Origin of the sequence: Specibacter sp. NPDC078709 (assembly GCF_040686795.1) — a bacterium.
GTDB lineage: Bacteria > Actinomycetota > Actinomycetes > Actinomycetales > Micrococcaceae > Specibacter.
Window position 1 is genome coordinate 167,736 of record NZ_JBFBLU010000006.1, and the last position, 57,501, is coordinate 225,236.

General features: G+C 60.3%; 50 protein-coding genes, 1 tRNA gene and 1 other RNA gene (2 of these 52 running past the window's edge). 23 read left to right on the forward strand and 29 right to left on the reverse strand.

The features are described 5' to 3' along the window. Nucleotides 1–281, reverse strand: the 5' end (the start) of a protein-coding gene (gene ilvD, locus AB0P14_RS12705; protein ID WP_363842654.1) for a dihydroxy-acid dehydratase. Its footprint begins 1,615 nt before the window's first position; the window shows 281 of its 1,896 coding nt (coding positions 1–281); the start codon lies at nt 279–281; its stop codon lies beyond the left edge, outside the window. 98 nt (nt 282–379) lie between these two features. On the opposite strand from ilvD, the gene AB0P14_RS12710 reads away from it, so the two are divergent. After that, nucleotides 380–1,219: a helix-turn-helix transcriptional regulator gene (locus AB0P14_RS12710; RefSeq protein WP_363842656.1), complete on the forward strand. Its 840-nt coding sequence runs from the start codon at nt 380–382 to the stop codon at nt 1,217–1,219. Nucleotides 1,220–1,291: 72 nt separating this feature from the next. On the opposite strand, the gene recR is transcribed toward AB0P14_RS12710, so the two are convergent. From recR to ffs, 3 genes are all read right to left on the reverse strand, one after another. After that, nucleotides 1,292–1,891, reverse strand: a complete 600-nt coding sequence (gene recR, locus AB0P14_RS12715; protein WP_253597688.1) for a recombination mediator RecR — start codon at nt 1,889–1,891, stop codon at nt 1,292–1,294. A gap of 49 nt (nt 1,892–1,940) precedes the next feature. Further along, on the reverse strand, nt 1,941–5,315 hold the full coding sequence (locus AB0P14_RS12720; RefSeq protein WP_363842659.1) for a DNA polymerase III subunit gamma and tau: 3,375 nt from the start codon (nt 5,313–5,315) through the stop codon (nt 1,941–1,943). 71 nt (nt 5,316–5,386) lie between these two features. Then, an RNA gene (gene ffs / locus AB0P14_RS12725) (signal recognition particle sRNA small type) lies at nt 5,387–5,482 on the reverse strand. 125 nt (nt 5,483–5,607) lie between these two features. Here ffs and AB0P14_RS12730 point away from each other — a divergent pair. The 3 genes from AB0P14_RS12730 to AB0P14_RS12740 all read left to right on the forward strand — a co-directional run bounded on the left by AB0P14_RS12730 (nt 5,608) and on the right by AB0P14_RS12740 (nt 7,112). Continuing rightward, complete coding sequence (locus AB0P14_RS12730; RefSeq protein ID WP_363842662.1) at nt 5,608–5,880, forward strand: hypothetical protein; 273 nt, start codon at nt 5,608–5,610, stop codon at nt 5,878–5,880. Between the two features lie 300 nt (nt 5,881–6,180). Then, nucleotides 6,181–6,268, forward strand: a tRNA-Ser gene (locus AB0P14_RS12735). A 364-nt stretch (nt 6,269–6,632) separates the two neighbouring features. After that, entirely contained in the window at nt 6,633–7,112 is a 480-nt protein-coding gene (locus AB0P14_RS12740) for a glutathione peroxidase (protein WP_363842665.1), read from the forward strand. Between the two features lie 116 nt (nt 7,113–7,228). Here AB0P14_RS12740 and AB0P14_RS12745 read toward each other — a convergent pair whose 3' ends face one another. Beyond that, the gene (locus AB0P14_RS12745; protein WP_363842668.1) at nt 7,229–8,116 is read right to left on the reverse strand and encodes a hypothetical protein; all 888 of its coding nucleotides are present in this window, start codon (nt 8,114–8,116) and stop codon (nt 7,229–7,231) included. A 119-nt stretch (nt 8,117–8,235) separates the two neighbouring features. Between AB0P14_RS12745 and AB0P14_RS12750 the strand changes: the two genes are divergently transcribed. Both AB0P14_RS12750 and AB0P14_RS12755 read left to right on the forward strand, forming a co-directional pair. After that, a complete protein-coding gene (locus AB0P14_RS12750) occupies nt 8,236–8,535 on the forward strand; it encodes a type II toxin-antitoxin system VapB family antitoxin (protein WP_363842671.1) in 300 nt (99 codons plus the stop codon). Further along, nucleotides 8,528–9,379, forward strand: a complete 852-nt coding sequence (locus tag AB0P14_RS12755) for a LytR C-terminal domain-containing protein (RefSeq protein ID WP_363842674.1) — start codon at nt 8,528–8,530, stop codon at nt 9,377–9,379. Before AB0P14_RS12750 ends, AB0P14_RS12755 begins: the two co-directional genes overlap by 8 nt. 46 nt (nt 9,380–9,425) lie before the next feature. Here the strand turns inward: AB0P14_RS12755 and AB0P14_RS12760 are convergent, their stop codons facing one another. The 3 genes from AB0P14_RS12760 to AB0P14_RS12770 all read right to left on the reverse strand — a co-directional run bounded on the left by AB0P14_RS12760 (nt 9,426) and on the right by AB0P14_RS12770 (nt 11,582). Continuing rightward, nucleotides 9,426–10,052, reverse strand: coding sequence for a TetR/AcrR family transcriptional regulator (locus AB0P14_RS12760; protein ID WP_363842677.1), 627 nt, complete (start codon nt 10,050–10,052; stop codon nt 9,426–9,428). Nucleotides 10,053–10,119: 67 nt separating this feature from the next. Continuing rightward, a complete protein-coding gene (locus AB0P14_RS12765) occupies nt 10,120–11,382 on the reverse strand; it encodes a HipA domain-containing protein (RefSeq protein ID WP_363842680.1) in 1,263 nt (420 codons plus the stop codon). Continuing rightward, the gene (locus AB0P14_RS12770) at nt 11,379–11,582 is read right to left on the reverse strand and encodes a helix-turn-helix domain-containing protein (protein ID WP_363842683.1); all 204 of its coding nucleotides are present in this window, start codon (nt 11,580–11,582) and stop codon (nt 11,379–11,381) included. Before AB0P14_RS12770 ends, AB0P14_RS12765 begins: the two co-directional genes overlap by 4 nt. A 204-nt stretch (nt 11,583–11,786) precedes the next feature. On the opposite strand from AB0P14_RS12770, the gene AB0P14_RS12775 reads away from it, so the two are divergent. Both AB0P14_RS12775 and AB0P14_RS12780 read left to right on the forward strand, forming a co-directional pair. Then, nucleotides 11,787–13,091, forward strand: coding sequence for an MFS transporter (locus AB0P14_RS12775; RefSeq protein ID WP_363842685.1), 1,305 nt, complete (start codon nt 11,787–11,789; stop codon nt 13,089–13,091). 6 nt (nt 13,092–13,097) lie between these two features. Continuing rightward, nucleotides 13,098–14,090, forward strand: coding sequence for a D-glycerate dehydrogenase (locus tag AB0P14_RS12780; RefSeq protein WP_363842688.1), 993 nt, complete (start codon nt 13,098–13,100; stop codon nt 14,088–14,090). 257 nt (nt 14,091–14,347) lie between these two features. Here AB0P14_RS12780 and AB0P14_RS12785 read toward each other — a convergent pair whose 3' ends face one another. From AB0P14_RS12785 to AB0P14_RS12805, 5 genes are read right to left on the reverse strand one after another with little or no spacing between them, the layout of a single operon-like run. After that, complete coding sequence (locus tag AB0P14_RS12785) at nt 14,348–15,787, reverse strand: DUF5129 domain-containing protein (protein WP_363842690.1); 1,440 nt, start codon at nt 15,785–15,787, stop codon at nt 14,348–14,350. A 54-nt stretch (nt 15,788–15,841) separates the two neighbouring features. Continuing rightward, nucleotides 15,842–17,020 (reverse strand): Wadjet anti-phage system protein JetD domain-containing protein, encoded by a 1,179-nt coding sequence (locus tag AB0P14_RS12790; RefSeq protein WP_363842693.1) that lies wholly within the window; start codon nt 17,018–17,020, stop codon nt 15,842–15,844. Beyond that, nucleotides 17,010–20,390, reverse strand: coding sequence for an SbcC/MukB-like Walker B domain-containing protein (locus AB0P14_RS12795; protein ID WP_363842696.1), 3,381 nt, complete (start codon nt 20,388–20,390; stop codon nt 17,010–17,012). The genes AB0P14_RS12790 and AB0P14_RS12795 overlap by 11 nt, the downstream gene beginning before the upstream one ends. After that, on the reverse strand, nt 20,387–21,058 hold the full coding sequence (locus AB0P14_RS12800; protein WP_363842699.1) for a DUF4194 domain-containing protein: 672 nt from the start codon (nt 21,056–21,058) through the stop codon (nt 20,387–20,389). Before AB0P14_RS12800 ends, AB0P14_RS12795 begins: the two co-directional genes overlap by 4 nt. Then, complete coding sequence (locus tag AB0P14_RS12805; protein WP_363842702.1) at nt 21,055–22,497, reverse strand: DUF3375 domain-containing protein; 1,443 nt, start codon at nt 22,495–22,497, stop codon at nt 21,055–21,057. The genes AB0P14_RS12800 and AB0P14_RS12805 overlap by 4 nt, the downstream gene beginning before the upstream one ends. Before the next feature lie 204 nt (nt 22,498–22,701). Between AB0P14_RS12805 and AB0P14_RS12810 the strand changes: the two genes are divergently transcribed. Next, entirely contained in the window at nt 22,702–23,961 is a 1,260-nt protein-coding gene (locus AB0P14_RS12810) for an amidohydrolase (RefSeq protein WP_363842705.1), read from the forward strand. Between the two features lie 407 nt (nt 23,962–24,368). Beyond that, nucleotides 24,369–26,504 carry a PhoX family phosphatase gene (locus AB0P14_RS12815; protein ID WP_363842707.1) on the forward strand — a complete coding sequence of 712 codons (2,136 nt, stop codon included), beginning with the start codon at nt 24,369–24,371 and terminating at the stop codon, nt 26,502–26,504. Nucleotides 26,505–26,639: 135 nt separating this feature from the next. On the opposite strand, the gene AB0P14_RS12820 is transcribed toward AB0P14_RS12815, so the two are convergent. Together AB0P14_RS12820 and AB0P14_RS12825 are read right to left on the reverse strand one after the other, a co-directional pair. Further along, nucleotides 26,640–29,876, reverse strand: a complete 3,237-nt coding sequence (locus AB0P14_RS12820) for a type I restriction endonuclease subunit R (protein ID WP_363842710.1) — start codon at nt 29,874–29,876, stop codon at nt 26,640–26,642. Nucleotides 29,877–29,966: 90 nt separating this feature from the next. Further along, on the reverse strand, nt 29,967–31,043 hold the full coding sequence (locus AB0P14_RS12825) for a PDDEXK nuclease domain-containing protein (RefSeq protein ID WP_363842713.1): 1,077 nt from the start codon (nt 31,041–31,043) through the stop codon (nt 29,967–29,969). Nucleotides 31,044–31,117: 74 nt separating this feature from the next. Between AB0P14_RS12825 and AB0P14_RS12830 the strand changes: the two genes are divergently transcribed. Continuing rightward, complete coding sequence (locus AB0P14_RS12830; protein WP_363842715.1) at nt 31,118–32,911, forward strand: plasmid pRiA4b ORF-3 family protein; 1,794 nt, start codon at nt 31,118–31,120, stop codon at nt 32,909–32,911. A gap of 84 nt (nt 32,912–32,995) precedes the next feature. Here AB0P14_RS12830 and AB0P14_RS12835 read toward each other — a convergent pair whose 3' ends face one another. Further along, complete coding sequence (locus AB0P14_RS12835) at nt 32,996–34,909, reverse strand: hypothetical protein (RefSeq protein WP_363842718.1); 1,914 nt, start codon at nt 34,907–34,909, stop codon at nt 32,996–32,998. 135 nt (nt 34,910–35,044) lie between these two features. Here AB0P14_RS12835 and AB0P14_RS12840 point away from each other — a divergent pair, with 135 nt between their 5' ends. Next, nucleotides 35,045–35,728 carry a Fic family protein gene (locus AB0P14_RS12840; RefSeq protein WP_363842721.1) on the forward strand — a complete coding sequence of 228 codons (684 nt, stop codon included), beginning with the start codon at nt 35,045–35,047 and terminating at the stop codon, nt 35,726–35,728. 102 nt (nt 35,729–35,830) lie between these two features. Here AB0P14_RS12840 and AB0P14_RS12845 read toward each other — a convergent pair whose 3' ends face one another. From AB0P14_RS12845 to AB0P14_RS12855, 3 genes are read right to left on the reverse strand one after another with little or no spacing between them, the layout of a single operon-like run. After that, entirely contained in the window at nt 35,831–37,000 is a 1,170-nt protein-coding gene (locus tag AB0P14_RS12845) for a restriction endonuclease subunit S (RefSeq protein ID WP_363842724.1), read from the reverse strand. Beyond that, nucleotides 36,997–38,622 (reverse strand): class I SAM-dependent DNA methyltransferase, encoded by a 1,626-nt coding sequence (locus AB0P14_RS12850; RefSeq protein WP_363842918.1) that lies wholly within the window; start codon nt 38,620–38,622, stop codon nt 36,997–36,999. The genes AB0P14_RS12845 and AB0P14_RS12850 overlap by 4 nt, the downstream gene beginning before the upstream one ends. Nucleotides 38,623–38,663: 41 nt before the next feature. Further along, nucleotides 38,664–40,724: a hypothetical protein gene (locus tag AB0P14_RS12855; protein ID WP_363842727.1), complete on the reverse strand. Its 2,061-nt coding sequence runs from the start codon at nt 40,722–40,724 to the stop codon at nt 38,664–38,666. Nucleotides 40,725–40,962: 238 nt separating this feature from the next. Between AB0P14_RS12855 and AB0P14_RS12860 the strand changes: the two genes are divergently transcribed. From AB0P14_RS12860 to AB0P14_RS12880, 5 genes are all read left to right on the forward strand, one after another. Further along, nucleotides 40,963–41,436, forward strand: a complete 474-nt coding sequence (locus AB0P14_RS12860; protein WP_363842730.1) for a hypothetical protein — start codon at nt 40,963–40,965, stop codon at nt 41,434–41,436. Between the two features lie 26 nt (nt 41,437–41,462). Continuing rightward, complete coding sequence (locus AB0P14_RS12865) at nt 41,463–41,819, forward strand: hypothetical protein (RefSeq protein WP_363842732.1); 357 nt, start codon at nt 41,463–41,465, stop codon at nt 41,817–41,819. A gap of 39 nt (nt 41,820–41,858) precedes the next feature. Next, nucleotides 41,859–42,053 carry a hypothetical protein gene (locus tag AB0P14_RS12870; RefSeq protein WP_363842734.1) on the forward strand — a complete coding sequence of 65 codons (195 nt, stop codon included), beginning with the start codon at nt 41,859–41,861 and terminating at the stop codon, nt 42,051–42,053. A gap of 94 nt (nt 42,054–42,147) precedes the next feature. Continuing rightward, complete coding sequence (locus AB0P14_RS12875; protein ID WP_363842737.1) at nt 42,148–42,951, forward strand: TM2 domain-containing protein; 804 nt, start codon at nt 42,148–42,150, stop codon at nt 42,949–42,951. Nucleotides 42,952–43,058: 107 nt separating this feature from the next. Next, complete coding sequence (locus AB0P14_RS12880; protein WP_363842740.1) at nt 43,059–43,298, forward strand: hypothetical protein; 240 nt, start codon at nt 43,059–43,061, stop codon at nt 43,296–43,298. 120 nt (nt 43,299–43,418) lie between these two features. Here AB0P14_RS12880 and ugpC read toward each other — a convergent pair whose 3' ends face one another. The 5 genes from ugpC to AB0P14_RS12905 form a co-directional block, all read right to left on the reverse strand. Next, on the reverse strand, nt 43,419–44,669 hold the full coding sequence (ugpC, locus tag AB0P14_RS12885; RefSeq protein ID WP_363842743.1) for a sn-glycerol-3-phosphate ABC transporter ATP-binding protein UgpC: 1,251 nt from the start codon (nt 44,667–44,669) through the stop codon (nt 43,419–43,421). Nucleotides 44,670–44,699: 30 nt separating this feature from the next. Further along, nucleotides 44,700–45,542: a carbohydrate ABC transporter permease gene (locus AB0P14_RS12890; protein ID WP_363842745.1), complete on the reverse strand. Its 843-nt coding sequence runs from the start codon at nt 45,540–45,542 to the stop codon at nt 44,700–44,702. Beyond that, nucleotides 45,539–46,495 carry a sugar ABC transporter permease gene (locus tag AB0P14_RS12895; RefSeq protein WP_363842920.1) on the reverse strand — a complete coding sequence of 319 codons (957 nt, stop codon included), beginning with the start codon at nt 46,493–46,495 and terminating at the stop codon, nt 45,539–45,541. The genes AB0P14_RS12890 and AB0P14_RS12895 overlap by 4 nt, the downstream gene beginning before the upstream one ends. Before the next feature lie 8 nt (nt 46,496–46,503). Continuing rightward, entirely contained in the window at nt 46,504–47,751 is a 1,248-nt protein-coding gene (locus tag AB0P14_RS12900; protein WP_363842923.1) for an extracellular solute-binding protein, read from the reverse strand. A gap of 233 nt (nt 47,752–47,984) precedes the next feature. Beyond that, complete coding sequence (locus tag AB0P14_RS12905) at nt 47,985–48,410, reverse strand: PLD nuclease N-terminal domain-containing protein (protein ID WP_363842747.1); 426 nt, start codon at nt 48,408–48,410, stop codon at nt 47,985–47,987. Between the two features lie 82 nt (nt 48,411–48,492). Here AB0P14_RS12905 and AB0P14_RS12910 point away from each other — a divergent pair, with 82 nt between their 5' ends. Then, complete coding sequence (locus AB0P14_RS12910) at nt 48,493–48,852, forward strand: DUF4229 domain-containing protein (protein WP_363842749.1); 360 nt, start codon at nt 48,493–48,495, stop codon at nt 48,850–48,852. A gap of 69 nt (nt 48,853–48,921) precedes the next feature. On the opposite strand, the gene AB0P14_RS12915 is transcribed toward AB0P14_RS12910, so the two are convergent. From AB0P14_RS12915 to AB0P14_RS12935, 5 genes are all read right to left on the reverse strand, one after another. Beyond that, nucleotides 48,922–49,800 carry a 1,4-dihydroxy-2-naphthoate polyprenyltransferase gene (locus AB0P14_RS12915; RefSeq protein ID WP_363842751.1) on the reverse strand — a complete coding sequence of 293 codons (879 nt, stop codon included), beginning with the start codon at nt 49,798–49,800 and terminating at the stop codon, nt 48,922–48,924. Between the two features lie 94 nt (nt 49,801–49,894). Beyond that, nucleotides 49,895–51,037: an AMP-binding protein gene (locus AB0P14_RS12920; protein ID WP_363842753.1), complete on the reverse strand. Its 1,143-nt coding sequence runs from the start codon at nt 51,035–51,037 to the stop codon at nt 49,895–49,897. A gap of 12 nt (nt 51,038–51,049) precedes the next feature. Then, nucleotides 51,050–52,012 (reverse strand): 1,4-dihydroxy-2-naphthoyl-CoA synthase, encoded by a 963-nt coding sequence (locus tag AB0P14_RS12925; protein WP_363842926.1) that lies wholly within the window; start codon nt 52,010–52,012, stop codon nt 51,050–51,052. A 49-nt stretch (nt 52,013–52,061) separates the two neighbouring features. Next, on the reverse strand, nt 52,062–52,496 hold the full coding sequence (locus AB0P14_RS12930; RefSeq protein WP_363842755.1) for a VOC family protein: 435 nt from the start codon (nt 52,494–52,496) through the stop codon (nt 52,062–52,064). A 225-nt stretch (nt 52,497–52,721) separates the two neighbouring features. Further along, nucleotides 52,722–53,156, reverse strand: a complete 435-nt coding sequence (locus tag AB0P14_RS12935; protein ID WP_363842758.1) for a DoxX family protein — start codon at nt 53,154–53,156, stop codon at nt 52,722–52,724. Between the two features lie 182 nt (nt 53,157–53,338). Here AB0P14_RS12935 and AB0P14_RS12940 point away from each other — a divergent pair, with 182 nt between their 5' ends. From AB0P14_RS12940 to secA2, 5 genes are all read left to right on the forward strand, one after another. Further along, the gene (locus tag AB0P14_RS12940; RefSeq protein WP_363842760.1) at nt 53,339–53,791 is read left to right on the forward strand and encodes a DUF6357 family protein; all 453 of its coding nucleotides are present in this window, start codon (nt 53,339–53,341) and stop codon (nt 53,789–53,791) included. Between the two features lie 9 nt (nt 53,792–53,800). Next, on the forward strand, nt 53,801–54,409 hold the full coding sequence (locus AB0P14_RS12945) for a GNAT family protein (RefSeq protein WP_363842763.1): 609 nt from the start codon (nt 53,801–53,803) through the stop codon (nt 54,407–54,409). A gap of 1 nt (nt 54,410) precedes the next feature. Beyond that, nucleotides 54,411–55,115: a tyrosine-protein phosphatase gene (locus AB0P14_RS12950; RefSeq protein WP_363842766.1), complete on the forward strand. Its 705-nt coding sequence runs from the start codon at nt 54,411–54,413 to the stop codon at nt 55,113–55,115. Between the two features lie 42 nt (nt 55,116–55,157). Then, nucleotides 55,158–55,847 (forward strand): peptidylprolyl isomerase, encoded by a 690-nt coding sequence (locus tag AB0P14_RS12955; RefSeq protein ID WP_363842769.1) that lies wholly within the window; start codon nt 55,158–55,160, stop codon nt 55,845–55,847. Nucleotides 55,848–56,055: 208 nt separating this feature from the next. Beyond that, nucleotides 56,056–57,501: the 5' portion of an accessory Sec system translocase SecA2 gene (gene secA2 / locus AB0P14_RS12960; RefSeq protein ID WP_363842771.1), read on the forward strand. The gene runs 900 nt beyond the window's last position; 1,446 of the gene's 2,346 nt are visible here — the first part of the coding sequence; it begins with the start codon at nt 56,056–56,058; its stop codon lies beyond the right edge, outside the window.

The following is a 57,501-nucleotide window of genomic DNA, read 5'->3' on the forward strand; positions in this document are numbered from 1 at the left end:
AGCGAGTAGAGCATGCCGCCGTGGCCCATGGCGATGCCGTCGTCCACGGCGATGGTGTTGAACTCACGGGCGATGGCGCCGGCCTTGTGGATCGCGTCGGAGACGATCCGGCCCACGGGGGCAAGGTGGGTGTGGCCGGGCACGAACTCGGTGAAGGAGTTGGCGACGGCGACGATCGGCTTGCCGATGTCGGCCTGGGCAACGCCGGAGGCCATCATGAGGGCGCGGGCGCCGGCCATGTTGCGGCCGTGGGTGACTGTGCGTGAACGTAATGTGGGCATAAACATAGTTAACCAGCAATCCTGGCGCTTAACCCGCATTCGGGGTGCTCTGCGCGGACGGCGCTAATACTAGTAGTGGCAGTGCTAGATTTGGTGAAATGAATGAAGAACGACGCCGTGAGCTGGGCCAGTTTCTCCGTGACCGCCGCGCTGGGCTACTTCGGGCGGAACACGGTTTGCCGCCTATTGGACGCAGCCGGATCATGGGACTGCGCCGCGAGGAGATTGCTGCCTTCGCCGCCGTCAGTGTCACCTGGTACACGTGGCTGGAACAGGGCCGGGACATCAACGCCTCGCGTCAGGTACTTGAATCCATTGGTCGGGTGATGCGGCTCAGCGCGGCCGAACAGTCGTATGTGCTGGCGTTGGGTGGACACGGAGCGGTTTCTCTGTCCGGGACGGCAGCCATTGAATCCGTCCCGGCGCACCTGCAAGCACTGCTCGATGCCGTGGATTTCCCAGCATTCGCAGTGTCGCCGGACTGGGGGATTGCGGGCTGGAATGCCGCCTACCAGGCCCTGTATTCGCGCATTGCCGAGGTGGCCCCGGCCGAAAGAAATCTGCTGTGGTTGGTCTTTACCGACCCTGCACTGCGGCAAATGTTGCCTGACTGGGACATCACCTCACGGAACTTTGTGGCGGAATTCCGCGCGGAGTCCGGTTCCCGGCTGGGCTCCGCGTCCCACACGGCGCTGGTTCAGAAGCTGCAAGCGGCCAGTGTGGAGTTCGCCAGCATCTGGGCTGAACACGTGGTGCTGAACTTTTCCTCACGGCAGCGTGTGTTTTTTCATCCGCACGTGGGGGAGCTGACGTTTGAGCAGCAACGGCTGGTGCCTGCCGACGTCCCGAATCTGCACTTCGTCATGTACGTGCCCACGACGGGGACGCCCACGCGCGAGCGTCTGGCGCAGCTCGCGGCCGCTGACCACGAAATCTGATCACGTCCCCTGCATCCTCGCGGGGCAGTAGAGGTTTTCGGGGGTCGGTAGGGCCGGTCGGGCCAGAACGCTTTACGTCAGCGCGTTGCGGCGGCCTTCGAAGGCGCGGCCTAGGGTAACCTCGTCGGCGTATTCCAAATCGCCACCCACCGGCAGGCCTGATGCCAGGCGCGTCACGGCAATGCCCAGAGTTTTCAGCATGCGGGAGAGGTACGTTGCTGTCGCTTCGCCTTCCAGGTTGGGGTCGGTGGCGATGATGATCTCTTGGATCTGAGCATCGTTGAGACGTGTGAGCAGTTCGCGGATACGCAACTGGTCGGGGCCAATCCCGGCGATCGGATTAATGGAGCCGCCCAGCACGTGATAGCGGCCGCGGAAGGCGCGGGTGCGCTCCACTGCCAGCACATCCTTGGACTCCTCGACCACGCAAATGATGGTGGGGTCACGGCGTTCATCGCGGCAGATATTGCACAGTTCCGCCTCCGTGACGTTGAAGCAGACCGTGCAGAACTTGACGCGTTCCTTGACAGTGGTGATGGCACTGACCAGACGCTTCATATCGTCCAGATCCGCTTCAAGGATGTGGAAGGCGAGCCGCTGAGCCGATTTCGGGCCGATCCCGGGCAGGCGACCCAACTCGTCAATGAGCTCCTGAACTGCTCCCTCGTACACACTGCCTCTTGTCTATTGCTGGTTATTTCGAAATGGTGATGGGGCTCGCTCAATGTGAATTATTGAGCGGGCGTTCCTCGATGAGTACTCCGCCAAGAATACGCTCGACGGCGGCTTGTCCCACCACACCGGATTCCTCAATGGTGACATCGTCCGGGCTGGGGACGTCCTCCACGTACGGGGCGTTGGCCGCGGCCGCCGGTGTCTGGACGCGCGCTGCCTGAGCCGCCGGGCTGTTGGCCAGGCGCTGATACATGCTCAGCTTTTCCCCCCCGCCTGACACGTTCGACGCCGGATCCTCCTGGGCAGGAGCCGTCACCGAGGCATCGCCCGGGCTTTGGTGACCTGGCGCTTCCGCGAGGTTGCTGGCCGGTGCCGGGGTGAATTCGGGGCTTGCCGCAGGTGTTGCGGGCTCGGCTACACGAGAGGTGGGGTGCGAGGCGATGGAACTGGTCGCGCCTGAATCAGCGGTGACTGGTCCTGCGATTCCGGAATCTACAGTTCCCGAATCTGCCGTGGCCGGCTGAGCCCAGTCGGGTGCGGCAGAAACGTCACCCCAACCGGGATCAGCCACATCGGATCGACGGGTCTGACCCAACGAAACTCCCCAGTCTTGAGGGGCATCTGCCGTAGCTGGCTGGGCGGCCTGCTGGGCAGCTTGCTGGGCGAGTAGCTCGCTGCGGCGAGGTGTTTCGGGTGCGGCCGGGGCAGCAACAGGCGCTTCCACAGCCGGGGAATCCCAGCCCGTAGTCCACGCAGCAATGGGTGAAATCTTAGGCGGAGAATACGCAGGGGCTGCTGCGGGAGCTACCGAACCGGTGGGCGGAGCAGCATCGTTGGACGGATATGAATCTTCCGGAGGATACGAAGCGACCGACTCGTAGAGATCTGCCGGTGGAACGAAATCAGGGTACGGTTCATCCCACTGATCACTGGGTTCCGGCGGCCCATCCCAAGGGGCAGTTTCCTCCACGGCGGAGACGGTGCGTGCGGTGGTTGCCGCAGATGCAGTCGACACAGGTGATGCGGGAGAGTGCACAGCGGATGGTGAAGTGGCGTCCGCTTCCCGTCGCGCAGGCGTAGGTGCCGGAGCCTGCACTGCCTTGGGTGCCGGCGCTGAAACCGACTCAACCGGCAAGCCCCAAGAATCGTGGTCAACTGGGGCGGCTGGCTGTCCCTGGCTAGGAGAGTCCGTTAGCTGCGGGGCGGCAGTGTTGCCAGGCCCTCCACGTTGTGGTGAAGGGTTACCAGTTCGAACTTTTGGGTTTGGTTCAGAGCTCGCCTTCGGGGCTTCGCCGTCGACGGGGAGGATCTGGACGTTCAGGCCAAGAACCTCGTTGATGGCCTGCTGTAGGTTCGCCAGGTGCCCGCCGTTACTGAAAGCGGCAATGAGGCCGGTGGAGGGAAGCCCCACACGCAGTTCTTGACCGTCAAAGGTTTGCGGCACCACATTCTGGTTGACGATGACCCACGAGGCCATGCGAATGTTTCGCAGTGCACCGATGATCTCCGGCCAAGCGCGGCGGATGACTTCAATGCCTGAGGAGCCAGCGCCTGAGGAGCCAGCACCCGAGGGGCCAGCGGCAGATTGGCTGGCAGCCGTCGCACCGGGAGTCGGCATCCCGGCAGGCGGAGTGCCACCGACATTTACGGCAGCTTCAGGAGGTGTTGACTGCGTTGGTGCGAGCTGGGACGGCTGGTGCTGTTCTGGCTGGAACTGGGAGGGGTGGGACGGCTGGTTCTGAGCCGGAGTTGCAACCGCCGGGTTGTCCTGTGGCTGGCTCATAAAGTCCACGTTGCCACTGGGGGTAGGCAGATCATCCCAAGTGCGGGCCGGACGTGCGGTCTGCTGCGGCTGCCCTGAGTCACTGGGGTGGGTCTGCTGACGAGGCTGTGGCGCGGCTGGCACCGAGGGTGCCGGCTGTGCCGGTGGCGTTGCGGCGGCCAGTTGTTCTGAAGGTTCTGTAGGTGCCGGCTGATCCGAAGATTCGGGGGTCTGAACTCCTGCAGGGCTGGTGCCTGAGGTCTGCCGGGCTGCCACTTCGGCACCAGCGGCTTCCTTGGCTCGAGCCAATTGTGCCCGGACAGCTGCCAGTCCACCGCCAGCACTTTCGGATGGGTCGCTGGCGGAGATGCCGGTAGCGGACTCGTATGAGGCCGGCGCGGAACTGGGGACGGGGAAATTTTGTGCGGGATTTCCCTGCTGAGGTGCAGCCGCGGGGAGCTCGGTTGAGGGGACCGCCACCGGTGTCCCTGAGTAGTTGAGTCGACGTTCTAGTTGGTCCAGTCGAGTCGCCATGCCGCGAGTGGAGGAGTCAGCCCCCGGCAACAGAAGCCGGGCGCCGAGCAATTCCAGATGCAGGCGTGGAGAGGTCGCACCTGTCATCTCGTTAAAGGCGGCGTTGGTCACGTCGGCAGCGCGGGAGAGTTCGGCGGCACCCAGCTGGGCGGCCTGGGTCTGCATGCGAGCGATCAGTTCTTCCGGGACGCCGCGCAGGATTGCGTGGGCACTTTCCGGCATGGCTTGGACGATGATCAGATCGCGGAAGCGCTCGAGCAGATCTTCCACGAAGCGGCGAGGATCATGGCCGGTCTGGATGACTCGGTCAATCGATTTGAAAACTGTGCCTGAGTCACTGGCCGCCAAGGATTCCACGACGTCGTCCAGAAGTGAAGAGTGGGTGTAGCCGAGCAGGTCCACGGCCAGATCATAATCCAGACCCGTGGCGTTCGCGCCGGCCATGAGCTGGTCAAGAACTGAGAGCGAATCACGCACGGAGCCGCCTCCGGCACGGACCACCAACGACAGTACGCCCGGGGCAACGGCCACGTTCTCTTGTTCACACAACTGTGCCAAATAAGCCATGAGTGGCTCCGGAGGCACTAGTCGGAAGGGGTAATGGTGTGTCCGGGAACGGATGGTGCCGATGACCTTGTCAGGTTCGGTGGTGGCAAAGATGAACTTGATGTGCTCCGGAGGCTCTTCAACGATTTTCAGCAAAGCGTTGAACCCAGCCGAGGTGACCATATGGGCCTCATCGATGATGAAGATTTTGTACCGGTCACGGATGGGGGCAAAGGTGGCACGTTCGCGAAGATCGCGGGCATCGTCAACACCACCGTGGCTGGCAGCATCAATCTCAATGACGTCCAAAGAACCGGCACCGCCGCGGGCCAGTTCAACGCAGCTATCGCACTCACCGCAGGGGTGCGAGGTGGGGCCCTTGGCGCAGTTCAGGCACCGGGCCAGGATGCGTGCCGAGGTGGTTTTACCGCAACCGCGGGGGCCAGAGAAGAGATAGGCGTGGTTGACGCGGTTCTTGTCCAGCGCAGCCATAAGGGGGGCTGTGACATGTTCTTGGCCGATTACGGTAGCGAATGAATCGGGACGGTACCGGCGATACAGGGCTGTTGGTGCGCTCACAGTTGAAACCCTATCTAATCCGCCTGACAAATTGCCGCACGATGCGCGCATAATTGGGGCATCTGGGGATAAATAAAGACCCCCCATGCACCCGCCAGAGCCCGCTTACCCTTGCTACCTTCCGGTCCTGGGGGAGTTCACAGGGTGACGCCACATGAGGGGCCGGGAATCAGCTTACCCGACAGCGGCGGTGCGTGCGAATCCGGCAGTAGTCATGCAGCACTCAAGCGGGCCATATCAATTTTGTGCCGGCGGTGGTACGTTCGCCACATAGGGGCGCAAAACCATTGCCGTGCAGGCCCCCGCAACGTTTTCGCCCCGCGTTGCCCGGGCTGCCGAGGAGAAGTTAGCCATGTTGAGCTACGGATTCTTTGAATGGATTTTCTGGGTGCTAGCCATCGGGACAGGACTCATGGTGCTGATGCGCAGTGAAGTTTTCTCCACCAACACCTCACAGCGCACGCATCGCCACTCTGGCCAACAATTCTTCTTGATTGTCATGGCAGTGACCTTTGCTGCGTGCGGTTTCGTTACTGCGGCTTTGGCAATGCGCGCAGGCCACTGATCAACGCAGCCTCCTGGTCAGTACGGCGTGGCACTGCAGTTCGAGTGCCCCCGCAGCCACAGCGGTCATAGCGCAGGCGGGCATGCCCCGGGCTGTGAGTAACAACACGGCGGTGAGCCATGGTCGGGCTACATGGTGGGCGTCAAGGGTGTATCTGGAACTTTAGTGGGCTCAATCTGCCCTCGAAGGTGCCCAAAATAGCCATCACGGCTGCCCTAGTTCGAGGGTGGGAGTCCTCGATTCGTGACTTGGGCACTTTGTCAGGTACTCTTGAACCTGCCGTGTTTTGCACAGCAAGCTGGAGGATTCGCCTAGCGGCCTATGGCGCACGCCTGGAACGCGTGTTGGGTTAACGCCCTCGGGGGTTCAAATCCCCCATCCTCCGCCAAGAAAGGTCCGGAATCATTGAGATTCCGGGCCTTTTCTCGTTAACTTCTGGTTAGCGGCCAAAAGGTGTACAGCCCGGGCATGTCAGTGGCTTCCACGATCGCCATCTTCGAGTCGCCATATCTGGCCCCGAAAATGCGATTAAAGGGGCCATATCTGGGGACTCGAGTGAGGGGGCTAGCGGCCAAAACTCGAGATCCCGCGCCACTAGCGTCCGGTTCCAAACTGCAGCTGATGCGGTAAAAATCGCGGATTCATCGCCGTATCTGCGATGTCGAATCGGCGGTGGGGTGTAGATCGCATTTGCTGCTGATTCAAAGCCAAGGTGCGGGACCCAGTCACTGTCCCGGCGCTAGACTCAGGCTGTGACTACGCAAACCTTGAACACTCTGCCCCTTACTCTCAACGACGGCACAGCTACAACGCTGCCTGCTTTGGCTACCAAAGCCGTGCTGCTGGTCAATGTGGCCTCAGAATGTGGCTTCACTAAGCAGTACGACGCCCTTGAGGCCCTCCATGAAAAGTATCGCGACCAGGGTTTGAGCGTTGTTGGCGTCCCCTGCAACCAGTTCGGCGGTCAGGAGCCCGGCACGGAAGAGGAAATTGTTGAGTTCTGCCGCAAGAACTTCGGGGTGACCTTCCCACTTGCCGCCAAGACCGATGTGAACGGCGCCGATGCCAACCCCATTTTCGCTCTGCTCACCGACAACGGTGCCGCGCCGATCAAATGGAACTTTGAGAAGTTCCTGATCACGAACGACGGCGGCCTGCAAGCCCGTTTTGAATCTGCCGTCACGCCGGACTCACCCGAGCTGGTAGCCGCTGTGGAAGCTGCTCTCGCTTAAAGGGTCAACGAGCGCTAACTGCACATTCACCCGGCTGCGTGGTCCGGCCCGGCCCGGCCAGACCCAGTCCGGCCAGACCCGGCCGAGCCAGGCCCGGTCCGGCCCAAGCGGTGAAGCTACTTGGCCAGGCCATCCAGCCAGAACTGCAGAAACGCTGCCCCGGCGAAGTCGTTGATAATGTCATCGCCCAGTTCCAGATCTGCAGCGGTCTTGACCGGGTAGGGCTTCTCCGGCACGCCTTCGGCCGGGCGAACATCAATGTGCTTCACGGCGTGGTCCTGGTGGTGCAACCAGTCAGCCATGGCGTAATCCGTACGGGAATCTCCCACCGTCCGCCACGCCTCCGGGACAATTCCCTGAGCAGCCAGTAGCTCCACGGCCCGGCTAGCGCCCAAATCCTTGCCCAACCGCACCGATTCAATATCCGTGGAAATGATGGACGGATCCACGCGGTAGTCAACGCTGCCAGTTGACCCGGGTGCTCGATGATCAAGGCGCACCGCACCCAAACCGTGCGCTGCCAGCAGAGTCAACGCATCGGCGTCGAACTTCTTCTGCTCAGCCAAATACACGCTGCTCTCTACCTCAATGTGCTGCTCCACCGAGACCATCGCCCGCTTAGTCTCGTCGAAGAACATGTGCTCGGCGTAGGAATCCGCCACGAGGTTGCGGATGTCGTCACCAAAACCGGTCGGCATGGCCAAAGACTTATCGACGTGGATGGGGCCGGGGCCATCGGGGGTGAAACTGAACCAGACGGCGCCCTTCTCGCAAATGGCGTGGACTACGGAACCAGCAGGCAGCCCGGCCTCCAGCATGGGATGCATGAGCTGTTCGGAGATGAAAGCGTCGGAACGGCCGGTGTTGAACACCACCGGAATGCCTCGACGAAGCAATTCGATCAAGCTCTCGATGATGTCCTCGGACACGCGGCGAGTGACGGGGCTGGCCAGTGGGCCGTCAACATCAAGGAGCAGGGCAAGGGGAGGGTGCGCGATTGTCATGCCACCATGTTCCCAGCAGTGGTGCCTAAGAGCCACTTTCGGTAACCATTTTGCAACACACCGTGGCGCGAGAGGGTGACACAGTTCCTTTCACCCACACTTGTCCCTAGTCTGGGGAGGTGATATTCAAAGCTGTTGGCGACAAACGCCCTTACCCGGACCATGGCTACATCACGCCCAAGGACTGGGCTGGTGTGGCGCCACGCCAAGTTCGCTTGGCCGAACTGGTCACGACAAAGGCGCAGCTAGATCTAGAAGCCCTGCTGGCTGAGGACTCCACGTTCTTTGGCGACTTGTTCCCGCACGTTGTTCAATGGCGGGGCACACTGTACCTCGAGGACGGCCTACACCGTGCGGTGCGGACAGCTCTGCACCAGCGCACCATTTTGCATGCCCGGGTACTGGTGATCGATGACTAGGCTGCCCGCGGGGGAATCTTCGGATGGTCCCGCAAATAATCCCGCCGCAACGAGCCCTGAACAGGACGATGACGTCTTGCTGACGGCTCGGCAGCGACGACGGGCCGAGCGGGTTGCGCGCCGCCAAGCCAAGGATGAGGCCTACGAGCTGCGTATGCAGCGCAAAAAGGCCAAAGACGGGACCACTTGGCGTGGGCACCACATTGTGGATTCGAGAGGCCTAGAGGAGGCCTTCCCGGAGCCAGAAACTCCCGAACTGCCAACGAGTACCGTGCGCCGGCGCATCACGCACGCCGTGGTGCTGGTGCTGCTGCTGTCCTTGGTGGTGGCCGGATTGGTCCTGGTGGGCATGATTCAGCGCGGCGAGCTGGATCTGAAAATAGGTTCCGGGCGTCCCAGCCCCACGCCCTTTGCCTGCCCCACCGAAACGCTGGATTATCCAGCAAATACTGCAGTCGCGGTCAACGTGTACAACGGTGGCAGCGTCGAAGGTATGGCGGGAAAGGTGGGGGAGGAGCTGAAAAAGCGCGGGTACCAAGTTCAGAAAATTGATAACCGTGACTTGGCGCTATTGGCGCCCACGGTGGTCATTTCCGGTCCGAGCGGCCACTCCGCAGCCTTTAACTTGCAGCGTAATTTCCCCAACAGCGAATACGTCGAAGATGATCGCGAAGACGCCACCGTGGATGTGGTGCTGACCAGCCAATTTGGCAACCTCGTAGCAGCCCCAGAGGTGGATCAAAGTGCCGGCGTCTTGTCCTGCCCACGGCTGAGCCCGGCGCCAAGCGAGTCCCCGAGCGGTGCTCCAAGCGGTCCGCCGATTGAGCCTTCCGGGAAACCTTAGGCTTCGACAAACTTCACGTCAGGGAGACTCTGACGCGGTGGAAACCCTAGGCCCGTTGGATGGGGCGGCCGTCGGCGTCAAAGGTGGCACCCACCCCGGCCTGAATGAACCTGACGGCCCCGGTGATGTGGTCCTCATCCGGGGTATCAGCGTTGCGGCGGGAGGCGCTGGTGGTCAAGGAGCCGTGGATCAATTGCACGAGCCCTTCAACGTCGGCTTCGGGCAGATAGCGCTGGGCCATTCCGGCGCGCAGAATATCCATCAGTATGGTGTTGAGTTCGCCCACATGTACGCCCAACTTGGCGAACGACTCATTCGAAAGCACCGAACGCATGGCGGGACCGGGTGGCAGGTGGCGCCGGGTGAGATCCTCCATCTGCGCCCGCACGTACACCGCCAGGCGGTCTACCGGATTCTCCAGACCGTCAAGGCTGGCCCGGAGGTCAACGACAAACTTGCCGGTCTCATCCAACGCATACGCCACCAGAAGTTGTTCCAGATCGGCAAAATAATTGTAGACGGCGGTTCTTCCCACACCGGCGGTCCTGGCAACATCGGTCATTGTCAGGCCCGGCAGTCCATGGGTAAACAGAAGTTCGCCGAACGCGTTGAGGATTTTGCGCTGCGTTTGCTCGCGCTGCGCCGCGTTCGTGGGGGCGGCTATTCGTGGCATAGTGACATTTTAGCGTCATTTCGTCAGTAAAAGTATTTAGGCTCGTTGGAAGGAACCCTGCAGGCAGTTATCGCTTGATGGCAGCGCGCCGAATACCCAAGACACGGACGACGGCGGCACTTACGTGCCGCTCAAACGGCAGTTCCGCCGTGGTCAACAAAGAGGCGTCCAAAGCTTTGTCGATGCACTTGCTCACGAGTCTTTCGGGGATGTGCAGGGACCGGCCAAAGCGTAGCCAATCGTTGCGGTTCAGCCCCGTGCGGCTGCCGGCGCTGCCGCCCACGGGCAGGGCCATGCCCGGGTCACGTGAGGGGTCGCCGTCGATGAGGTCGGTCAGGATACCTCCGGGAACACCTGCTGCGAATCCCTGTTCAATTTCGCTGGCCAGCGTGCACTGCAGATCGTAGGCCGGGGCCACGCGCCATTCGCCACTGGGTTCTTGCACCACGGAGATGTTCTTGGCGTGGAGGTTGCCATTGCCGGTGAGCCAGGCAAAGAGGAACTGCAAGAAAATATTTCGGGCGGCCAGGGCTTGGGATGAGCACATGCTGATGGCGGCGGCGGCGACAGCCTCGCTGGGCACCGTGTACTTACGGCTCGGTCCCAGACCCAGGAGCTGGGCGCCGTCTTCCACCGCTAAGGGCCCACTGGGGGACCGGTCAAAACGGGAGACGAGCAGCGCAGCTTGGCCAACGCCGTCGTACACCAAGCGGGCATCGGCGATAGGGATGGACAGTCCACGGGCCTTGGTGAGTAGAAGATGTTCGGTCTCGACCTGACGGTGGTGGCTGCCGTCGTTGAATTTGAGGATGTAGGCGCGGGTGGGGTCCTTGTCGTGGCGGTAGGAGGCGGTGACCTTGTCCTGCAACCCGGGCAGAACCGAGAGATCAACGGGGCCAGGAACGGCGGCAAAGTCGGAAAAGTTGATGTCGTCCATGGTCTTGGTGACCGTCAGCAGGGACGGGATGGTCTCCGGCTGCTGCCCCGCGGCAACAATTTGGACATCGCCCAGCGGGTTCTCCCCGGCTGCCACGAGTAATGAAAACTCGTCGTCCATGGTGGTTTTGACGGCCCACCGCAGCTTGGCTAAGCGCTCACCCTCCGGCAGCAGCCCTGCGAAAAAGGCTGGCACGCTGCCGTGGCTCAACGTCACGGGGACATCCAGGGCGGGCAGGGTGGAAGCGATGCCGGGGCCACCTGACGCCAGATATTCCGGCAGGTAGGCGAAGACCACGCCCAGACCAGCTTGCCGGGTCAGCGTCGCCGCGGCTATCCCGCGCTTGTAGATGACAGCCCGGGTGACGGCTTTGGCGTAGTAGAGGTTCTTCACCGGGTCACCGCTAGCGTCAGGCTCATGCCGAGGGCAGCCGCCACGGCGGTCAGGATGTCCAGCCGGACGGTTTCGCGCCCATTTTCCAGATCGCTTAGCACCCGGGTGGAGATGTCGGCGAGATCGGCTGTCTCGTTCTGTGTCAGATTCAAGGACCGGCGCCGGGCCCGTAAGGCCGCGCCCAGTTCGACAACGTTCATGGTGGTTCCGACTTTCCCGCAACTGGCCCAAAGTTCCCTCAGGCCGTTGAGCGGCCTGTGGCTCCATCCTAAGCCCATGCGGCCATTTTTGTGCATGATCTTGCAGAAAAAATAGAGGGAAGGTGTTGTCTCTGCAAACGACGGTTTCCGGGCACGGGCGCGGGCGCGGTCTGGGAGCTGCGCACCATTGACTAGTGTTGAGCGGTGAGCAATTTTCTTCTAAAACGTCCGTGGGCAGGTCGCCTCGGCGCACTTTTGGGCATCATGGTCATGGCGTTGAGCCTGCGCACCGCTGTTTCTGTGGTGCCGCCATTGCTCGGCGAGCTCAGCGGAGAGCTGGGCTTCGACGCCGGATCAACAGGTCTGCTGGCCATGTTGCCGCCGCTGATGTTTGCGTTCTTCGGGCTGCTGACCCCTGTATTGATCCGCCGGTTCGGGCTCGAAAAGGCATTGGTAGCCGCCGTCGTGCTTGCTGTGCTGGGGCAATTGGCGCGCTCCGCCACTGACCAAGTCTGGCCCTTTCTGGGGTTTACCGCCGTGGTCATGGCCGGCTATGGCATTGGCAACGTGGTGCTGCCGCCGCTGGTGAAGAAGTACTTCCCGGACCGGGTGGGCGTGGTCACGGCCGGGTATGTGACACTGCTGTCCGTGGGCACCGCGATCAGTCCGCAGCTGGCTGTCCCGGTGGCGGGCCTGACTAATTGGCGGGTGTCCATTGGCATGTGGGCTACGGTGAGCCTGCTGGTGCTGCTGCCCTGGATCATCCAGTTTGTACGGGATCGCAAGAAACGCAGTGCTGACCCCGGCGTTTCCGGTTCCGGCGAGCAGGCAGCCCACCTCACAGCTGATGCGGTTGCGGGTTCCGCAGCCACACCGAAGTTACGGCCGTGGCGTTCTCCGGTGGCTTGGGGTTTGGCGATCTTCTTGGCCGGAAACTCGGCCCAAACCTATGTTTACTTCACGTGGCTGCCTCCCTACCTTACCGGGCAGGGGCTCGATGCGGCCACGGCAGGTACGGCGCTGGCCTACTTCGCCATCCTCGGCCTGCCGGTGAGCTTGTTGGTCCCGCTCTGGGTGCCGCGCATGAAGAACCCGATCGTGGCCATCAGCCTCTTCGCGCTGTTCTGGGCCGCGGGACATCTGGGCCTGTACCTTTCGCCCGCGGAAGGGACCTGGCTGTGGGTGACATTCTCCGGACTGGGTCAGGGCACCTTCGCTACGGCACTACTCATGGTGAATCTGCGATCGCGGACAACCCACGGTTCCTCGGTTTTGTCCGGCTTCAGCCAGGGTCTGGGCTATGCGGGGGCTGGGATCGCGCCGCTGTTCTTTGGCACCATCCACGAGGCCAGTGGATCCTGGGCCGCATCGTTCGCCATGCTGGGTGTCTGTATGACGGTCATGATGACCGGTGCCGTCATGATCAACGCAAAGCGATACATTGAAGATTCTGCCGCGGAACCGATTGCTGCGGCCCCTGCGGAACTCGCAGTCAACCTCAAGGCGTAAACAGGCATGGCCCTTCGATTCTTAGTTACTGAAAGCATCCCAGAGTCTGGTCTGCAATTAATGCGCGACGCCGGTGAGCTCACCGTATTGCCGACCGCCCCGAACATGGCGGAACTGCGTGCCCTGTGTGCCAGCGGCGACTATGACGTGTTGGTGTCCCAATTGGCTGACACCATCGACGCCCAACTGCTGGCCGATGCCACGCTACGGGGAATCTCCAACTACGCCGTAGGGTTCAACAACATTGACGTATCCGCTGCCACCGCCAAGGGCATTCTGGTAGCTAACACCCCGGGCGTCCTTACCGACGCCACCGCCGATATTGCACTGCTGCTCCTGCTGGGTACGGCCCGCCGAGTCGTGGAAGCAGATGCACTGGTCCGTGCCGGCGAATTTATTGGGTGGAAACCCGAGCTGATGATTGGTAGCGACGTTGCAGGGCAGGTGCTGGGGCTGGCCGGATTCGGTAGGATCGCCCGCGCTACGGCCCGCCGGGCGCTGGGCTTTGGTATGGACGTAGTGTTCTCGCCGCGCCCGCCAGCGGAGCGTCTTGTCTCCGATAAAGAGCTGGGAGAGTTCGCTGGAAAGGTCCGTCAGCTGCCGTGGCAGGATGTGGTGGCCCAGTCTGACTACTTGTCCCTGCACGTGCCGCTGACCGAGGACACCCGGCATTTGGTGGATGCTTCTGTGCTGGCGGCCATGAAGCCGGGCGCGATCTTGATCAACACCGCCCGCGGCCCGGTAGTGGATGAGGCGGCGCTGGTGACAGCCCTGCGCGAAGGCGTCATTGCTGGCGCGGGCCTAGATGTTTATGAGAACGAACCGGCCTTGGCACTTGGACTCGCCGAACTTCCCAACACGGTGCTGCTGCCTCATATTGGCAGTGCCACGGGCCCTGTCCGGGCCAAAATGGCAGTGCTGGCGGCGGAGAATGCCATCGCCATGGCCAAGGGTGAGCTTCCGCCGCATCCGGTCAACCCCGAGGCACTGCCTTCCTGAGCCTCCTGCCCCTCCCCGGCGCCCCTCCCTCGCGACGCTCCCTGGCGACGCTATCGCAGCAATGGTGGCTTTTCATCTGACGCTAGGGCAGCAATGGCGGGTTTTCGGCGGACGCTATCTCAGTGTGAATCCAACTGTGTGAAGGTAACACCGGCGCGCCCTGGGTGAGGTGGGGGCGCCGGACGGGAACCGGCGTCGTGCTGGAAGAATCCCTGCTTGGGGGCTAGGCAGAAGTGGGGGTCAGGCAGAAGCTGGCCCTAGAAACGCGATGAGCTGCCGGAGCCGGAGAAGCTGCCACCGCTGGAACCGTAGCCGGAGCTGCTACCGGAACTGGAGTTGCTGCGGGCCGTTTTCACCTGGCTCCGGCCCGTGCTGTAGCCGGTGCTGAAGGAAGGCACCGAGTAGTAGGAGCTCCAGCCGTAGACCGAGCCAAGGATGGTGGGCGAGCTGCTGCGATATGCGCTCTTGCGGCTGATATCCATGGCTAGACGCATCTGAGATTTTTCGGAATTGGTCTTAGCGAATTTTTCAATCATGGCCTCTGAATGCTGTTGCAGCACTGCCGTCAATTCTTTGCGAAGATCACGCAACTTATCAAGAGCCTCTTCCGGTGAGATTTTACCTTCTTGAAAAGAGGCTCCTAGATGCTGCAGTTCGCTCGTCTTTTGCGCGTAGAGGGAGTCGATCGCAAGGGTGGTGGGCAGGCCCTTGGCTTCGCGTTGGCTGACCAATGTTGGCAGCTGGTTGAGGTCGTCAAGTAGTGGCTGTGACTGCCGCTCCCAGGCACCTTCCCATCCGGAAAAGCGGTTGAGGAGGGTGTTGGTGTCGCCAATGACATCGTCTAGGGTGTCCAGATCCTCAGCGAGATTCGCGTACTTTTCCACGATTTTCACGTTGGCGCCTTGTGACAGTTCCTTTTTGGTGAAGGCATGGACCTGTTGGTTGAGCACACTGGCCTCGTTGTAACGGGAGCTGAAATCACGGTACTTTTCCAGTACGAGGGCACCGTATGTGGAGGCATCCGGGATGGTTTTGGCGTTCAGTTCCGTGGTCTCAAGAGCCAAACTCACACTGGAAAAACCAGCGTCACCGCGTTTGAGATGCTCGGCCGCCTTGGTGCGGTTTTTGCTGCGGATGGCAGCTCGGGCACCAAATCCCAAGAGGGCTACGCCGCCCACGACGCTGGTGGCGATGATGAACCCGGCTGATTGATACCACGGTTGGTTGATCAGCTTCGCGGCCTTCTTAACGCCGGTGATGGTGCCATCGGTCCACTGGGCCTCGCGGAATAGGTCCTTCACAGATTCCTGGATGGCTTCACGTTTTGCCAGTGACACCTTCCGGTCCTCGCCCATGTACGTGCCTACTTGGCGTCCTTGGGGGTCAAAAGCAAAGATGAACAGCCCATCGGCCCACTTTTGCCCATCGGCGCTGATCCATTCTGGGTGGTAGGCCCGGGCGTAGCGCAGGACTTCCTCGTTGAAGTTGTCGCTATAGTCACCGTTTCGGGTGTAAATCACTACGGTGGTGGGGGAATGGAAATCAATCTTCTCCAGTGCCGGCAGCAATTGCGGCTGATACAGCACACCCGCGGTGTCCTCCACCACGATCTCCGTGGGGGTATCCGCCAGTGCCGCCGGAGCCACACCGAGCAGGGTTAAAAGTGTCAGTGCCAGAATCCCCAATAGCCTTTTCATGGTTCCAGCCCACCATTGTGGCGGGGCAAATGGCAAGTTGGGAACTCGTTAGGTCTAGGTGTGGGGCGGTCCCTGGAGCCGTTGCAACACGTACTCCCAGTTCAGTAGTTCCTGCTCAAGACGCAGCAATGGCTGGTGCGTTCCATTCTGCAGATTTGCGTAAACGGCGTGCTCGTCAGGGGTCAGATGGTTCAGTGCACCATGGTTGGGGGTGGCTTCACGGCCCCAAAAATCGCTGTGAGCAAGCAGGGTTTCCTCATCCATGAGGATGCTGCGCACGCGGGGGTGATGGGAACGTAGCTGGTTGAGGATACTAAAGCCATGAGTGTCGATATCGCCCCAATACAACACCTCAACATCAGTCAGCCAGGCAGCGTCCCGGATGCCTTCGAAGCCGTACCCGCCACCAAAAACGGCCAGGGTGCGCGGCATTTGAGGCAACGCCAGGAAATTGACCAGGTTCTCGGTAGTGATGATTCGGTCCACATCAGGACGCATCGCCACGAACGCTGCGGCGCTCACCTCGATATCTGCCACACCTGGTGACAGCTCTAGGACAGGGTCAAGGAAACGGAGCCTGACCCGGTCTGGAGCTGCCAGAAAACCATGTCTGCGCGAATAATTCTTGCCCAGTAGGGCCCGCTCAGGTGCCAATACCGACACCATCGAATCGATGAGCTTACGGTGGTTTTCCACGAACTTGGTGTGAACCCCTGGCAGGGACAGTTGCCGCAGGTAAATCCCGGGAGCCGGATTGGCCACCATCCAGAGGGCCACGCGGGCGGCAGTCAACGCGTCTTCGCCCTGCTTGAGAACCTCTATCGGATGGCGCAAGGCCCACGCTTCCAACTTTGGGTCGAGGGTTACGAGGGTGCGAGCCAATTCCAGGAATCTGGCCGCTTCGTGTCCGAGTCCAAGGAAGGAAATTTCTTCCGCAGCCGAAGCGAACACGGCTGCGGCGGGTATCGTGTTGGCGCCAATGGTGGTTGCCCCGACCGTGACGTACTCCAAGGTTGCGCAGCGGGGTGCCGGATCCCAGGAGGCAGCCCACGCCGCGGCCAGCGCATAGTCGGTCCGCAGCGCGGTGGCACTGGGATGCTTCAACGTCCGACGCCGGGGATGCAGCCCCGTGGGCGTGTGAAACTCCCGCAGCAGCTCACCGCTGTTCCACGCGCGCAATACTGTGGCCCGCACATCGCCAGGTGAAGTCCACCCAGAGGTTTTAGTGGCCACGCTTGTCCCGTTCAGCCCGGTATTCGTGAATCGTCATGTTGCGCAGCTGGGAGTCTGCCCCGGTTTCATTGGCGACAAACCCCACATTGGCAACGAACGGCTCAATGACGTGGATCTTTTGCAAGGGGGTGACAATGAGCAGCTGCAATTTGAGGCGTTTAAACAGCTCCAGCCCGTACTTGGCGGACTCGTCCGATCCGCGCCCGAACGCTTCATCAATGACCACAAATCGGAAGCTGCGCTGATTGCCTGGGCCAGCCGCTATCCCGAACTGGAACGCCAGGGCTGCCGCGAGGATCGTGTAGGCCAGCTTTTCCTTTTGCCCGCCGGACTTGCCGCCGGAATCGGTGAAGTGTTCGTGTTCTTCACCGGTCTCCGTCCACTTTTCGGAAGCAGAGAAAGTGAACCAGTTGCGCACGTCGGTGACCTTCGCCGTCCAGCGCTCATCCAGATTGGTGAGTCCCTCACGGCCACGGAAACGCTCCACCAGCGCCTCAACCTGCAGGAACTTTTGCTCAGAATATTGTTCCTGGGCGCCGATGGACCCTTCGGAACAGGCTCGGAGATCGGTGCCGAACTCGCGCACTTCCGGATCCCCGGTGGGCTGTGGCTCCAGCTGAATGTGCCGGCCGGTGTTGTATTCAATTCGAGCCAAGGACTCATTAATTTCGGAGATACGGGAGACGATGTCCTGTTTGCGGGCATCCAAAAACGCGTTGAAGGCCACGATCTCGTGAATGGTGTTCTGCGTCAGCGATTCCTTGAACCGTTCAGCAAAGCGGGGCAGATCGTTCTCCACCAGTTGCGTGAGGATCTTGTTGAACTCGCCAGCGGCTTCAAGCGACGCGTCTAGCTCTGTGGTCTCGGCAGGGTACTTGTTGCGGAAATCCGTCATGAACCGGATGGTGATGCCTTCCGCGGTACTCATCCGCCGGCTCAGGCCGTCGATGCTCCTGGTGAGGGAATCCCGAACCTTGCTTTCAATCTTGGCGGTGTTCTTGTACGTCAAGGTTCCGGACTCGAGTGCCGCAGTGGTGAGTTTGCCCAGCTCAGCCACCAGCCCGGCGTCGGCCGTCAACGGTGTTTCAGCAAGCGATTCACGGCAGTCGGTAATCTGCTCAGCCAAGGTACGGATATCCGCCTTATTGGAGCCAATTCGCTCCATCAGGGTGCGGAGTTTCTCGGTGGCTTTTTCCACACGAGTGGCGGTTTCGCCCTCTCTGCGAGTGAGTTCACGCAGGATATCGCTGGAGGATTCCAGCGCGGACTTCTCCTCCTCCAAGGCGGAGATGGCCCGCACCGTGGCTTGCCAGTTCAAGTCCGTGAAATTTGCGACGGCGGAGATGGTCCCGATGAGCCGTTGCTGACGTCCCAGATTGCCAAGCTGTTGATCGACGCGGCCCAGCCCATCCCCTGCGGTGCGGACCTGACCTTCGGCCTGCTCCAACGCTGTACGCAACCGGGCAATTTTATCGTGGTTGTCCCAGCCCAGGACGTAGCTGGAACGGTCGGTGAGCGCCTTGCGGTCGTCCTTCTCGTGGCGTCCGCCACCGCTTTTGAGCTGACCGTTGAGGGTCAGCGCCTTGGGATAGCGGCGGAACTCGGCCATGGTTTCACAGCATTGGTGGTCAAATCTTCGGCCCAGCTCATCTAGCAAGAATTCGCGAAGCGGCGTGCCCGGTTTGATGCTGATTTTTCCGGCCAATGTGTCAGCAACGACAGGGCGCGGGGTGGCATTCTCGCTGACCTTGAGATAGACCAGCCGGGCACGGAGGTTGTTTGAATCCACCCAGTCGCTGACGGCGGAATAGTGCTGACCGGTAACCAGCAGGGATAGTGCGAAACCATGCAGAGTTCGCTCGGCGGCGCCTTCCCAAGCAGCTTCGGATTCACGGACCTTCATGAGTTCGCCAGCGAAGGGCAGTTCAGATTCGGTGATGCCGGTGCCATCGCAAAGTTTTTTGCGCAGCGCAATCAGCCAACCGGGCAGCAGGTTTTGCCTGTTCAGTAGGCTTTTGAGTTCTTCGGTGTGGTCCTTCACCTGTTCGGCTGCATCAGAACGTTGGCGGTCAAGTGCTGTGCGTTGTCCTTGCAGCTCGGCATTGGCCTCAAAAAGATGTTTCTCCACCCCCGGCAAGGCTGCTGCATTGGCGTCAAAGACCACTTGGTCCTCAGGTTCAAAGAGGCCAAGAACTGTTGCTGCGTCGGAGTAGGTGGCGTACCGCTCGCGTTGGGCTCCTGATTCGATGCTCATGCGCGCCAGTTCAGCATCAATGGCGGCGATCCGCCCGCCGCCGCTGGTGCGAATGTCATCGCGCAGATCCGCCAGTTCCCGGTTGAAGCTGCCCAATTCGGCGTTGAGCGCGGTTTGCTGCTCAGTGACCTTGGCTGCGGCACGCTCCAATTCCAGCAGGTGTGCCTCACTGAGTTGCAGCTTGCGGGAGGTGAACCACGGGGAGAGCTGGTCACGCTGCTGCTGTGACTTGAGGTGGTCCGCCGTCAGCTCGTGGTGGCGGGCGGCGTTGTCCCGAACAGGTTCAAGCATGCGGATCTGATCCTTGGCCCGCAACACGGCGTCGTGGGCTTTCTTCAGGTCATCAAAATGGTGGAGGAGGTTCTTGATGCGTGTTTCGACATCGTCCTCTTCAAGCATGTTGGTGCGCACAAAGTGGGTGATGTTCTCCACCTGCTTCATGGAGACGGTGCGGTGGAACAGATCCATGGCTTGAGCGGAACTAATACCGAAGTGGCGCTTGAAGGCGGCCCCGTACTTTTCAAACACATCAAAAACGTCGACGCCGTCATTGCGCAGCCGCCGCTTGAGCTTGGCAAGGTCGGTGCCAAAATCGGAGAAGTCACCCTTGATGGATTGCTCACCCTCGGCGATGGAGTAGAAACGGGTGGGTTGCCCGGCCTCCTGTGTGGCCCACAAGGTGATGGCCAAGGTGATGCTTTTGTTCAACGTGGCGTTGTGGAAGACGCCCAGCACCACAGTGAAGGTACCCGGACCTCTCAGTGCAACCGGACGTGAGGCGTCCCCGATACCGCTACGTGCGCTTTTGTGGAAGCCGCGCACATAGGACATGAGGCTGCGTTCCTTCTTTTGCGCACCGGCAGCCTTGTTGTACTCAATCCGGTTGGCTGGCAACAAAAGGGTGGTGATGGCGTCCACCACCGTGGATTTTCCGGAGCCGATATCGCCGGTGAGCAGGCTGTTTTCCCCGTCCAGTCGGAAGGTCCGCACGTCCTTATTAAAGGTGCCCCAGTTGAGCAGCTCCAAACGGTGCAGCCGAAAGCCTGGCCGGGTGCCGGCGTCGTCCGTGGTGAGGTCATCGAGGCTGAAGAGTCCTTGCTGAGTTTGCGTGCTCATGCTGTGGCCGCCTTCGACTGTGCTTTTGCCTTGCTGGCTGGTGAGGTCTCGCCGTCGAGGGCGGCGCGGTAGTCGGCGAGCCGTGCGTCGAACTCCTCGAGCCACTGCGCGTCCACATAGGCCTTGAGGATACGGGCCACCTCATACGTTTGATCCTGGCCGCGGAGCTTACGCAGGAAACCAAGTTCGGTGACCTTTTTGATGTTCGTGGCCAGTTGGTCCAGAACACGGGCCTCGTTGCTGGATTCGGGCAGAAATACGGAGACCATGTCAGCAATTTGTGCGGTGGTCATAATGAGCCTGGTCTCGCTGTTTTGTTGGTCAAATTCGGCCAGCCGGGCGCGCAACAGGGCTAGGAGGAGGCTCACATGGAAGGTCAGCTGACGGCGGGGGATTAGGCGTGGCAGGTCAGCATCGGCGTCCGGATGTGAACGCAAGAAGGCGTACCCTTCGGTGTCATCGAGGACCAGTTCCAGGCCCAGCACAGCAACATAGTCGCGCGTTTGGGCGGACAATGCCATGAGACGCTGCCACAGCTTTTCATCCCCCTCGCGGTAGACGACCCCTGTGAACAGCTTGGTGACAACCAGAGGAAGACCATCGGGGGTTCGCTGCCCTGATTCCGGGTTTTCTTCAGCTTCGAGGTTGGTTTCAAGGGCGGCGGTCATGATGGCCTCACAAAAATGATTTTTTCAACGGTGGCTTCCCTCAGACTGCCGTCGGGGAGCGTCCAGGAAAGTGTTTGAGATGAGTCTGGGTCGATGGTTGCAGATTTTGATTCGGTAGCGAGCTGGAAATAGGTGACGAGTTCGGCCAAACCTTGGCTGAGCGGGAAAGCGTCAGCAACGTCCGCCAAGGTGGCTTGCTCGGCGTCGGCCAAGACCGCATCAATGTGGGCTTCGAGCTTTTGTGGGTCCACATGGAACTGGTCAAAGAGCGCGTGCGCGTCCACATCGAGGTCCTCGGCGACTTCGACGGCGTCGTCAATGGGGGTTTGGCGGCTGGGTTCATACAGCGGGCGTTCGAACGGCAGCGCGACCGGCACGTCATGGCCGGCCAAGTCGGCGAAGGCCCCGGGTGGCGGGGTAGCACGGACCGCGACTGCTCCAGATTCAATGTTGCGGATCAACGCCATGATGCGCTTATTCTCCAGGAATACTTTGTCATCGAGCAGACGCCTGATCTGGGCTGAGAGTTGGCGGACCGTGGACTGGGTCTGTTCCACCGCGGGCAGCCAGTCCTTTTGCATCGAGGTGATCGAATACAGACCCTCCTGCGTGGCCAGCGCCTCGATCTGGGTGGCCCGGTCCAGGAGTTCGTGCAGTTCAGAGCGCAGCTGTGGGGACATCAGATAGTCCCAAAATCCTTGAAAGGTACGTCCTTGGAGGGAACCGCTGATGTCTTGTTGGGAGGAGAAGATCGACTCCAGAAGATCGCCCTGGCCGCCTTCCCACATGGAGATCTGTTCGCGCAGACTGCGGTCCAGCTTGCGGAAATTCGCCTCCACTTCCCGGAAGTCAGAGAGCAGGTCCTTGGCCTGGGTGGTGAGCTGGTGGAAGTGGTCTACGGCTTCGGGGCCGGTCATGACGGGGATGGTTCCGGAGCGGATGAGCTCCATTTGGGCATCGATCTCATCGCGTTGGCGCTGCAGTTCAGCGAGGCGCGCTTCGGGGTCGGTTTCCGTTCCATGGACCAAGGTTTTGAGTAGATTGAAGATGCTGGACAGCCGTGATTGGGTGGGGACGAAGTCGCGGCCACGCAACGATTCCACCCAGCGGATCACGTCTTCGGTGGAGGCTGTGAGGTCATAGACGGGTTCGTCACGGTTGTCGGCGTAGAACTTTCTGAGCCAAGCTTTGGCAGGTTCTGCCCAGTCGTCTAGGTATTCACCTGCCGCGCGAGGGAATCTGTCCTCACCGAGGGAGTCCCGCAAGCTGAAAAGAACATCCTCAAGGACCTCGATCAGGTCTTGGCGGCCTAGGTTGCGCTGATTCGGGTCCGTGAATGCCGTCATGAAGAACGTCAACGCGAGGGGCGCATTCTGGGCACGGAGCAAGGACCAGCCGGCGTGATTTTCACGCAGGGAATTGATTGAAAAGTAGTCCATGAGGGGCTCCCAAACGCTGCAATGCCTTCACTAGTAATCCTAGACGGAGGGGGTGACAAACGCTCATTGTCCGCGACCTCCGCTGGCCTGAATGCCGGCCTTGTGCTCTTAAGCTCCGACCTTGTTTGATGTACCGTGGCAATCGCGGGCTGCTTCTGCCGTTGAAGTGCTGCAGGGCTTGCCGCCGAACAGTGAGGTAGACACATGTCAGAGGTCAGAGTCGTTCTCGCAGCGTTGGATCAAGAACTCGAATGGCAGCGCGAGTTCTACAAGAACTTGCACCAGCACCCGGAACTGAGTTCCCAGGAGTTTGCCACAGCCCAATCCATCGAGGAAAAGCTCACGGGCTTCGGGTTTGCGGTCCAGCGGATCGGCGGCACCGGCGTGGTTGGCGTTCTAGAAAACGGGGCCGGCGCATGCGTGCTGGCCCGTGCCGACATCGATGCGCTCCCTGTCACCGAGGCCACCGGTCTGGACTACGCCTCCACGGCCACCGGCACTGATACTGACGGTTCAACCGTGGGTGTCATGCACGCCTGCGGCCACGACGTCCACGTCACCGCGCTTCTCGGTGCGGCCAAGCTGCTCGTGGACGGGCGCGACTCCTGGTCCGGGACCTACATCGCACTGTTCCAGCCAGCGGAGGAGACCGCCGCCGGTGCCCGTGCCATGGTCGACGACGGATTGCTCGCCAAGGTGCCCCGGCCCGACGTCGCGCTTTCACAACACGTGATGGCTACCGAGGCTGGAACGATTGGCACCACGGCCGGGCCCATCCTCTCCGCCGGGGATTCGCTTAAGATCACCGTCCACGGGCGCGGCGCGCACGGGTCCATGCCGCACAATTCCGTGGACCCGGTGGTGCTGGCAGCCTCCATTGTGTTGAAGCTGCAGACCATCGTCTCGCGCGAGACCATGCCCGGCCAGTTTGCCGTGGTCACGGTGGGCGCCTCTAATGCAGGCACCAAATCAAACATCATTGCCGACCGCGCCGTGTTGCTGTTGAACGTCCGAACCTACGACACCGAGCTTCGGGGCCGCGTCATTGCCTCGATTGAGCGGATTGTGCGGGGTGAATGCGCCGCCTCAGGTTCACCCCAGGAACCCGATTTTGAGTACTACGACCAGTACCCGCTGACCAGCAATGATGCGGAGACGAACGCCCGCGTCACAGCAGCCTTCACCGACCATTTTGAATCTGGGATGGTCTACCAGACTGCCCCGGCGACGGCGTCGGAGGACTTCAGCCGGCTGCCGGACGCATTCGGTATTCCCTATACCTATTGGACCGTGGGATCGGTGCCGTCGGAGATATATCGTGCTGCGGTGGAAAAGGGCACAGTGGCCCAGGATATCCCGGCGAACCATTCACCATTCTTCGCTCCTGCGATCGACCCCACGCTCGGTGTGGCCACACAGGCCCACGTTGTTGCGGCATTCGCCTACCTTGCCAAGGAAAATTGATGGACATGAGTGCAATGAGCGCAATGAGTGCAACCTCGGCAGCCTGAAGCCAGTGACAGTCTTTTATGCGCCGTACTGAGAGGCAGTTTGGCGCTGCCGATGCGGCAGCGCCAAATTCAGCCTAGGTGTGGCGCATAGCAAAAGTGGGCTGACGTGAGGTGCCGGGAATGTTGCGGCCGGGCCCGAGAGCTGGTTCATAGGTCCCCTCTGGCACCGGCCATGGTTGCGTGGTCGAGTTTTTTTGGCGCTCGCAGGGTGCATCGGAGTAGGCAAGGGTTTGGGGGACTCCACTCCGTCTGAAGTTCACGATTTGCATCCTGTTAACCTGCAGTTCAACCGAATCCCGCCAACGTGTCGCACGGCCCTGTCACAGTGGCCAAGTCGCATTCACGTTAGGAAGGTTCGCCATGAACGATCTGAAGAAGCTTTTGCCCATGCTCGGTCACACTCGCGGTAAGCGCAGTGCTGTCACCTGCCAACTCAAGTGCGACAACGCTTGTTCTAAGGCCGTATGCAACACCTCCTCCAACAATTACTTCCGCGACATTGTCTCGACGGAGTTTTCCCGCCGCTCGGCGATGGGCATCGGCTTGGCCGGAGTGCTCAGCACAGCCGTGATGGTCCAGGGTAAGAACGGAAACGGCAACCAGGGCAACAACGGCCACGGCAACGGCAACGGAAACGGCAACGGCAACGGCAAGCTCGCCTTCGCGCCGATCAAACCGGTCGACGCCGAAGTCGATGCTTTTAACGTTCCCGCCGGCTACAGCTGGCAGCCCATCATCCGTTGGGGCGATCCGCTGTTCAAGAAGTCAAAGGACTTTGACTTCGCTAACCAGAGCGCAGAAGCTCAGGCTGGCCAGTTCGGTTACAACAACGATTACCTAGACATCCTGCGCCAGCCCAACGGCAAAAAGGGTCTGCTTGTTTGCAACCACGAGTACGTGAACCCGCAGATCATGTTCCCGGCCGCACCCGCCAACGCCGCCGAAGAGAAGGAGCGCCGCAACATCTTCCGCAACGCCGTGGGCATGAGCGTTGTGGAGTTGGAGCGCGATAAGAAGGGTGAGCCATGGGACTACGTCCGCGGTGGCAAGCTGAACCGCCGCATCACTCTCGATACCAAGTTTGAGCTGACGGGCCCGGTAGCTGGCACTGATTTCGTGAAGACAGCCGCAGATCCGGAAGGCCGATTCGTCCTCGGAACCTTGGGTAACTGCGCTGGCGGAACCACTCCCTGGGGCACCATCCTCTCCGGTGAGGAAAACTTCAACGGCTTCTTCCGCACCGAAGGAACCAGCGATGGGGACCGCCGCTACGGACTTGCCGACAAGGCCACCGGCATGGGCTGGGAACTGGATGATCCCCGCTTCGACGCCCGGGGCGCGGATTACCGTAACGAGCCCAACCGCTTCGGTTACATCGTGGAGATCGATCCGGAGAACCCCAACTCGGTCCCGAAGAAGCACACCAGCATGGGCCGTTTCAAGCACGAAGGCGCCAACGTCATCATCGCCGACAACGGCAAGGTGGTTGCGTACTCGGGCGATGACGAGCGCTTCGATTACCTGTACAAGTTCGTCTCCAAGAACAAGTACAAGAAGAACAACAAGGCTCATAACATGACCCTGTTGAGCGAGGGCGATCTCTACGCCGCTCAGTTCACCGGTGATTCTGCACCAGAGATTGACGGCTCCGGCACGGTCCCTGCAGACGGTGCCTTTGATGGTTCCGGCAAGTGGCTGCCGCTGGTGGTCAACGGTAAGAGTGCCATCGCCGGCATGAGCGTTCAAGAAGTTCTGGTCTACACCCGCCTCGCCGCGGACAAGGCCGGCGCCACCAAGATGGACCGTTGCGAAGACGTCGAGCCGAACCTGAAGACGGGCAAGGTCTACGTGGCCTGCACCAACAACACCAACCGTGGCGTGGGTGCCAACGCGGTTGCTGACGAGGCGAACCCGCGGACCCAGAACCGTGATGGCCACATTGTGGAGATCACCGAGCGCCGCAATGACTCCACCGCCACCACGTTCAACTGGAACCTGCTGATGCTCTGTGGTGATCCGGCCAAGAACTCAACCACCTACTTCAGCGGATTCCCGGTTGATCAGGTCAGCCCCATCTCCTGCCCGGATAACCTGGCATTTGATACCCAAGGCAACCTGTGGATCTCCACGGATGGCGCGCCGTCGGTCATTGGCTACAACGATGGTCTGTTCAAGGTCGGCCTAGAAGGGCGCAACCGCGGCAACGTGCAGCAGTTCGCCTCCATGCCGCGCGACGGCGAGACCTGCGGGCCGGTCATTCACGACGACGAGTCCATGGTCTACGTGGCCGTGCAGCACCCGGGCGAGGATGGCACGTACGGGGCGCACACCTCGTACTTCCCCGACTACGTTGGCGAGGGTGCCACCCCGAAGCGCGGCGATGTACGTGCGCCCCGCCCCGCTGTTGTCCAGATGTTCCCGAAGGGTTCGGGAAAGGGCGACGGCAAGGATAAGGGCCGCGATCGCGATAAGGGCAAGGGCCACGGCAAGCACTAACCCTTCTCTTTCTTCAAGCACGACGCCGGGCCCGCGCCTTCCAGCGCGGGCCCGGCTTTGCTCGCTGGTCTACTTCTCGGCGCCTCAGGGGCGAACCATTAACTCTGAGTTAATGGTTCGCTCCGCACAAAGCCCTCACGCCCCGGACCGTTCCTCCGCGTACCTCGGCGCCATGGATTCCATCTGTTCCATGACCAACTTGATCGCGGCGGGCTGCTTGTCCGGCGGGTACCCGTTCAGGACCAGAAGCCGTTTGATGGAGGAGCGCAGCTTGGCACGAACGTCTTCACGCACCGTCCAGTCCGTGCGCACATCGCGGCGCATGATCTGCACCAGCTGGCGCGCAATCTCGGCCAGAACACCCTTGCCCATGACGTCAACGGCGGATTCGTTTTCCGAGACGGCGTCATAGTAGGCCAGCTCATCGGATCCCAGCGGCGGGTCAAAGGTTTTCCCACGGTCTGCCTCGGCGGCCACCTCACGGGCCAACTCCACCAATGCCGCAATGATCTCAGCCGAGGAAAGCTGCTGATTGGTGTATTTGCGCATCAGCTCGGCAATCCGCTCTGAGAAAGCTCGGGCCCGGATGGCATTGGTTCGGGTGGTCTTCGCTGACTCATCCGAGATCAGTTTCCGCAGCGCCTCAATGGCCAACTGCGGATTCCGGGCCTTCTGCGCCTTGGCAATGAACTCGGGCGTCAAGTCACCCAGCGACGGTTTCGGCATGCCAGCAGCATCGTAAATATCCAGGACTTCACCCGTTGCGGTTGCCTCGGCGATCAACTGTCCCAACATGCGCTGGATTTCCTCGGGAATGGGCTCGCCACGGGACTGCCGGTCATCGGCGTCCAGTTTGGCCATCCACACGCGAATTTCCTCGTAGACAGCCACCTCGGGCCGCAACGGCTCCAACGAATCGGACCCTGAACAAAGCGCCCACGCCCGCGCTAGCCGGGACGAATCCCTCCGGTAGCTGCTCGCCAAAGTCTCCGGTTCGGCGTCGTCCGTGGAAGTGGAAGAGCTGGAAGGCACGACGGCGTTGCCCGGCGTGAGTGGATCCCGCAAGTAATTTACCGCTCCCCATGTGGCATTGAGGAAGGCTTTAGGCCCACCCTTCATGAGCGTGGCCCTCCAATCATGCCCGACGAGGATTTGGCGCAACTGTGCCACAAGTTCGTGGACCATGCCGATGGCCTCGTCAATGTTCTTACCGGCGGGCTTCTTAGCGCGGTCGGTATCCGAATACTCGGCCAGGGCGCTGGTCAGGTTGTCGGCCAGCGGAGCGTACGCCACCAGGAGCCCATCCTGTTTGCCGCGGAAGGTTCGGTTGACGCGGGCCAGAGTCTGCATGAGGAGCGCGCCCTTGAGTGGCCGGTCCAGATACAGGGTGTGCAGCGGCGGGGCGTCGAACCCGGTAAGCATCATGTCCTTGACGATCACCAACTCCAGCTCGTCATCCACATTCTTCAGACGTTCCTTGATCGAGGCGTTCTCCGAATCGCGGCGCACATGGTTGGAAACCGGAGGCACGTCGGAGGCTGTTCCGGAATAGACCACCTTGATCTTGCCGCGGTCCAGTTCATCCGCATGCCAGTCCGGGCGAAGCTCCACGATGGCTGCGTACAGTTTCGCGCAGATCTCCCGGGTCCCGCCCACAATCATGGCCTTGCCCGGGGCCTCGATGAACTTGGCCATTTGCCCGCGACGGTTCTCCCAGTGGCTCACCAAATCCTGGGCCAGTGCGGCGATGCGTTCCGGTGCGCCATAAACAGCATTGACCACGGCCACGCTCGCCTCGATGCGGGCCCGCTCCGTTTCGTCAAGGCCGAGGGTAGCCTCGTCGGCGGAATCATCCAGGGTATCCTCGGATACGCCGTCGGCAAAGCCCACCTTGATCAGGCGGGGCTCAAAGTACACCGGAACCGTGGCGCCGTCGTCCACTGCACGAGACAGATCGTAGACATCGATGTACCCGCCAAATACCTCGCGGGTGTCCCGGTCCGCGAAGGAAATGGGGGTGCCGGTGAAGGCGATCAGGGTGGCGTTGGGCAGGGCGTCGCGCAGGTGGCGGGCGTAGCCGTTCAGGTCGTCGTAGTGGCTCCGGTGCGCCTCATCCACAATGACAATGATGTTCTTGCGGTCGGATAGCAGGGGGTGATCGGAACCGGCGTCCTTTTCACCCTTGCTGCGGCCAAACTTTTGCAGAGTGGTGAAGTAGATGCCGCCGGTGACCCGGTTGCTCAGCTCTTCGCGCAGCTGAGAGCGGCGGCGGATTTGTTGCGGGGTCTCGGGCAGAAGCAGGCTCCGGGAGAAGCCTTCGAAGAGCTGCCCATCGAGTTCATTCCGGTCCGTGATGACAACAACTGTGGGGTTGCGCAGCTCGGGGCGGCGCATGACCTGGTTGGTGTAGAGCTCCATCTCCATGGACTTGCCTGAACCCTGGGTGTGCCAGACGACGCCGGCCTTGCCGCGGGATTCGCCGTTGGAGCGCACGGCCTCGATGGTGCTGCCCACCGCCTTGGTGACGGCAAAGTACTGGTGAGGTTTCGCGATGCGTTTGGACAAGCCTTCCGCGCCGGAGTCAAAAGCCGTGAATGAGTTGATCAGCTGCAGGAAGCGTTCCTGGTTGTAGAGGCCGTACAGGGCGGTATCGACGGCGCTGATGCGGTCGCCGTCGAGCATGGCACCTGGCGGGACGGGAACGCCGTCGTCATCCACATTCCAGGGGGAGAAGTGGTTCAGGGGAGTGAAAGCGGTGCCGAACTTGGCGATGATGCCGTCGGAAATGAGGTTCAGGAGATTGAAGCGGAACGCCATGGGAAATTCGCGCAGGTACGTTTGCAGTTGGGCATGGGCGGCGGCAACATCGGCGGATTCGCTGCCGGCTTTCTTTAGCTCGATGGCGCTGACCGGCATGCCGTTGAGGTACAGGACCATGTCGAATCGGCGGGAGTGCTCGCGGCTCGTGAGCGTGACCTGGTTGACGGCCAGCCAATCGTTGTCATCCGTGGCGCTGCTGATGAGGCGGATGGTGGGGTTCTTTTCGCTGCCATCGGTATCGATGTAGCTGAGCCGGTACCCCTCCACGAGGTACTTGTGGATCCGGTGATTCTCCGTGAGCGCGTCATTGGATTTCGGGGTAGCAATCTCGGCGACGGCTTGGCGCAGGTACTGCTCCGGCACGGTGGGGTTGAACTTTTGCAAGGCCAGAAGCAGCCGACGCCGGATCAACAGTTCGCTCCACGACTCACGTTCGCCGGTGCCCGGGGCGATCCTATCTCCGGGGGTTGGCTTCCAGCCCAGCTCGCCCAGCTGATCGAGGGCTAAACCCTCCCAGGCGGCCTCAGAAAAACCGGTGGTTGCCAATGTCATGGTGCTCTCCCCAAACGATGATCTTCGATTAGTCATGACGCTATCAGCCGTGGTTCGCGTTGCCGCAGTTGTGACCGCTATATGGGGTTATCAGCGTTCGCCCAGCTCCGCTTCCAGCAGTTCAATGCTCGGCAAACTGGATTTGAACTCCTCCGGCAGTGAGTCCACGATCTGTGTCTTCCACTCGGCCACCCCGATCGGAGCGCTGTACCCTCGTAAGGCGTACTCGGCTACCACATTATTTTTGGTCTTACAGAGCAACAGGCCAATGGTTGGCTTGTCGTCCTCATGAGCCATGAGGTCATCCACCGCGGACATGTACATACCGAGCTGACCAAGGTACCCGGGGTCGAACTTGCTGTTCTTGAGCTCAACAACCACAAAGCTGCGCAGGCGGAAATTGTAAAAGAGGAGATCGGCAAAGAACTCGTCGCCGCCCACCACAAACCGAACCTGCCGTCCCACAAACGCAAAACCCTGGCCGAGTTCCAGCAGGAAATTCTCAACGTGGTCGACGAGCTGCGATTCCAGCTCCGCTTCATTGTGCCGATCCGTCATGGACACGAAGTCAAAGATGTACGGGTCCTTCATGGTCTGCTGCAAAAGGTCCGAATCTGCTGCAGGAAGCACAGCCTTGAAGTTGCTGATGGCCTGGCCCGAGCGTTCGTGCAGTCGGGTCTCGATTTGATGGACCAATACGTTCCGTGACCATCCATGCTCGACGGCGGCAGCCGCGTACCAGAGGCGGGATTCGGGATCGCTGAGTTTCTCGAGCAAGGCAACAAAGTGGCTCCACGGCAATGTTGCAGACGGCGTCTGCAACATTTGAAAGTCGGGCCAGGCTTCGGCAAATGACCTCATGTACCGGAGATTGCGGGGAGAGAATCCCCGTGCATCAGGGAATCGCTCCTTGAGGTCGGCGGCCAGTCGCAGGACAACTTTGGCGCCCCATCCCTCAGAAGCCTCGCGGAGCAGCAGTTCCTTCCCAACAGCCCAGTAGGTGGCAACGAGTTCCTGATTGACGGCGGTGATAGCCCGGACGCGGCCGGTGGACACCGTCTCTGAAACGGGTGCCAGCATGTCTGGGTACCACTTGGGCATCCCGCTTCGTGCCGGTGTGGGCGGGAACGCCGGGGCTTCTTCATTAGGATCGCTGAACGTGGACATGAGCAAACCTCTTTCGAATCTTGCAATGTTCCTATGACTCAGAAGCTACGCGCAGGGTCTGACATTATTGTGGGATGGCCAAGAACAACAACGGCAGCAAGGCCCGCGCATCGACCACATCCGTCAGCGAACGGCGGGCGGTTCTTGCCGTGGACGCGGTGGCTCCGGCATTCTCCGCATGGTGCAACAACATGCCCGGGCTGCCGGAGGGTGCAGTAGAGGACTTGATCGATGCCGTGGGGGTGGTGGCATCTGTCTACTTCAAGCTGGTGCCGGCGTCCGATGTCACCAGCTTTGAGCCTCTCGCCTTTGGCCAGGCCATGACCGCAGTTGCCTCCGCCGAGGCGGAAGAGGACACCGAATTCATCTTTGTCGCCATCCGCACCTACCTGCAGTTTCTCGAAGAAACCAAGGGATGGACTGGCAGTCAGGAAGACTTGGGTCAGGTGTTCACGTTGTTTTACGACGACGACGACGACGACGCTGACCCCGGCGAGCTGGACCTGCCGGAGCCCCCGAGTGCGGACGAGGAACTTGCCGCGCTCTCCGGAACCCAATTGGCCGCGCATCTGAGCTCTTTGCTGCAATGGATCGGAGAGAGCAAGCAGGTCACTTCCACCGGCGCGTTAAAGCTGGCGGAGATTGAAGGCGCCGCGGCGGCCGTTGGTCTGGTGGCCAAGGGGGCTGCGCGCAACGCCAAACGCCAGCACATACCAGGTTTCAACACGGAGAGCCTGGAACCTGGTGCGCCCCTAATCGTCAAGACCATGCATGAGCTGCCCCTGCTGTCCAAGATCTGGGCGGCGCTGGAGGGTGGTGGTTTTATCGACATTGGTTCCACCAAGGTGTGGCCCACCCCGAACACCGAGGCAATCTTGAACCACGGGCACCCGGCGCACTTGGCGGCATTGCGCGGATTGATGGCTAACTTCCTGTCCGTGAGTGTCATGGGGGAGCAGGAGTGGGCACCGTGGGTTGCACCAGCCGCGGAGGCCCAGGCCGGGTTGTTGTACGCAGCGGCGTTGGCCGGTTCTACCATCCGGGTGTCCCTGCTGGAGAACCCGGACACGATGGAGAATCTGGGAATGGACGAATTTGCTGGCCGACTCCTGCGCCGGCGCATGGCGGAGCTGGAAGAGTTGGGAGTGGTCACCATGGATGGTGCCGTGCGGGTGCAGCCAGCTCTTGTACCCATGGTTTTGCTGGCGATGGGTCGGCACGTCGGAGACGGGGGTGGCGCGGTCCCACGGCTTCCAGGTTCCGTCAATGTGGGCTCGGGTCCGGCACCCACCCATCCGGTGCCGCTGTTGCAGCTGAAGGTGGCCATTGAGGAGACGAAGCCGCCGGTATGGCGTCGCCTGGTGTTGCGTTCGGACCTGACTCTGGCGCAACTGCATGGCATTATTCAGGCGAGCTTTGAATGGTTGGACTACCACCTGCACGAGTTCAACGTGGGCGGCTACAACGGGACTACCTACGGACCCGTTGGCCCCGAGTACGACTTCGGCGATCCCATGCCCCACGATGAGTCTGCCGTGACCGTCGGCCAGTTGTTGAAAGCGGAGAAGGACCACATCAGCTACACCTACGACTTCGGCGACAATTGGCGCCACAGGATCACTCTGGAGAAGATCTTGCCGTTCGCCCCGAGCCCGGCCGTGCGCTGCACCGGGGGCCGGGGGATGGGCCCGGCCGAGGACTGCGGCGGCGCCTGGGGCTGGCAGAACGTTGTGACGGCTGTCAACGATCCCGCCCACCAGGAGCACGCCGAATACCGGGACTGGTTGGGCATGGGGCAGGGGGAAACCCTAGACCCGAAGGAGTTCGACCGTGCTGGTGTGGACGAGGACCTCGCCGAGCTGTTCTAAACGCCAGTCCGCGGCTGTCCGGCGTCGTTGCTCATGTACGACGCCGGACCGGCGCGTCCTAGCCGAAGGTTGCCGCGGGCGGAGCTACTTGGCGCGCTGCAATTGAGGGATGAACCGTGCCCCGCGCTTTTCCACAGCTTTGGGCAAGGGTTCGGGCTTCTCCGGCCCGCCGGGTTCAAGGCCGTTGTCACTCAGGTAACTGAGCGCCCGACCCACGATGGTGCGCTTCTTTGCAAGGGTTGCAACAGAACCGGCCTTCTTGTCAGAGATTTCATCAAGGCGCTCATGTTGCCGACTGACCCTGATTTCAATCTCGGTCAGCAACTGCCACACGCCAGGATCGGTGTCGATCTTGTGTTGCTGACGCAAGATGACAGCCGCCAACTGCAGGGCAATGAAGCCTTCGAGTTGATCGACGCTGGTTTCATCCCCGGCAAGGCCGGTCACCATGGTTCCCCCGCCGGAGCCGGCCAGCAATCCGCCACCACCCACCAGGGCTCCAGCCGTTATCAGCCCGCCGATCATCCCGCCGGGACCAAAGCTGGCCAGAGCGCTTGTGACAACGGCCGCACCTGCAAGGCCGGGGCCGGCTGCCAAGGCAAGCCCTCCCGTGCCCACAACCAATGCCGCTGTGCCTGCCAGCAAGGCCCCGACCTTGACCCATTGCAGATTCTGGCTGTCCCGCAGGATGCCTTGTGCACGTTTTCCCGCCTCCAGGACGTCTGAGCCGAACTGTCGCATCAGTCCCATCTCGGACGCGAGTTCCTCCAAGGCGGCCTGCTCCACATCCTTGGAAACGGTGATCTCGAAGGGAGCAAGGACGTTGGTTGCAGCCACGGCCGTCAGGAGTGTCGCTGCTTCCTCTTTTGACGTTCCTTTGCGGTTGAACGTCGGCTCCGGCAGCAGGGAAGTCTCATCGGCGTAGTCAAAATCGAGCCGTCCCAGCTGTGACGGAAGGGGCCGATTGATGGACTTGTTGTGAGCACGGAGGTCAGACACTGCCTGTGCCTGAACAGACCGCAGAGCGGCAAGGTAGCGGCGCCTAGTGTCACCGCTCAACTCGTTCTTGACCAGGTGGCAATACCGCAACCCCAGCAGTGTCTTGCTCTCCGCGTCATTGAGGGCGATGTCCACGCCCCTTTCAAGGAGGGCGATTTCCTTGGACTGGGAACCGAAGAGTGCATAACCAATGGTGGCCGCCACCGTGCTGTGATTCAAGTAGACGCTTGCAGTGTGTGGGGTTACAGGATCTAGGCCGGGGCCGGTATTGATCCTGTGATCCAACAGCCACGGAAAAGAAGAAGACAGGCCACGCCTGATTGCCACGGGATCCCACGCATTCCTGAAGTTCACCCACCAGGACAAGTGGACCGGTGGATCGACTAGGGAGTCACGCAAGCCCTCGAGCTTGAATCTCCCGTTGGCAAGGGGACTGCCAATGGTGATCATGGCGGAAACCTCAACATCTACCGGCAGCCGTAGCAGCAAGTCGGCAGCAACCACGGAACCCAGGCTGTGGGCCACAATGATAATCCTGCCGGATTCCGGGACCTTGGCCAGGATGCGGTTGAGGACCTGGGCGCGGATTTGCTTGCTGTCCAGGTAGTTTGCCGCCTGCTGAAAGAAGGGCATTGCCACGACGGCATCCGCAGTGGCGTTGTGTACTGGCTGGGCTCCATTTCCCACGGCCTCGTTGATGCGATGTTCCTGGTCCTGGCGGCCAATCCGATGTTCAACGGCGGCAAGGCGGCGCTCGAAGTCCCTGCGGTTCAGCTTGGCGGCGTCACGGCTGAGCGCCTTGAAGGTCCGGGCAGGCAGTGGTTCCGGTGCGTCGAACCCTTCGAGCGCATGCGCGTATCTGGGGGCAATGACGGTAGCTTCGTCGAGGCTTGGGTAGCCGGAGCGTGTCAGGGACTGCTCTAGTGCCGCCTTCCATTTGCCGTCAGGGTCTCCGTCACCCACGCCGTGGAGGAACAGCAGCACTGGCTTATCTGACATAAAGAGCCCCCATTATGGTTGGAAAACAGGCGCCCAACACTGGATGCCAAGGTATTGCATAGCTGAGCTTACTCGCACAAATTCGGGCCCCATGAAAGATGCTGGATTGTGTCGTGGCATGGTTGATAGTTGCCCGTGGCGACGACCCGACAACAGGGGTCTACGCCTCCGCCAGCGGAGGAAATGCCAAGGCGGCTCCAGGCGCTTTGCGACTTTGCAAATGGGGATGCCGGAGACGGCAGCTACATGCCTCCTGTTGTCAGGGCCATCGTGCTGTACTTCATGATGGGCTACGACCACTACTTTGCAGACAGCAACGGGAGAACAGCCAGGGCGTTGTTCTACTGGAGTATGCTCCATCAGGGCTATTGGTTAACCGAGTTCATCACGATCTCCAGGATTCTGCGAGAGGCTCCGGGGCAGTACGCCCGTTCCTATCTTTTAACTGAGGACGACGACGGCGACCTCACCTATTTCCTGCTCCATCACGTGCAGGTTGTTAGCAGGGCGCTTGACGATCTGACAGCCTATCTTGAACGGAAGAGCCAAGAGATGATCAACGTGCGGTCGCTGCTTCACCTGGCTCGCGGGGAGTTCAACCACAGGCAAGTTTCCTTCCTGGAGGTGGTGGTGAAGGATTCATCCACTGTGGCCAACATCCGGTGGTATGCCGGTGCTTATGCGACCTCAGGAGTGACGGCACGCCACGACCTTGCGGCTCTCGAGAAGCGCGGGCTCCTCATCCGTTCCAAGAGCGGCAAACAGTACGTCTGGCAGGCAACGCCGGACTTGGTTAAAAAATTGCAGGATGGATCATAGATCGGGCTGAGTTTCACTCACGGCATCCCTGTGTTTCGCGGGAACGTAACTTCAAGTTTTCTCCAAGTCCAAATTGAACTTGGAGAAAACTTGAAGTTGCCGTTAGACCAGCGTCAAAACAGCTGATTCGGCATCCCTGACCCGGAGCTTGCCGGACATCAGCTGGGGGAGCAGCGCGTCGCGGGTTGCGGCCAGCGTTTCATTCTCCATCGACGCATTGAGGCTCTGCTGCCACAGTGACTGCATGAGGGGACCGCGTTCAGTGATGGTCGCCGAGGAAGGAACTAGGACAGGTTCGTCAAGGTGCTTTCGTTGGATGTGGCCCATCGTTGTTGCTTTGTCTGAGGCAATGGATTTGAATTCGTCCAACTTCTTGCGTAGGAGTTCAAAAACGAGCCAGTCTGGGTACCCGGCTGAGGGGATGACCTTGAATATGTGCTGATTGACGATGCCCTCAGACCTGTGCCAACGATGCAAAGTTAATGAGCCAGACCATGCGAACAAGATGCTGCCAGGAACGGCCAGATATTTCTCGTCCACCTCGATGTCGTTGTAAACGGTGGAACCCCCGATGCCAGAATTCAGCTCGGCGATACGAATAACGACTCGGCCCGTTCCGGTGGCATTCTTTGTGAAGGCCTTTCCGTTGACAAACTGCGCTGTCCCAGAGAGGGGTTCAGAACGAGCATCTTTGTCGAGCATAGACCTAAACAGCGAATGCGATAGTTCCTCGGCAGTCGCAGCGAGTTTGGTGTTGGCGGCGATCTTGTCGTCGAGGGTGCCCAGGACTTCTGCGATGGCCTGCTGATCACGAATTGGAGGGATATCCACCGTCATGTGCTTGAGATGACTTGGTCCAAAGTGTTTCATCACGCTTCCGACACCCATGGCCTCAATTTGCGCCTTGAATGTAGGTGCCGTGAGCAGGAATGGGATGAATTGAGGCAGGATTCGGTCATCGTTTGGTCGGAAGCCAATAATTCCAGTGTATGGAATCGCGCCAACTCCAGAGTCGTCCACCGTGGAGACTTCGCCTAGGGATGCAGACGTACTCAGCAAGACATCGCCGAGCTCCAATCGGAAGTGATTCCATTTGACGGCGACCAGATCTGGATCAAGGAAATTACAACCTTCCAACAACGAAGCTCCATTTTTCAGGCCAGCTAATCGAATCAGAGGCACTCCAGCGTCATGGAAGTCTTTTGCTAGGACGCCTGGGCCTTCCCTGAAAGCTAGCGCCTCGACGAGAGGCAACCTTGTCCAGTCGTTCATGAAACCCTCCCCAGCTGCTCCCGGACAACCGCTGCGAGACGCTCAGACTCGTCGAACTGCTCAAACAACTCCGCAGAGAGCCGGGCGATCTTGTCCTCGATAGGCTCGCCGTCGTCCTCAACTTCGGCGGCGCCGACGTAGCGGCCTGGGGTGAGAGCGTAGTCTGCGGCTTTGATTTCTGCCAGGGTGACGGACCTGCAGAAACCGGGGATGTCTTCGTATGTCTTGGTCTCGACAGGCTCTTTGGTCTCGACAAGCTCGACCAGCGGGGTTTCGACAGGCTCAACCACCGGCGCGGTGCCGCGCCAGGCATGGAACGTGCCCGCAATTTTCGCGATGTCCTCATCGGAGAGAGCCCGCTCAGCCCTATCCACCATGTGCCCCAAGTTCCGGGCATCGATGAACAAGACCTGGCCGGTGCGGTCAACAGAACCCGCGGGCCCCGCCGTCTTGTCCTTCGCAAAGAACCACGTGCACACGGGGATGCCGGTGGAGCGGAACAACTGCGTGGGCAGGGCGATCATGCAGGACACCAGATCGGCTTCGACCAACTGCGCACGAATCTCGCCCTCGCCGCCCGAGTTGGAGGACATGGAGCCATTCGCCATGACCACGCCGGCCGAACCACCCGGTGCCAATTTGGAAATGATGTGCTGAATCCACGCATAGTTCGCGTTGCCGGCCGGGGGTACGCCGTACTTCCAGCGGGGATCCGATTCCGAGCGTGCCCAGTCCTTGATGTTGAATGGGGGGTTGGCCATGATGAAATCGGCCTGCATATCCGGGTGCTGATCGCGGGCAAAGGTATCGCCCCAGCGCGATGCCAGATTGCCGTTCAGCCCGTGGATGGCAAGGTTCATCTTCGCCATGCGCCAGGTGCGCTCGTTCAATTCCTGCCCGTAGACCGAAATCTCCGAGCCCTCCTTGTTGTGCGATTCCAGGAACTTCTCGGCTTGTACGAACATGCCGCCGGATCCACAGGCGGGGTCGTATACGCGGCCGTGTGTGGGTTCCAAAACTTCCACCAGCACGCGGACCACGCCGGCTGGCGTGTAGAACTCGCCGCCGCGCTTGCCCTCGGCGCGCGCGAACTTCTCCAGGAAGTACTCGTACACCTCGCCCAGCAAGTCGCGGGCCTTCGTAGCGCCTTCGCCCGTGAACTTGGCGGAGTTGAACAGGTCCAACAGCTCGCCCAGGCGGCGCTGATCAATGTTGTCCTTGTTGAAAATTGTGGGCAGCGTGGCTGCAAGCGTGGGGTTCGATCCCATGACGTAAACCATGGCGTCGTCGATTAGCTCGCCGATGCTCTTGGCATGTTCATCCATCGACGCCACCGTGCCCTTGGCGTTCTGCGCCAGGTACGTCCAGCGTGCCCGGGCCGGAACCCAGAACACGCCACGGCCTGTGTACTCGTCGATGTCGTCGATGAGCTGGCCGATCTGGTCCTCATTCAGCCCCTCTGCCACGAGCTCGGTGCGGATCTGCTCGCGGCGCTCATCAAAGGCATCAGAAACGTACTTCAGGAACACGAGCCCCAGGATGACGTCCTTGTACTGCGAGGCATCCATGGACCCGCGCAACTTATCCGCGGCCTTCCACAGCGTGTCCTTCAGTTCCTTCATGGTCGAGGGCAGTGCCTCAACCTTTGCCTTCTTCGCAGCCACTAGCTGGTTCCTTCCGTAGTCATGCCAAAATTCAATACCGAAAAACTTCCATGCACAGCGCCATCAACGAGCAGCCCGGAAAGCTCATCCAACTGTTGCAACCGTACCGCCAGCCTCCGACGTTCTGCCGCCACCGCAGCCAACGCCGCGCTCAAGGCGGGCTTGGCGCCGTCGTGCATCCTGCGTGCGGTGCATTGCCGCCAATCACCAGTCCTGTCCGATAAATCACGCGCCAGAACCTCCGGAAGCAATCCGTTCGCGTTCTTTGCGCTGATCCGCAGGATCCTCGCTGGATAAAGTACGACGGCGGCCCCCACCTCATCGACCATGGCGCCGGCGTGCGCTCCGGTTGCGAAAATGACGTCGCCCGGCTCGCTCAACCTGCCTTGTGGGTAGGCGTTGGCGAACACCAGCTGGCTGATCTTGCGTGATTCACACGGTAATTCTCCGCTGATTTCCTCGACGCCGATGATGGGGAGCTGGGCGCGCCCGGAGAGCTCCGCTTCAACATGATCGTCAGCAAGGCGATGGCCGGGCAGGTATTTCACGGCACCGGACTTAATGGCCGCGTCAACAGTTGTTGGGCTAAGCTCCGTACGGTTTTCGGCGCTTAGCGTGATGCTCAGTGGTGCACTCGGGCTCTGGCTTAGCGATTCCAGCAGATTCTCGGCATCAATCAATTGGGCCGTTGGGGCTTGTGCGGGGCGTCCGGTTTTTTCCTGGGCAGGGAGCTTCGCCGTCAAGGAACCTTGATTGGCCAGCAAGGAGCGCGTCCGCACAATCTGGGCAAACCTAAATGAGTGTGCCCACACGTAATCACGGTTGCCCATCGACGCGGCGAGATCACCAACCAGGTCAGCCCTGATAGAGGCTGTCATTTCTTGCCCTGAAAGATCGGCCACCATGGTCCACCTATCGGCAATGGAAACATCGGCATGCGCGGGACCCAGCACCCACAACGCCTGAGCCTGACGTGGACTGGACGGCAGCATCCCCTGTGGCAGACGGACTATGGCACGGACCCGGTCCGAACGCAGAATGTCTGAACGGATTGCCTCCGCCTCACGATTCTGAGTTGTGCGCAGTAAGGAATCGCTCAGGATCGGTGCTGGGGCCAGAACAACGGCACACTCCTGGTGGGTCATCTCCAAGGAGATGTTGTCGATGGCCGTCAAGACTTCAACTGCATCCGAGGTGGGGAACGACGGGGAAGGGAACTGCGCCAGCCTGACCTTGACTTGTTGCTCGCGGACAGTGCCGGCCTGGTTGGTGACGTGCAGATTTTCTTTGGTCTGGCCATGCACCAGCATTCGCCTGCGAGCAAGTCGGGCTGATTCGGAAGCCAAAGTCCCCACACACAAGGTGGCCGGCGCTGCCTCACCCAAAATGTCGGCGACGGCCAGCAGGAAGTCGCTGCCGCCGTCGTCCGTGAAAACGGGTTCCTGTTCACTTCCTGCCGTTAATTCCACCGCAGTGGCGGCGAGTAACTCAATAGCTTCGGCGGTCAGCATGGTCGTGGCCTGAACGGCCGGGCCGGCACGGAATCTGTCCCCGAGCAGTTGCTCGAAGGCCGCTGCCGCCGTGTAGGAGGCGTCCGTCAGGAGATCCGCGTAGGTGGCCAGTGGGAGCAGATTTGGACCAAGATTCTCTATCTCGACGAAGAGAAACTCATTGTCAGGATCGTATTCATCGGCGAAATCCACCAGATCCTCGGCGTTATGGCCTCCCAGCGGCATATCCATGAGGCAGCGCAAAGCAATCAGCGCCGTGAGGCCGGCGAAATGCGTGTCCTTGCTGTCCTGGCCCAACGGGGAGGCGAAGGCTGCTGCATCTTCGGCTGCGTGGGGATTATTGCCACGGCCGGTGGCGGTCAGCCAGTCCGTTATTTCTGCGGCATTGAAGAGTTCCTGGCGGCCACTAGTGCCAATGGAGACCGGGAAGGGATCTGCTGAGTTCTTGCTGCGGGATCGCCACATGGACACTACCGGGCGCTGGACCTGAGCCAGATTCGCAATCTGGGACAAGGTGATCTGCAGTTGCTGTCTTTGTTGCTTGGTCATGCGGATCTCCTTGTCTTTGAGGTAGGAGTCCATTCTATGACCATTGTGGACAAACCCTGTGGATATGTTGATAACCCCAGTTATCAACTCTGGCATGGATTCTGACGCGGGGGCGTTTTAGATTCATTCCAGAGCACAGATCAAGTGCTGAGACGTGGTGAAGAATTCTGGGCTGGCCATTGGGGGCAGCCCGCAATTCCTTAGATGTCGCAGTAAAAGACCACCATCAGGAGTGAGCATGACAAATCCCGCAGCGCCGGAAGTTTCATCGATTGGCCCAGACGTTCGTGCCCCGCAGGTCAAGGGCCGCAAACACCTTTACTTCGGACTGGGCGGATTGTCGATTGGCCTGGTAGCGGGCTTGTTGCTCGCCGCCGGTGGCGCTGCTCTGGGTGATGCCCTGGCGAGCTCCAACGCCATTCCGGCTGCTCTTGAGAAGTGTTCGGTTGTGGACGCCACCGGCGTTGACGTATTGGACAACGGCAAGAGCCTGAACCTGCAGACCAGCGGCGAAGAGAGCACCGGCACTGATGTTGCGGCCGTGGTCTGCGTCCTCAGCGAACTGGATGCACCCGAAAGCATCTTCACGAAGCTGGAATCAACGCGAGCCCTTGATGGGACCCAGAGCACCGAATGGTCTGGGTACACCGCGTCCTGGACCTACCATCCGGACGACGGGCTCAACATCATTGTGGAAACCGCGGCCAAGTAACTGCTCTAACCAGTCAGGAGAATCTCATGCGTAATACCGAAGCAATCGGCACAGATAAACCCAAGCGCCGTGGCGTAAAAGCGGTGGCCGTGGCGCTCGCCGTCGTACTGCTTTTTGGTGGGGGATTTCTCACTGCCGCCATGACCGCCGATCCTACGGTGAGCGAAGAGTACGCCGCCCTCGAAGCCACTGGTCAAAAGGCCGCGACCGACCGCGACAGCTTTAGGGGCCAGCTGGAAGAACTCCAGGGCGAGGTTGCCGCCATCAGATCGGCGGCCGTGGAGCAGGATGACGCCCTTCTGCTCCGTGAGGCGGCGGTGAAAAAGGTCGAGGAAGAACTCAAGAAACGCGAATCGGCAGTGACGGAAGTGGAGAAGAAGTAGGAAGCCAACACCATCACCGATGGCACCTGGGTTGTTGGGGTGGATATTGAATCCGGAAGCTACAAATCCAATAGCAGTGTTGGCTCATCTTGCTATTGGGCAATCCTTGCCAGTGGTACCAATGGCGACGACATCATCAACAACGACATCCCCGGTGGTGGCCTTCCCGCCGTAACCCTAGCTGCGGGACAAGATTTCAAGTCCTCACGCTGTGGTTCCTGGACCAAGCAATAACTCCTTAGCGCAACGGCCGCACACTACGCGGTTGCACAACCATCAAATGAAACACCCATAACCGGCAGCTTTGCTCTGCCCGAAAGGAAACATCATGCAGCACGAAAGCTACACCAAAGAAGCGCAGCAGGCACCGTTCACTCCTGTTCAGCACGAGGGATCCAAGTCATTTATGGTGACCTGGTTGCTCTCCTTGTTCCTTGGCTACTGGGGTGTGGACCGCTTCTACCTGGGCAAGGTTGGCACGGGTCTGCTGAAGCTGTTCACCCTGGGTGGACTCGGTGTCTGGGCGCTGAACGATCTGATCATCACCTTGGCCGGAAAGCAGACGGACAAGGCCGACAATGCACTGGCCGGGTACTCCAAGAACAAGATTGTGGCCATTGCGGTCACTGCGGTCCTGCTGCTGGTAGGTGGCATTGGCGGAGCCTCGGCTGCATCGTCAGGGACCAAAGCCGTTGTCGAATCGGGCATCGAGGCTCCTGCAGTACCGGTTGCCGAGGCTCCCGCCGCACCGGTTGCCGAAGCTCCGGCCGCCGAGAAGCCGGTTGAGAAAGCAGCTGAGAAGCCGGCTGAAAAGCCCGCCGAAGCAACCTGGGTTGAAATTGCCGCACTGAACGGCACCGCGGACCAGGCCAGCCAAGTCTTTGCACTCTCCGGCAAGGAAACCCGATTGGTTTACGAGTTCATCGGATCAGACCCGGAGATGGCAATCGCCGCCATCTACTTGGAGAAGGAAGGCACCGACATCATGGTTGACGGCGGCATTCCGGTTGTCATGGCATCCAAGCCGGAGAGCAACACCACGGCCATCCACAAGAAGGCCGGCAACTACTTTCTGGACGTCAAGGCCGGCAACCTTGATTCCTGGACCGTGAAGATCGAAGAAAAGAAGTAGCACCAGAACGCACAAAGGTGGCTGCGCCGGGCGTGACATCCTCCAGTCGTCGATGGACATGGATAACAGGCTGAACATCATCATAGAAACGGCAGGCAAATAATCCCATGAATGCATCAGAAAACATCCCCAATGATGAGCAGGGTCTGGACAACGATCATGCTGAAACCGAGCGTGATTCTGCAGCCAGGCATGGGAGCGCATCTGCTGAGACTGCGGCCGTTACGGTAGGTGGGCATCCTGTGCCGTGGCGATTGTTGTTTCCGGTCCCGCTACTTCCACTGTCGAACGATTCCAGCCACGGTGCGCAGCCAAATATCGCAGGACTCGGCTGCAACGAGAGTTGAGGGTGATAGACGGTAGAAGGCACCTCTAATCACTACGAACCCCGGCATTCATGCCGTGCCGGGGTTCGTCGCGAATGACGCAAATACTTCAGAGCCTAGATATTGCGGATCCTGGATATTTCAGTGTGCGGCGACTTGCCTTGCAGACTCAATTTCCTCGGCTCGTTCAGCATTGGCTTCTGCCGTCAAGCGGGCGCCCTCTTCCGCGTCCAGAGTCAGGTTTTCCCCAGTCTTGGGGTCAAAGAGGTGCAAGCGGCGGGTGTCCAACCAGAGCTCGGCCGGACGGCCACCGCGGATCTTACTGGCGGCATCCAAGGTCACCACAACTTGCGGTCGCAGCTCATCGGCGTCCATATCTCGGGCCAAGCTGTTGAGCATTTCGCGGACTTCCGGGGCCGGATCGAAATTGATGTAGCCGTACTGTTCGTTGCCCAGCCACTCGGTGTGGGTCAACTCAGCTGTGAAGGTGGAACCGTGATGAAGTTTGTGCTCCTCTACTAAAGAAGCGTCCTCAAAGAACTCTGGACGCACACCCACCAGTATCACCGGACGGTCTCTGGCCTTGTCTGCTTTCTCGGGAGAGATTTCAATGTCTCCGATGGCTGTGCTCAGGATGTTCCCCTCGAGGCTGGCCGGCAGGAAGTTCATCGAGGGGGAACCAATGAATCCTGCCACGAACAAGTTCACCGGCTGCTCGTAGAGCTCGCGTGGTGAAGCGATCTGCTGCAGTTCACCCTTCTTGAGCACAGCGACTCTGTCACCGAGTGTCATAGCCTCGGTTTGATCGTGCGTGACATAGACAGAAGTAGTGGCTAGCCGGCGCTGCATCTGAGAAATTTCTGAACGCATCTGACCGCGCAACTTTGCATCCAGGTTTGAAAGGGGCTCATCAAAGAGAAACGCATCCGCCTGACGAACAATGGCCCGGCCCATAGCCACCCGCTGACGCTGCCCGCCGGATAGGTTGGCCGGTTTACGTTGAAGGTGATCTGTGAGTTCCAGCATGGCCGCGGCTTCTGTGACCAGCCGCTGGACATCCTCTTCCTGGTGTTTTCCCTTAGCCAAGCGCAAAGGGAACGCAATATTCTCAAACACCGTGAGGTGTGGGTACAAGGCATAGTTCTGGAAGACCATGGCAAGATTTCGGTCTCGGGGAGCCTTGTCATTGGCACGTTGCCCGCCAATCAGCAATTCTCCGGAGGTAATGTCCTCCAAGCCCACGATCATGCGCAAGATGGTGGATTTACCGCAACCCGAGGGGCCTACCAAGATGACGAATTCACCATCGGCGATGTCAATGCTGACATCGTTAACTGCCGGAAAGCCGTCCCCGTACTTCTTGACGATGTTCTTGAGGGTGATAGCAGCCATGCTCGCGATCCTATTCTGTGAGTAAAGGTTTCAGCCCTTGACGGCGCCCTGGGTCAAGCCCGAGACAATTTGGCGTTGGAAAAGCAAGACCAACAGGACCACGGGAATCGTCACGATGATGGCCGCAGCAGAGATGGCGCCCGTTGGCGCTTCAAACTGGGATGCGCCGGTGAAGAACGCCAGAGCCGCCGGCACTGTTCGTGCGCTTTCAGTAGAGGTGAGGGAAATGCCGTACACAAAGTCATTCCAGGCGATGAAAAACGCAATGATCGCCGTGGTGAAGACCCCAGGTGCAGCCAGTGGCACAATCGCCTTGCGGAAGGCCTGCCATGTAGTGGCTCCATCCACCTGAGCCGCCTGTTCAAGTTCCCACGGAATCTGGCGGAAGAATGCCGCCAGCGTCCAGATCGAGATGGGCAGTGTCAGTGAGAGATACGGAATGATCAATCCGAGCCACGTGTCATAGAGGCCAATGTTGCGCCACAGGTTGAACAGTGGTGTGACGATGGAGATGACAGGGAAGATCGAGACAGCCAGCGCCGTCGTCAGCACAATTTTCTTGCCAGGGAAATCTAGTCTGGCAATGGCGTAGGCGCACAAGGTGGCTAGCACCACCGCGATGAAAGTTGCGATCAGTGCGATCCCGATCGAGTTGCGCAATGCCGAGAGGAAAAGTCCCTGGGCATCGCCGACTAATATCTGCTCGTAGTTCTCCAAGGTGCCAGCACCGGAGCTGGGCAGGAATTTTCCTGAGGTGAGGTCGCTGGGTGCCTTGAACGATGTGGAGAGAATCGATGCCACGGGAAAAAGCGCGTAAATCAGCACCAAGATGGCGATACCCGCCCAAGTGATCTTTTGCTTTCCGCTGGTCATGACTTACCTCCCTGCGTTCCGGCGAGATCCACCTTGAAAAGTTTGATGGCAACAAAACAAATGATCAGCACGCACACAAACAAGAGCACCGAGATAGCTGAGCCGAGCCCAATTTCCAGCCGGGAAATGGACGTACGGTAAGCCAGCAGTGACAGCACCTCGGTGCCGTGGGCCCCGTTGGTCATGATGAAGACATTGTCAAAGATTCTGAAGGCATCCAAGGTGCGGAACAGAACGGCAACCATAATGGCCGCCTTCATGTTGGGCACAATGACCTTCCGAAAGCGTTCCCACCAGGTGGCTCCATCCACCTGGGCTGCTTCTGTGAGTTCGCCAGGCACCTGCGCCAAGCCAGCCAGCAACAACAGAGAAATGAAGGGAGTGGTTTTCCAGATCTCCGAGGCCATGATGACAAAGAGCGACGGCCAGAATTCGGCGAACCAGTTCAGGTCCGTGCTAATCCCTGGGATCCAGCTGAACCAATGGTTGACGTAGCCGGAGTTGATATCGAATGCGTAGAACCATGCGTAGGCGGAGACCACGGTAATGATTCCGTAGGGAACCAAAATGGCTGTACGCAACAGACCCCGCAGGGATTTGATCGCCTTGTCCATCACCAACGCCAGGGCGAAGCCCAGAATTAGCTCAATCACCACAGTGACAACGGTGATGATGACCGTGACGCCCAAGTCTCGCCACCAGACAGGATCGGCGAGAACGGTCACGTAGTTGGCGAACCAAATGAACGCCTTGTCGTCAGGAGCTGTCAGCCGCAGGGAAAACAGCGAGTCCCAAAAGGCCTGCAGGATGGGATAAAGGGTTACGGCCAGCATCACAATGAAGGCAGGCCCGGCCAGATACCAGCCCAGTCTGCGCTCAGACTTGGCCCGGTCGCTCAGATGCGGACGCCGGCGCTGCGCTCGAGTTGCTGGTGCGTCCGTGGACGCTTTGATTGAGGTGCTCACAGCAGCCTGTCCCCCCTAAGTACAGCAAGGATGAAGTCTTGGGAATTCTGTGGAGTGGTTGCGGGATCTACCGCTGACGGTGGAGTCCAACGCTGCTGCAATCCCGTGGAGATTTCGTTGTAGAACGGCGTCTGTGGCCGGGGTGCTGCGAGCTTCAGTGATTCTCGGATCGTCGGAGCCATGGGGAATTGCTTCTCCACCCGCGGATCGTCATATGCCGTGGAATTTGACGGCGGGTTGCCGTTGGTCACAAAGTAGGTGGCCTGATTCTCCGGAGAGGTGATGCACTCGATGGCCTTGTAGGCCAGATCTTGATGCTGGCTCTTGGAGCCCACGCCCAAATTGATCCCGCCCAGAGGAGGAGCAGTATCAGTATCCGCATCAACGCGAGGGTAAAGCGTCCAGCCAATGTCATCGAGGACGTCCTGGCTAACGCTTCCTGCCTTCACAGCCGCATTAGTTGCCGGCCAGACAAACGGATAATTGACCATGAAGGAACCCTTGTCCCCTTGGAAAAGAATCATGGAGTCATTTTCCGTTGAGGTGGGCAGGCCAGGACCGCCAAGATTCTTCTTGCCGATAGTGCCAATAATTGCGGCGGTCTTCTCGCCTGCGGGAGAGGTCAGCCCGAGCTTGATCTCATCAGCCCGGGCTCCCGGGTTCAGTAGAATATGCCCGCCGGCGGACTCGATGAGGGCGTTGATCCATACGGTCATGGACTCGGCTTGGGCGCCTTGGACGCCGAGGTATTTGCCTTGCTCCTGAGTTGCTTCCATCAGCTGATCCCACGTCACCGGTTTTGTCATATCCAGGCCAGCGGCTTTCGCCACGGATTTCCGGTACCAGAGGATTTGGGTGTTAGCCCAGAAGGGAACCGTCACCAGCTGGTCTTTCCAGGTTGCCCCTGCCAGTGCACCGTCCAGAACGTTCTTACTGGTCCGCTCTGCCACGTCTGCGGGCACCGGAGCCAGAAAGCCAGGCTCGGCAAGTTCGGGAATGAAGGGGGGATCGATGCTCATGATGTCCAGCGAAGAATCGCCGGCAGCAAGCCTGCGGGCCAACTGCTCACGCTGGGCGGCCGCATCCTTGGGTAGCAGAGAGGTTTCGATCCGGTAGGCGCCCTCGGCCGCCGTGGTGCATACCTGGGCCAGGTTCGCTTGGCCGCCGTCGTCAGGATTGATGTACCAGGTCAGGGTGGGAACGCCATCAGAGGCGGCACAGCCGGGCAAAATCGTTAGGCCCATCCCCAGCGCCACGATGGAGGCCCAGTGTCTGAGCCGTTTCCTTTTCCCGCTTGCACGGATGTTGATGGCACTAGTTCGTGGCATATTACGTTCCCTCCCAACGTAGCCATCGGCTGAGCTTCCTTGGCGGAATAGCAGCCGACTGTGATTTCCACCATAGCCGCGGGGAGGGTGCTTGACCATGGGAGGGCGTGGAATTTAGCCCTTTAGTTGGTGCGCAGGGATCCTAGAGACTAATTCTTCGTTTCGTCGTTCGGGTGCTCTTCGCGGAGTTTGGCTTCGCGGGCGTCCAAATCGGCTTTGAGCTTACGGAGCCTATCGGCTTCCAGCTTCTGAGCCCTGTTAACCGCCAGATTGCGCAGGAACTCGGGGTCGTCGTCGGGCGCGGTTGAACGTTGCTGACTACCGGTAGCGGCGGGCCGACGCGGACCGGCGGCGGAAGGGCCAAACGAGGAGGAACTGCCCGAGCCCGAAGCGGCATACTGCGGGCGCCCGAAGAGGAACCACAGCCCCACGCCGATGACGTTCAAGAAGATGATCACCAGAATCCACGCAGGCTTAGGGATGCTGCGTACGTCGCGGGCTTCACTGCGGATGCAGTCAATGAGTCCGTACACAAACAGGACAACACCTATGGTCACTGGAATGATATAGCGCATACTTCATTCTACCGTTGTGAGAAAAATCAGCACCCTGGCAGGCGTAGGGCAGACGCCCAGCTTCAACCGCTAAACTTGGTCCGTGGCTTTCTTCAAATACTCCCTGATCCGCGGCGTGCTCTTTATGGCGTTCTTCCTCATCGCCTACATGGCGCTGAACTTCACCCCGCTCACCGCGGCCCTGATCGCTGCCCTGTGCGCCTTCGTGGTCAGCTTCATTTTCCTGCGTAAGCAGCGCGCCGGCGCAACCGCAGTGGTTGCCAAGACCTTCGCCCCGAACGCCACAACAACCCAGTCTTCCGGGGCCATGGCCGACGCCGACGCCGAAGACGCTCTCATCGATGAGAACCCCGACATCTGGATCGACGCCGACCGCAAGTCCGGCAGCGCCCACTTGAACAGCGTCAACCTGAGCAAGCCCGAAGGCGCCGAGCAGGCCTGATCCGCCAGGCCCCTATTCGACCGGCCCCGACTCACTCGGCCCCGACTCGCTCGGCTCGGAATGTCGGCTCTAGAGCGCGGTCATCACCATGGCTACGGCAAAAAGTACGCTGAATCCGAGGTTGAGCAGTCCCGTTTGCTGCAGCACTGGGATCAGGGACTTGCGCTTCTTGCCCTTGAGCATCAGCCAGCTGGGCATCAGCATGGCCGGCACCAGCAGCAGGAGCAGCAAAATCCACGGCTTGCTCGGCACCAGGAACATCATCAGGCCCACAGACAGCGCGAGCATCACCACGTAGCTGAGCCGGGCGTTCTTATCTCCCAACCGCACGGCGAGGGTCCGTTTGCCCACTTCGGTGTCGGTGGGAATGTCACGGACATTGTTGGCCATCAAAAGTGCGACGGCGATCAGTCCCGTTGCGATGGAACCCAACACTGCCGCCGCGCTCACCTGCCCGGCCTGGGTGAAGGTGGTGCCCAGGGTTGCCACGGGGCCAAAGAAGACAAACACAAAGACATCACCCAGCCCCATGTAGCCGTAGGGATTCTTCCCACCGGTGTAGCCCCACGCAGCGAGCACCGCACCGGCGCCCACCAGAAGCAGCCACCACGCGCTGGAGGCGAGGACCAAGCCCAGACCGGCCAGCATGGCCAGACCAAACATGGTGAATGCCGCCATTTTCACGTGCGAAGGTTTCGCCACACCGCTACCCACCAAGCGCAGCGGGCCAACCCTGACCTCGTCGGTGCCGCGGATGCCGTCGGAGTAGTCGTTGGCGTAGTTCACGCCAATCTGCAGGAGCAAGGCGACCAGCATCGCCAAAATTGCGCGCCCCCAATTCAGCCCACCAAGATCGTAGGCTGCAGCCGTACCGATGATGACTGGAGCCACTGCCATGGGAAGGGTCCTCAGGCGGGCTCCGGCAATCCATTGACCCACAGTGGCCACAGCGGTACTCCTTTAGAACTCGTAAAACGTTAGCGAACAAGATGATGGCGGCCCAGAGACTGGGGCTAAGGCTTATTCTGCCCCTTTTCTTAACTCAGACTGCTTGCGCAGCACCGAGCAATGCCGCCAAAATTGCCGTCCTATCAGGCTTTCCATTGGGCAGCAGTGGCAACTCGGAGACGAACACCACAGTCTTAGGGAGAAGATGCGGCTCCATCAGGGTGCCGGCCGCGGCCAGCAGTTCGGCCTCGGTGCACGAGCCAACCACCATAGCGGCCACCTGCTGTCCCCACTCCGCGGACGGAACAGGAAGCACAAACGCCTCGCGAACGCCCTGTACCCGGTGCAAACCATCGGTCACGGCACCGGCAGAAACCTTCAGCCCGCCGGTGATGATCACGTCGTCAACGCGGCCAAGCACCCGCAGCCGTCCCTCACCATCCAGCTCGCCCAAGTCGCCGCTTTTATACCAACGCACCATCTCGCCGTCGTCCTCTTCCTCGGAGAAAGACGCCTCGGTGAGCGCGGCATCGCCCAGGTATCCGGCCGCCACCACCTCCCCGCCGAGCCAGACCCGGCCCTCGCGGATGGCGACGCGCACGCCCTCGAGCGGGACGCCGTCGTACACGCAACCGCCGCACGTCTCGGACATGCCGTAGGTGGTGACCACGTTCAGCCCGGCACCGCGCGCGGCCTCGAGCAGCACGGGGTTGATGGGCCCGCCGCCGAGCAGGATCGCGTTGAAACGGCGCAACACGGTCAGCGTTTCGGCGCTCGGATTCCTCAGCAGGCGGCTGAGCTGCGTGGGGACCAGCGAGGTGAAACGCATCTTGTCGGTCAGCTCAAGGGCGGCCTCGGTGAACGCTTCGGGGGTGAATCCGCCGCTCAGATCCATGGCCCACGGGCGCGTTCCGGCGAACAGGCTGCGCACCAGAACCTGCAGCCCGGCTACGTAATTCATGGGCAGCGCGAGCAGCCACTGGCCCTCACCCTGCAGTGTCAGCGCCGTGCCCACTGACGACGCCGCCAGCGCCTCAACGCTGAGCATGGTCCGCTTGGGTGTGCCCGTGCTCCCCGAGGTAAGTACGACGGCGGCAATCTCGGTTTCGCTTCCTTCGGCGAGTCCCAGCTCGCTTTGGGGGATGAGCGTGAAGCTACCGTCAGGGGCGATCTGGACTGCGGGGCCTTCGCCTGCGAGTGCTTCGGAGAGGGCCTTGAGGAGGGGTTCGATGAACATGTTCGCCTGTAGTTAGAAGTAGTAGGGGAAGGAGGACCAGTCGGGATCGCGTTTTTCCAAGAACGCTTCCTTGCCCTCCACGGCTTCATCGGTCATGTAGGCCAGGCGGGTGGCTTCGCCGGCGAAGACCTGCTGGCCGGCGAGGCCGTCGTCGGCCAGGTTGAAGGCGAACTTGAGCATGCGGATGGCCTGCGGGGACTGACGGGCAATATCTGCCGCGTATTCCAGGGCCACGTTTTCTAGGTCTTTGTGGTCCACGGCCTCGTTGACGGCACCCATGGCGACCATATCCTCGGCCGAGTATTCACGGGCTAGGAAGAAGATTTCCCGAGCTTTCTTCTGACCGATCTGGCGGGCCAGCAAAGCCGAGCCGTATCCGGCGTCGAAACTTCCCACGGTGGCGTCCGTCTGCTTGAACTTGCCGTGTTCGCGAGAGGCGATGGTCAAATCAGAGACCACGTGGAGGGAATGGCCGCCGCCCGCTGCCCAGCCGTTGACCACGGCAATGACCACCTTGGGCATGGTGCGCATGAGGCGCTGAACTTCCAGAATATGGAGGCGCCCGGCGCGGGCCGGATCAATGGTTTCCTTGGTTTCGCCCTCTGCGTACCGGTAGCCGTCGCGACCGCGGATGCGCTGATCGCCGCCGGAGCAGAAGGAGTGGCCGCCGTCCTTGGGGGAGGGGCCGTTGCCGGTCAGCAGTACGGTGGCCACATCCGGGGTCATGCGGGCGTGATCCATGGCGCGGTACAACTCATCAACGGTGCCGGGGCGGAACGCATTGCGTACTTCCGGGCGGTTGAAGGCGATGCGGACGGTGGGGAGATCCTTGAGGATCTCGCCTTCCTCGTTCCGTTCCACCTGGCGGTGGTAGCTCATGTCGGTGAAGTCGAAGCCCTCAACCACGCGCCAGCGGGTGGGATCGAAGATGTCAGATACCTGGGGAGGAAGATTCGTTGCGTTCACGCTAACGATCTTAGCTGGCAGGGTGAGCTAGAGCGCAGTGGATGTCTTGCTGCGCTCACTAACTGATGCAGAACTCGTTGCCTTCGGGGTCTGCCATGGTGAACCAGGTATGCGGTCCTTGGCTGGCTTCCCAGAGGAAGGTGGCACCGCGGGCTTCCAAATTGGTGCGAACCGTCGCTTTGTCGTCATCGCCGATCCGCACGTCCCAATGAATGCGGTTCTTGCCTCGCTTTTCCTGATCGGTGCGCTGGAACAAGATGCGGGGCGCTCCGGCGCTCGTGTCCGCGTTTGGGTTGATGGCTTGGCCATCTGCCCAAACGAGGATGCCATGGTGGAGCGTGGTTTGCTCCTCGGTGGCGAAACCTTTGGCGACCATGGAACGGATGAACTCTTCATCGGAGGGCTCCACCTGCCAGCCCATGGTTTCTGCCCACCAATCAGCAAGTTCGTGCGGATTGGTGCAGTCAACCACTATTTGTAGTGAGTAGCTCATGGTGAAAGTCTGCCCGTGCAGGCGTTGGGCGTCCATTATTTGGTTTATGCGCAATTCCGAGTGCTGGATCCGCGTATAGCCAAAGTGGACTTTATTTATACGCACGCCACGCCCGGTGGAGCTGCGGCACAATGATACTGCCGCAGCTCCGAGGGGCCCGGCTGCGTATAAATAAGGGCGCACGGCTCCTGATGGAGTCGTGCGCCTTGTTTACTTCAGGGGAGGTTATGCCAGGACGCGCAACTTGGACGTGGAGCGTCCAAACAGGGCATTGTCCAGCGACAACTTGCCGGGGCCCACCAAAGCAACCGCCAGAGCCGATGCGCCCAGGAGCAGTACCAGCTCGTAGCCGCCACCTTCTACGAATACGCCCGCGGAGGCGTGGACCAGAATGATGGCGCCGAGCATGTTCAATGTCAGCAGTGCTGCGAACGGGCGCGTTGCCAGGCCCAAGATCAGGGCGATTCCACCCACCAGTTCCAGTGTTGCAATAATCGGTGCGATCACGTCAGCGGCAGGGACGCCCATCTGGGCAAATCCTCCCTGGGTTCCGGCGATGGTGAATTCGTTGTACTTCTGCCAGCCGTGGGCTGCGAAGAGGAAGCCAACCACAATGCGAAGAATGGTTCGGGCTGCTGTGTTCAGGGCAAGGTTGTTCATGGGATTCTCAACGTCTCTTTTGGGGTCATGGGGCAGGCCTTCTGGATGAAGCGCCGAGCATCAAATCATTGAAGCTTCAATAAAATCATGTCATGCAATAAGTTGATGTGTCAACCAAAGGGTGGGTGGTCTGGGCGCAAGGAGTTAAGGGTCGTCTGGGTGCAAAGAGTTAAGGTGGGCTCATGGATGAGATTGTCTTTAGCCGCGAATCCTCATGGCTCCCGTTTGTGACTAGGCATGAGCATAAGCTGCTGCTCCAGGTGGTTGGCGGGGCAGATGCCTTGCATCAGCCACGGGAGTTCAGTTTCCCCATTGCGGAAGCTCATCTCGCTGTTATTAGCTCTAGCCTGACGCGGCACCTGCTGCTGTATTGCGCACTGACCCCCTTGGCGAGCAAGGCTGGTAGTGGCGGAGTGCTGGATGAAGAAGCGGCCGTGGCGCTACTGGATCCCATACTGCTCTCAGAAGACGGCGATGTTGATCGCATCTTCTGGAAAATCCCGTGGGACAAGAGGCTGTTACTTGCTCATGGCGCCAACTTTCGTCTGCTTAAACGCGTTCAGCTGGTCGCTGCCTTACGCCATGCCACTGTGCAAACGGACTGGTCGAGGGCAAGAAAATATCTCGGGCCCTAAAGTGGTTTCATGAGCTCCCTTGAACCCGTCACCCTCCGCGGTAAATATGTCACTCTCGAGCCACTGAGTCTGGACCATCACGATGACTTGGTGGCTGCGGCGTCCGACGGCGAACTGTGGAACCTTTGGTACACCACAGTGCCGCGTCCTGAGGATATGCGCGCCGATATTAAGAAGCGACTAGCCGCGCATGAGGCCGGAACTGAGCTGTCATTCACGGTGCGGCGCAATGATCCCGTAACGGGGGAGCCGGGCGGGGTGATTGGGCTGACCAGTTATTACGCCATTGACCTCACTGTTCCCCGGCTCGCAATAGGTGCCACATGGAATGCGCTCAGTGCGCAGGGTACGGGAACCAATCCGGACAGTAAAAAGCTTTTACTGGAGTACGCGTTTGAGACGCTTGGCTGCGAGGTGGTGGAATTTCACACGCATTGGATGAATACGCAATCGCGGGAGGCTATCGCCCGCCTCGGTGCCAAACAGGACGGCATCTTGCGGGCACATAGGCGCTTGGCTGATGGAAGTTTGAGAGACACCGTGGTCTTTTCCATCTTGGCCGCTGAATGGCCGCAAGTCCGCAACGGGCTTGACTTCCGCCTAGAGAAAGAGCGCTGAGATGAAGTCCCCCGAAGATCAGCTCGGCCCGCAGTGGGAAGGCGCTGTCAACGCCCGTCAACTTGCCGGTGACATCTACCGGATGGGCCGCAGTGAGTGGCTCACCGAGCGTGGCTGGGAACAGCTCTACGACGACGGCGTGCGCACCATCATCGACCTGCGGAACCCGGGCGAACGCAAGCGCAGGCCCACAGACCCGGTGGTGAGAGAAGATGCTCAGCTAAGGTTCGCCGTCGTACATTCACCAACGGAAGACCCGGACGATCCCATGTATCGGGAACTTTTCCACCCCTACATGAACCATCCGCGGCTTTATTCGGACATCGTGCGACTTTTCCCACTCCAGGTTGCAAGGGTTTTCAATGAGCTGGCGGCCGCGGAGGGCAAGGTGGTGATTCACTGTTCTGCCGGGCGGGATCGGACCGGGTTGATCGCCACGATGCTGCTGACCATGCAGGGGCAGACTGAGCGGACCCTGGCTGAAGATGAGTTGGCGGCGCGCGGTATCAATGAATGGCATTTGGTCTCGCCGGTGAAGCACCCCTACGAGCGGCACTTGGATGTGGCGGAGATGGAAGAGGTGGTGCAGGGGCGTGGTGCAGCTGTGCAGGAATTTGCTGAGACCATCGACGTACGGAATTTCCTGCTCAACAACGGGGTTAGTGCGGCCGAAATTGATGCTGTGATGGCGCGGAGCAGTTTGTAATGGTGGCAGGGGAAAGTGTAGTTCTCTTCTAGACTGAGCGGCATGCATAATCCTCAAGCCAAACCAGCTGTCGCCGCCAATTCCAAGAAAATGGTCCTTCTGATTGTCGGGTTGCTTGTGGCGCTGGGGGTCATTGTCGGCGGCGGGATGGCGCTGATGTCCAAGGTGGGGGAGGACAGTGATCAAGAGGCTGGGGGTGCCGCGGATGTGGCTGCCCCTGACCTCGCTAAAGCTGAAGGTCGTCAGTGGCACGGCACTTTGGAGTTCAACGGTGCTGAACTAGGTGTGACGTTGTTTGGCGACAAGGCTCCGCAGGCGGTGGCGTCGTTCTTGCATTTGGCGCAGACTGACTTCTTCGTCGATACCAAGTGTCACCGCCTGACCACGGGTGGCTTCGATATTCTGCAGTGCGGTGATCCCACGGGAACCGGAACGGGTGGACCTGGCTATAACTTTGGTCCTGTTGAAAACGCGCCGGATAACAATGTGTACAAGCGTGGCACTCTCGCCATGGCACGCACCAACAAACCGAACAGTCATGGCAGTCAGTTCTTTATTGTGTACGGCGATACCACCATTGGCCGGGATGCTGCTGGCGGGTACACCGTGATGGGTGAGATTACCAGCGGACTCGATGCCGTGGAGAACGTGGCTGAGCAGGGCACCACGAGCGGAGCGCAGGACGGCGAGCCGGTTGCGCCCGCGGTACTTGGAGCGGCGCACTTCGAATAAAGCGTTCTTTCCTTGCGGTCCCGCGTGGATTTAGATGGCCCACCGCGAGCCCACCCGCCCCGCGCCGAGCCCGCCCGCCCCGCGCTGAGCCCGCCCTGCGCCCCGATGAGCGTTGCTGAGCACGATAACCCGGCGAAGTTTACCCCCGTGATTGTGTTCCGCGTCATGCCATGAGTACCGTGGGGATTACCGGCTATTTGAACTCCCCATGACTCGAGGACCCTTGCTTCTCCCTAAGAAATTCAAGAGCTGGCTCTTCAATGCCCCGGGCGTCGCAGATACGGCAACGCACAGCGGGCTAGTTGCCCGGGCCGCAGCCAGGGCCACCACCTTAACGGGGGAGCAAGCGCGCAACCTGTTGCAACAGCTACCCGATAGTGCCGCGTGGGGTGATGCCGAGCTGGAGAAATACCTTGCTGCTGCCAAGGTTTTCGTCCAAGAAACTCTGGACATGGCACTGTTCGACACCCAGCTTCTGGCTGCTGCCACCATGCTGGACGGCACCGTGGTGGAGATGGACACCGGCGAAGGTAAAACCATGGTGGGTGCACTGGTTGCCGGAGCACAGGCGCTTCGCGGCCGCCGCGTGCATGTCCTGACCGTCAATGACTACTTGGCGCAGCGTGATGCAGCCTGGATGAAACCATTCTTTGAGCTACTTGGCGTTGAAGTAGCTGCAGTTACTGAGGCCATGGAACCGCAAGAGCGCCGCCAGTCCTATGCAGCGGACGTCGTCTACGTTTCCGTCAACGAGCTCGGCTTCGACGTCCTCCGGGACCGCACCTGCACCGAACCGGAGCAAGCCACCTTGCAGCCCTTTGACGTGTGCATCGTGGATGAAATTGACTCCGTTCTGGTGGATGAAGCCACGGTTCCGCTGGTTTTGGCGGGCCGGGCGCGCAGCGAGTTGCAATCCGTGGATGTAGCGGACTTCGTCAAGGCGCTGCGTCCAGGCATCGACTTCACCGTTGAACCGGACAAACGGAACGTTTCGCTCACCGACGTGGGGCTGGCCCAAGTGGAGGCGAGGTGGCCCGGCGTCGAACTTTATTCGGCGGCAGGGACCCCGCTCTTTTCCTCCATCAATACGGCGCTGCATGCGCAGGTCCTGCTGCAGCGCGACGTTGACTACATTGTGCGCGACGGCAAGGCCGAGATTGTTTCCGATTCCCGCGGACGGGTGGCTGCGTTGCAGCGCTGGCCCGATGGCTTGCAGGCTGCCGTGGAAACCAAGGAAGGGCTGCACAAAACCGAGCAGGGCGAGATTCTGGACCAGTTGTTGGTGCGGGATCTGATCAAGAGTTTCACCACCGTCACCGGCATGAGCGGCACCGCTGTGGCTGTTGCGGAGTATCTGCGCACGCATTACGAGCTCGACGCCGGCCGGGTGGACTCCCATAAACCGTGCATCCGTACGGATATGCCCGAGAAGATTTACGCCACGGCCGCCCAGCGCGATGCCGCCGTGGTGGTGGCGGTGCAGGCAGCTCACGCCACCGGCCAACCGGTGCTGCTGGGCACCCACGACGTGGCAACCTCCGAGCGTTTTGCGCAGCTTCTGACGACGGCGGGAATCGACGCTCAGGTTCTCAACGCCCGCAATGACAGCCTCGAAGCGCAGATCATTGCCCAGGCCGGGCGCCGGGGGAGCATC

What these genes read in the sequence shown, in the direction of transcription:
- AB0P14_RS12710 (WP_363842656.1), top strand. Translation starts at nt 380, where the DNA reads ATGAATGAAGAACGACGCCGTGAGCTGGGCCAGTTTCTCCGTGACCGC.
- AB0P14_RS12745 (WP_363842668.1), bottom strand. Translation starts at nt 8,116, where the DNA reads ATGACAATCGCGCACCCTCCCCTTGCCCTGCTCCTTGATGTTGACGGC.
- AB0P14_RS12755 (WP_363842674.1), top strand. Translation starts at nt 8,528, where the DNA reads ATGACTAGGCTGCCCGCGGGGGAATCTTCGGATGGTCCCGCAAATAAT.
- AB0P14_RS12760 (WP_363842677.1), bottom strand. Translation starts at nt 10,052, where the DNA reads ATGCCACGAATAGCCGCCCCCACGAACGCGGCGCAGCGCGAGCAAACG.
- AB0P14_RS12770 (WP_363842683.1), bottom strand. Translation starts at nt 11,582, where the DNA reads ATGAACGTTGTCGAACTGGGCGCGGCCTTACGGGCCCGGCGCCGGTCC.
- AB0P14_RS12780 (WP_363842688.1), top strand. Translation starts at nt 13,098, where the DNA reads ATGGCCCTTCGATTCTTAGTTACTGAAAGCATCCCAGAGTCTGGTCTG.
- AB0P14_RS12785 (WP_363842690.1), bottom strand. Translation starts at nt 15,787, where the DNA reads ATGAAAAGGCTATTGGGGATTCTGGCACTGACACTTTTAACCCTGCTC.
- AB0P14_RS12795 (WP_363842696.1), bottom strand. Translation starts at nt 20,390, where the DNA reads ATGAGCACGCAAACTCAGCAAGGACTCTTCAGCCTCGATGACCTCACC.
- AB0P14_RS12800 (WP_363842699.1), bottom strand. Translation starts at nt 21,058, where the DNA reads ATGACCGCCGCCCTTGAAACCAACCTCGAAGCTGAAGAAAACCCGGAA.
- AB0P14_RS12805 (WP_363842702.1), bottom strand. Translation starts at nt 22,497, where the DNA reads ATGGACTACTTTTCAATCAATTCCCTGCGTGAAAATCACGCCGGCTGG.
- AB0P14_RS12810 (WP_363842705.1), top strand. Translation starts at nt 22,702, where the DNA reads ATGTCAGAGGTCAGAGTCGTTCTCGCAGCGTTGGATCAAGAACTCGAA.
- AB0P14_RS12815 (WP_363842707.1), top strand. Translation starts at nt 24,369, where the DNA reads ATGAACGATCTGAAGAAGCTTTTGCCCATGCTCGGTCACACTCGCGGT.
- AB0P14_RS12820 (WP_363842710.1), bottom strand. Translation starts at nt 29,876, where the DNA reads ATGACATTGGCAACCACCGGTTTTTCTGAGGCCGCCTGGGAGGGTTTA.
- AB0P14_RS12825 (WP_363842713.1), bottom strand. Translation starts at nt 31,043, where the DNA reads ATGTCCACGTTCAGCGATCCTAATGAAGAAGCCCCGGCGTTCCCGCCC.
- AB0P14_RS12830 (WP_363842715.1), top strand. Translation starts at nt 31,118, where the DNA reads ATGGCCAAGAACAACAACGGCAGCAAGGCCCGCGCATCGACCACATCC.
- AB0P14_RS12835 (WP_363842718.1), bottom strand. Translation starts at nt 34,909, where the DNA reads ATGTCAGATAAGCCAGTGCTGCTGTTCCTCCACGGCGTGGGTGACGGA.
- AB0P14_RS12845 (WP_363842724.1), bottom strand. Translation starts at nt 37,000, where the DNA reads ATGAACGACTGGACAAGGTTGCCTCTCGTCGAGGCGCTAGCTTTCAGG.
- AB0P14_RS12850 (WP_363842918.1), bottom strand. Translation starts at nt 38,622, where the DNA reads ATGAAGGAACTGAAGGACACGCTGTGGAAGGCCGCGGATAAGTTGCGC.
- AB0P14_RS12855 (WP_363842727.1), bottom strand. Translation starts at nt 40,724, where the DNA reads ATGACCAAGCAACAAAGACAGCAACTGCAGATCACCTTGTCCCAGATT.
- AB0P14_RS12860 (WP_363842730.1), top strand. Translation starts at nt 40,963, where the DNA reads ATGACAAATCCCGCAGCGCCGGAAGTTTCATCGATTGGCCCAGACGTT.
- AB0P14_RS12865 (WP_363842732.1), top strand. Translation starts at nt 41,463, where the DNA reads ATGCGTAATACCGAAGCAATCGGCACAGATAAACCCAAGCGCCGTGGC.
- AB0P14_RS12875 (WP_363842737.1), top strand. Translation starts at nt 42,148, where the DNA reads ATGCAGCACGAAAGCTACACCAAAGAAGCGCAGCAGGCACCGTTCACT.
- AB0P14_RS12880 (WP_363842740.1), top strand. Translation starts at nt 43,059, where the DNA reads ATGAATGCATCAGAAAACATCCCCAATGATGAGCAGGGTCTGGACAAC.
- ugpC (WP_363842743.1), bottom strand. Translation starts at nt 44,669, where the DNA reads ATGGCTGCTATCACCCTCAAGAACATCGTCAAGAAGTACGGGGACGGC.
- AB0P14_RS12890 (WP_363842745.1), bottom strand. Translation starts at nt 45,542, where the DNA reads ATGACCAGCGGAAAGCAAAAGATCACTTGGGCGGGTATCGCCATCTTG.
- AB0P14_RS12900 (WP_363842923.1), bottom strand. Translation starts at nt 47,751, where the DNA reads ATGGGCCTAACGATTTTGCCCGGCTGTGCCGCCTCTGATGGCGTTCCC.
- AB0P14_RS12905 (WP_363842747.1), bottom strand. Translation starts at nt 48,410, where the DNA reads ATGCGCTATATCATTCCAGTGACCATAGGTGTTGTCCTGTTTGTGTAC.
- AB0P14_RS12920 (WP_363842753.1), bottom strand. Translation starts at nt 51,037, where the DNA reads ATGTTCATCGAACCCCTCCTCAAGGCCCTCTCCGAAGCACTCGCAGGC.
- AB0P14_RS12930 (WP_363842755.1), bottom strand. Translation starts at nt 52,496, where the DNA reads ATGAGCTACTCACTACAAATAGTGGTTGACTGCACCAATCCGCACGAA.
- AB0P14_RS12935 (WP_363842758.1), bottom strand. Translation starts at nt 53,156, where the DNA reads ATGAACAACCTTGCCCTGAACACAGCAGCCCGAACCATTCTTCGCATT.
- AB0P14_RS12940 (WP_363842760.1), top strand. Translation starts at nt 53,339, where the DNA reads ATGGATGAGATTGTCTTTAGCCGCGAATCCTCATGGCTCCCGTTTGTG.
- AB0P14_RS12945 (WP_363842763.1), top strand. Translation starts at nt 53,801, where the DNA reads ATGAGCTCCCTTGAACCCGTCACCCTCCGCGGTAAATATGTCACTCTC.
- AB0P14_RS12950 (WP_363842766.1), top strand. Translation starts at nt 54,411, where the DNA reads ATGAAGTCCCCCGAAGATCAGCTCGGCCCGCAGTGGGAAGGCGCTGTC.
- AB0P14_RS12955 (WP_363842769.1), top strand. Translation starts at nt 55,158, where the DNA reads ATGCATAATCCTCAAGCCAAACCAGCTGTCGCCGCCAATTCCAAGAAA.